Source organism: Sorangium sp. So ce1014 (genome assembly GCF_051521505.1).
GTDB lineage: Bacteria > Myxococcota_A > Polyangia > Polyangiales > Polyangiaceae > Sorangium.
In genome coordinates this window covers 2,591,953-2,649,623 of the sequence record NZ_CP150356.1, presented here as the reverse complement: position 1 = coordinate 2,649,623, position 57,671 = coordinate 2,591,953, and the positions used below count along the sequence as shown (strand labels likewise).

The 57,671-nt window shown below is 69.8% G+C and carries 43 protein-coding genes (2 of these 43 only partly in view); 22 read left to right on the top strand and 21 right to left on the bottom strand.

Translation table 11 applies throughout. From position 1 onward, the window contains the following. From WME75_RS10165 to WME75_RS10135, 7 genes are all read left to right on the top strand, one after another. Positions 1 to 2,265, top strand: the 3' portion of a protein-coding gene (locus tag WME75_RS10165) for a DUF2169 domain-containing protein (protein WP_437489139.1). The gene continues 165 nt to the left of window position 1, outside the view; the window shows 2,265 of its 2,430 coding nt (coding positions 166-2,430); its start codon lies beyond the left edge, outside the window; its stop codon occupies positions 2,263 to 2,265. Next, positions 2,262 to 3,998 carry a pentapeptide repeat-containing protein gene (locus WME75_RS10160; protein ID WP_437489136.1) on the top strand — a complete coding sequence of 579 codons (1,737 nt, stop codon included), beginning with the start codon at positions 2,262 to 2,264 and terminating at the stop codon, positions 3,996 to 3,998. Before WME75_RS10165 ends, WME75_RS10160 begins: the two co-directional genes overlap by 4 nt. Before the next feature lie 10 nt (positions 3,999 to 4,008). Beyond that, the gene (locus tag WME75_RS10155; protein ID WP_437489133.1) at positions 4,009 to 4,680 is read left to right on the top strand and encodes a DUF3540 domain-containing protein; all 672 of its coding nucleotides are present in this window, start codon (positions 4,009 to 4,011) and stop codon (positions 4,678 to 4,680) included. A gap of 11 nt (positions 4,681 to 4,691) precedes the next feature. Next, entirely contained in the window at positions 4,692 to 5,810 is a 1,119-nt protein-coding gene (locus WME75_RS10150) for a S41 family peptidase (protein WP_437489130.1), read from the top strand. 796 nt (positions 5,811 to 6,606) lie between these two features. After that, a complete protein-coding gene (locus tag WME75_RS10145; RefSeq protein WP_437489127.1) occupies positions 6,607 to 8,061 on the top strand; it encodes a glycoside hydrolase family 43 protein in 1,455 nt (484 codons plus the stop codon). 233 nt (positions 8,062 to 8,294) lie between these two features. Further along, positions 8,295 to 8,459 (top strand): hypothetical protein, encoded by a 165-nt coding sequence (locus tag WME75_RS10140; RefSeq protein WP_437489124.1) that lies wholly within the window; start codon positions 8,295 to 8,297, stop codon positions 8,457 to 8,459. A 51-nt stretch (positions 8,460 to 8,510) separates the two neighbouring features. Beyond that, positions 8,511 to 8,747 carry a hypothetical protein gene (locus WME75_RS10135; protein WP_437489121.1) on the top strand — a complete coding sequence of 79 codons (237 nt, stop codon included), beginning with the start codon at positions 8,511 to 8,513 and terminating at the stop codon, positions 8,745 to 8,747. 73 nt (positions 8,748 to 8,820) lie between these two features. Here the strand turns inward: WME75_RS10135 and WME75_RS10130 are convergent, their stop codons facing one another. Further along, positions 8,821 to 10,833, bottom strand: a complete 2,013-nt coding sequence (locus WME75_RS10130) for a hypothetical protein (protein WP_437489119.1) — start codon at positions 10,831 to 10,833, stop codon at positions 8,821 to 8,823. 362 nt (positions 10,834 to 11,195) lie between these two features. Here WME75_RS10130 and WME75_RS10125 point away from each other — a divergent pair, with 362 nt between their 5' ends. Then, on the top strand, positions 11,196 to 11,624 hold the full coding sequence (locus WME75_RS10125; protein WP_437489116.1) for a hypothetical protein: 429 nt from the start codon (positions 11,196 to 11,198) through the stop codon (positions 11,622 to 11,624). Here WME75_RS10125 and WME75_RS10120 read toward each other — a convergent pair. Together WME75_RS10120 and WME75_RS10115 are read right to left on the bottom strand one after the other, a co-directional pair. Then, the gene (locus tag WME75_RS10120) at positions 11,608 to 13,389 is read right to left on the bottom strand and encodes an ABC transporter ATP-binding protein (RefSeq protein ID WP_437489113.1); all 1,782 of its coding nucleotides are present in this window, start codon (positions 13,387 to 13,389) and stop codon (positions 11,608 to 11,610) included. The two genes, WME75_RS10125 and WME75_RS10120, sit on opposite strands and share 17 nt — an antisense overlap. Positions 13,390 to 13,436: 47 nt before the next feature. After that, entirely contained in the window at positions 13,437 to 15,488 is a 2,052-nt protein-coding gene (locus WME75_RS10115) for a hypothetical protein (RefSeq protein WP_437489110.1), read from the bottom strand. A gap of 118 nt (positions 15,489 to 15,606) precedes the next feature. On the opposite strand from WME75_RS10115, the gene WME75_RS10110 reads away from it, so the two are divergent. Then, positions 15,607 to 16,500 carry a sulfite exporter TauE/SafE family protein gene (locus tag WME75_RS10110; RefSeq protein WP_437489107.1) on the top strand — a complete coding sequence of 298 codons (894 nt, stop codon included), beginning with the start codon at positions 15,607 to 15,609 and terminating at the stop codon, positions 16,498 to 16,500. On the opposite strand, the gene aqpZ is transcribed toward WME75_RS10110, so the two are convergent. The 3 genes from aqpZ to WME75_RS10095 all read right to left on the bottom strand — a co-directional run bounded on the left by aqpZ (position 16,437) and on the right by WME75_RS10095 (position 20,360). After that, the gene (aqpZ, locus tag WME75_RS10105) at positions 16,437 to 17,168 is read right to left on the bottom strand and encodes an aquaporin Z (protein ID WP_437494783.1); all 732 of its coding nucleotides are present in this window, start codon (positions 17,166 to 17,168) and stop codon (positions 16,437 to 16,439) included. The two genes, WME75_RS10110 and aqpZ, sit on opposite strands and share 64 nt — an antisense overlap. Positions 17,169 to 17,429: 261 nt before the next feature. Beyond that, positions 17,430 to 19,355, bottom strand: coding sequence for a GNAT family N-acetyltransferase (locus WME75_RS10100; RefSeq protein ID WP_437489104.1), 1,926 nt, complete (start codon positions 19,353 to 19,355; stop codon positions 17,430 to 17,432). A gap of 204 nt (positions 19,356 to 19,559) precedes the next feature. Continuing rightward, a complete protein-coding gene (locus WME75_RS10095) occupies positions 19,560 to 20,360 on the bottom strand; it encodes a class I SAM-dependent methyltransferase (RefSeq protein ID WP_437489101.1) in 801 nt (266 codons plus the stop codon). Between the two features lie 194 nt (positions 20,361 to 20,554). On the opposite strand from WME75_RS10095, the gene WME75_RS10090 reads away from it, so the two are divergent. After that, entirely contained in the window at positions 20,555 to 21,097 is a 543-nt protein-coding gene (locus WME75_RS10090) for a DinB family protein (RefSeq protein WP_437489098.1), read from the top strand. Between the two features lie 39 nt (positions 21,098 to 21,136). Here the strand turns inward: WME75_RS10090 and WME75_RS10085 are convergent, their stop codons facing one another. From WME75_RS10085 to WME75_RS10045, 9 genes are all read right to left on the bottom strand, one after another. After that, positions 21,137 to 22,453 carry a hypothetical protein gene (locus WME75_RS10085; protein ID WP_437489095.1) on the bottom strand — a complete coding sequence of 439 codons (1,317 nt, stop codon included), beginning with the start codon at positions 22,451 to 22,453 and terminating at the stop codon, positions 21,137 to 21,139. A 111-nt stretch (positions 22,454 to 22,564) separates the two neighbouring features. Further along, positions 22,565 to 24,316, bottom strand: a complete 1,752-nt coding sequence (locus tag WME75_RS10080; RefSeq protein WP_437489092.1) for a complex I subunit 5 family protein — start codon at positions 24,314 to 24,316, stop codon at positions 22,565 to 22,567. After that, positions 24,313 to 25,806: a complex I subunit 5 family protein gene (locus tag WME75_RS10075; RefSeq protein ID WP_437489089.1), complete on the bottom strand. Its 1,494-nt coding sequence runs from the start codon at positions 25,804 to 25,806 to the stop codon at positions 24,313 to 24,315. Before WME75_RS10075 ends, WME75_RS10080 begins: the two co-directional genes overlap by 4 nt. Further along, a complete protein-coding gene (locus WME75_RS10070) occupies positions 25,803 to 27,227 on the bottom strand; it encodes a complex I subunit 5 family protein (protein ID WP_437489087.1) in 1,425 nt (474 codons plus the stop codon). The genes WME75_RS10075 and WME75_RS10070 overlap by 4 nt, the downstream gene beginning before the upstream one ends. After that, positions 27,224 to 27,547, bottom strand: coding sequence for a cation:proton antiporter subunit C (locus WME75_RS10065; protein ID WP_437489086.1), 324 nt, complete (start codon positions 27,545 to 27,547; stop codon positions 27,224 to 27,226). Before WME75_RS10065 ends, WME75_RS10070 begins: the two co-directional genes overlap by 4 nt. Further along, the gene (locus tag WME75_RS10060) at positions 27,544 to 28,500 is read right to left on the bottom strand and encodes a hydrogenase subunit MbhD domain-containing protein (RefSeq protein WP_437489083.1); all 957 of its coding nucleotides are present in this window, start codon (positions 28,498 to 28,500) and stop codon (positions 27,544 to 27,546) included. Before WME75_RS10060 ends, WME75_RS10065 begins: the two co-directional genes overlap by 4 nt. Continuing rightward, entirely contained in the window at positions 28,497 to 28,799 is a 303-nt protein-coding gene (mnhG, locus tag WME75_RS10055) for a monovalent cation/H(+) antiporter subunit G (RefSeq protein ID WP_437489080.1), read from the bottom strand. The genes WME75_RS10060 and mnhG overlap by 4 nt, the downstream gene beginning before the upstream one ends. Then, positions 28,796 to 29,068, bottom strand: a complete 273-nt coding sequence (locus WME75_RS10050; protein WP_437489077.1) for a monovalent cation/H+ antiporter complex subunit F — start codon at positions 29,066 to 29,068, stop codon at positions 28,796 to 28,798. Before WME75_RS10050 ends, mnhG begins: the two co-directional genes overlap by 4 nt. Then, positions 29,061 to 29,837 carry a Na+/H+ antiporter subunit E gene (locus WME75_RS10045; protein WP_437489074.1) on the bottom strand — a complete coding sequence of 259 codons (777 nt, stop codon included), beginning with the start codon at positions 29,835 to 29,837 and terminating at the stop codon, positions 29,061 to 29,063. Before WME75_RS10045 ends, WME75_RS10050 begins: the two co-directional genes overlap by 8 nt. A 137-nt stretch (positions 29,838 to 29,974) precedes the next feature. On the opposite strand from WME75_RS10045, the gene WME75_RS10040 reads away from it, so the two are divergent. Further along, on the top strand, positions 29,975 to 30,316 hold the full coding sequence (locus tag WME75_RS10040) for a hypothetical protein (RefSeq protein WP_437489071.1): 342 nt from the start codon (positions 29,975 to 29,977) through the stop codon (positions 30,314 to 30,316). Between the two features lie 25 nt (positions 30,317 to 30,341). Here the strand turns inward: WME75_RS10040 and WME75_RS10035 are convergent, their stop codons facing one another. Further along, on the bottom strand, positions 30,342 to 31,271 hold the full coding sequence (locus tag WME75_RS10035; protein WP_437489068.1) for a LysR family transcriptional regulator: 930 nt from the start codon (positions 31,269 to 31,271) through the stop codon (positions 30,342 to 30,344). A gap of 205 nt (positions 31,272 to 31,476) precedes the next feature. On the opposite strand from WME75_RS10035, the gene WME75_RS10030 reads away from it, so the two are divergent. Next, positions 31,477 to 32,082 (top strand): RNA 2'-phosphotransferase, encoded by a 606-nt coding sequence (locus WME75_RS10030; protein WP_437489066.1) that lies wholly within the window; start codon positions 31,477 to 31,479, stop codon positions 32,080 to 32,082. A 174-nt stretch (positions 32,083 to 32,256) separates the two neighbouring features. Here the strand turns inward: WME75_RS10030 and WME75_RS10025 are convergent, their stop codons facing one another. Beyond that, positions 32,257 to 33,033: a GNAT family N-acetyltransferase gene (locus WME75_RS10025; protein ID WP_437489063.1), complete on the bottom strand. Its 777-nt coding sequence runs from the start codon at positions 33,031 to 33,033 to the stop codon at positions 32,257 to 32,259. A 375-nt stretch (positions 33,034 to 33,408) separates the two neighbouring features. Here WME75_RS10025 and WME75_RS10020 point away from each other — a divergent pair, with 375 nt between their 5' ends. From WME75_RS10020 to WME75_RS10005, 4 genes are all read left to right on the top strand, one after another. After that, the gene (locus WME75_RS10020; protein ID WP_437489060.1) at positions 33,409 to 33,978 is read left to right on the top strand and encodes a hypothetical protein; all 570 of its coding nucleotides are present in this window, start codon (positions 33,409 to 33,411) and stop codon (positions 33,976 to 33,978) included. A 215-nt stretch (positions 33,979 to 34,193) separates the two neighbouring features. Next, entirely contained in the window at positions 34,194 to 35,369 is a 1,176-nt protein-coding gene (locus tag WME75_RS10015) for a 7-cyano-7-deazaguanine synthase (protein ID WP_437489057.1), read from the top strand. Continuing rightward, positions 35,344 to 36,546 carry a helix-turn-helix domain-containing protein gene (locus tag WME75_RS10010; RefSeq protein WP_437489055.1) on the top strand — a complete coding sequence of 401 codons (1,203 nt, stop codon included), beginning with the start codon at positions 35,344 to 35,346 and terminating at the stop codon, positions 36,544 to 36,546. Before WME75_RS10015 ends, WME75_RS10010 begins: the two co-directional genes overlap by 26 nt. 8 nt (positions 36,547 to 36,554) lie before the next feature. Further along, entirely contained in the window at positions 36,555 to 37,124 is a 570-nt protein-coding gene (locus WME75_RS10005) for a hypothetical protein (RefSeq protein ID WP_437489052.1), read from the top strand. A 111-nt stretch (positions 37,125 to 37,235) separates the two neighbouring features. On the opposite strand, the gene WME75_RS10000 is transcribed toward WME75_RS10005, so the two are convergent. Beyond that, positions 37,236 to 37,424, bottom strand: coding sequence for a hypothetical protein (locus WME75_RS10000; protein ID WP_437489050.1), 189 nt, complete (start codon positions 37,422 to 37,424; stop codon positions 37,236 to 37,238). 788 nt (positions 37,425 to 38,212) lie between these two features. Continuing rightward, on the bottom strand, positions 38,213 to 39,880 hold the full coding sequence (locus tag WME75_RS09995) for an HsdM family class I SAM-dependent methyltransferase (protein ID WP_437489047.1): 1,668 nt from the start codon (positions 39,878 to 39,880) through the stop codon (positions 38,213 to 38,215). Between the two features lie 170 nt (positions 39,881 to 40,050). Between WME75_RS09995 and WME75_RS09990 the strand changes: the two genes are divergently transcribed. Next, positions 40,051 to 40,614, top strand: coding sequence for a hypothetical protein (locus tag WME75_RS09990; protein WP_437489045.1), 564 nt, complete (start codon positions 40,051 to 40,053; stop codon positions 40,612 to 40,614). A 41-nt stretch (positions 40,615 to 40,655) separates the two neighbouring features. Here WME75_RS09990 and WME75_RS09985 read toward each other — a convergent pair whose 3' ends face one another. Continuing rightward, positions 40,656 to 43,460: a hypothetical protein gene (locus tag WME75_RS09985; RefSeq protein ID WP_437489043.1), complete on the bottom strand. Its 2,805-nt coding sequence runs from the start codon at positions 43,458 to 43,460 to the stop codon at positions 40,656 to 40,658. Between the two features lie 505 nt (positions 43,461 to 43,965). Here WME75_RS09985 and WME75_RS09980 point away from each other — a divergent pair. The 3 genes from WME75_RS09980 (at position 43,966) to WME75_RS09970 (ending at position 49,632) form a co-directional block, all read left to right on the top strand. Beyond that, positions 43,966 to 44,982 (top strand): ABC transporter substrate-binding protein, encoded by a 1,017-nt coding sequence (locus WME75_RS09980; RefSeq protein WP_437489040.1) that lies wholly within the window; start codon positions 43,966 to 43,968, stop codon positions 44,980 to 44,982. A 118-nt stretch (positions 44,983 to 45,100) separates the two neighbouring features. Next, on the top strand, positions 45,101 to 47,905 hold the full coding sequence (locus tag WME75_RS09975; protein ID WP_437489038.1) for an ATP-binding protein: 2,805 nt from the start codon (positions 45,101 to 45,103) through the stop codon (positions 47,903 to 47,905). Between the two features lie 62 nt (positions 47,906 to 47,967). Continuing rightward, complete coding sequence (locus WME75_RS09970) at positions 47,968 to 49,632, top strand: response regulator (RefSeq protein WP_437489035.1); 1,665 nt, start codon at positions 47,968 to 47,970, stop codon at positions 49,630 to 49,632. A 52-nt stretch (positions 49,633 to 49,684) separates the two neighbouring features. Here WME75_RS09970 and WME75_RS09965 read toward each other — a convergent pair whose 3' ends face one another. Then, positions 49,685 to 51,451 carry a hypothetical protein gene (locus WME75_RS09965; RefSeq protein WP_437489032.1) on the bottom strand — a complete coding sequence of 589 codons (1,767 nt, stop codon included), beginning with the start codon at positions 51,449 to 51,451 and terminating at the stop codon, positions 49,685 to 49,687. Positions 51,452 to 51,916: 465 nt separating this feature from the next. On the opposite strand from WME75_RS09965, the gene WME75_RS09960 reads away from it, so the two are divergent. Next, complete coding sequence (locus WME75_RS09960; protein WP_437489029.1) at positions 51,917 to 54,397, top strand: PAS domain-containing protein; 2,481 nt, start codon at positions 51,917 to 51,919, stop codon at positions 54,395 to 54,397. A gap of 114 nt (positions 54,398 to 54,511) precedes the next feature. Continuing rightward, positions 54,512 to 57,671: the 5' portion of an nSTAND1 domain-containing NTPase gene (locus WME75_RS09955; protein WP_437489026.1), read on the top strand. 1,373 nt of this gene lie beyond the right edge of the window; the window shows 3,160 of its 4,533 coding nt (coding positions 1-3,160); it begins with the start codon at positions 54,512 to 54,514; its stop codon lies beyond the right edge, outside the window.

Sequence of the window (57,671 nt, the reverse complement as noted above, 5' to 3'; positions counted from 1 at the left end):
CGGGGCAACGTGTTCGACGACGACGATCACGACCAGACCGGCGAGTGCCTCTATCCGAGCGATCTCGCGGACTACAAGCCTCACGCCGACGTGCTCTTGCTCGGCACGTGCCACACGCCGGGCAAGGCGCGCGTGACCGAGTGTCCCGTGCGGTTCGGCGTCGGGTCCTGGTCGAAGATCCTGCGCGTGGTCGGCGAGCGCGTGTGGATGGATGGCCTGCTCGGGCCGGCCATGAGCGATCCGGTGCCGTTCGACCGGATGCCGCTCGGCGATCGGCACAGCTTCGGGGGGCCCGAACACCCGCTGAACCCGGTGGGCAAGGGCCACGGGACGCGCGAGCTCCCCAACGTCGAGGGCGCGGACGACCTCCTGCTGTCGCGCTCGGATCGGCCGGCGCCCGCTGGCTTCGGGCCCCTGTCCCCGAACCGCCCCGACCGGCGCGCGAAGGTCGGGAAGAACTACGGCAAGGCGTACCGCGAGAAGCGCGCGCCGTACTACGCCGACGACCTCGACTGGACCTACTTCAACGCAGCCCGGCCAGACCAGCAGCTCCCCTACCTGCGCGGCGACGAGGAGCTCCTGTTCCAGAACCTCCACCCGGACGCGGAGGTGTTCCGGTCGCGCCTGCCGGGGCTCCGGATCCGCGCCTTCGCGAACGACGCGGAGCGCGGGTTCCGCGAGGTGCCGATGCACCTCGACACGCTCCTCGCCGACCTGGACAAAGAGGCCCTGTTCCTCACCTGGCGAGGCCTCACCGAGGTGGCCGACGACGACCTGTCGCCCGTGACGACGCTCGTCGCCTCCGAGCCGCTCGACGCGCCGCCGCTGCCCGAGGCGCACTACCGGGAGATCCTCGCGCGGTTCGAGGCCGATCCGCTCGAGATCGAGGCGCAGATCTCGCCGGAGCTCAAGGAGGAGTGGAAGGCGCTGCAAGCGCTGCAACGGAAGGGCGACGAGGCGGCGCCGCCGCCGGACGCGTCGGGGCTCGACCCGCTGTCGGCGATGCTCAAGGCGCGGCTCGGCGACGTGGCCAAGCCGCAGCAGGACAAGATTCGCCGGGCGATGGCCGCGCTCGCGGGCGTCGCGGTGCCGGGGGGGAAGGTCCTCGGCGGCGTCATCGCGGAGGCGCTGCGCCACCTGCCGAAGGCTTCCCAGGCGCTCCCGCCGCCGCTCGCCGACGCGGCGCCCATGGTGACGGACGCGGCGCTCCGGACGGCCTTCCGGAGGGTCGCGCGGGCCGTGGAAGAGGCGAAGTCGCTGGCGGCCGCGCGCGGAGCGCCGGTCCCGGCGCTCGCGGCGTGGGACAAGCTCGTCGGCGACCCGAAGCTCGCGTCGATGGGCCTCTCGACGGCCCCGCCGCGCGCGCCGGGGGAGATCGGGCCGGGGAGCGACCTCTCGGACCAGGACCTGAGCGACAAGGACCTGAGCGGCCACGACCTGACCGGCGCGAACCTCTCCGGCGCCATCCTCACGGGGGCCAACCTCCGGGGCGCCAGGCTCGTGCGCGCGACGCTGAAGCACGCCGTGCTGTTCGAAGCCGACGTGAGGGAGGCGGACTTCACCGAGGCGGACCTGAGCGGCGCGACCCTGCAGAGCGCCTGGGCCGAGCGCGCCGTCTTCCGCGGCGCCACGCTGGAGGGCACCTCGTTCGACAGCGCGCGGCTCATGGAGGCCGATCTGTCGGGCACGCGGGGGACGCAGCTCATCCTCTCGCGGGCGGACATGACCGGGGCCACCGCGAGAGGGGCGACGTGGGCCGTGGCGTTCCTGGAGGGCACCGTGCTCGAGCGCGCGGACCTGTCCCAGGCCTCGCTCACGCGATCGTTCGTGTCGAAGGTCAAGGCGGCCTCCGCCACGTTCGCGGGCGCCACCCTCACCGGCACGAGCTTCTCCGGCTCGGACCTGACCCGGGCGGTCTTCACGGGCGCGCGGGGCGAAGGGAGCGTGTGGTTGGGTGCGAACCTCACCGGCGCGGATCTCAGCCTCGCCGTGCTGACGAGCGCCCACTTCTCGGAGGCCACCGCCGAAGGGGCGAACTTCTTCGGCGCCAACGTGCGAGGCTCCCGGTTCGACCGGGCCAACCTCACGCGCGCCGACTTCACACGAGCAAACCTCTTCGATGCCGACCTGCTCAAGGCGAGGGTCCCGGAGGCGAAGTTCGTCGATGCGAACCTCTACGATGCAAAATTCTACCGGACCGCGGGCTCCGGCTGCGATTTCAGGGGGGCGAACCTGAAGAAGTCGACCCTGGAGCGGGATCGATGACGCCGGACGAGCTGAAGGCGCTGGTCCAGGCGGGCGAGCCGCTCGACGGCAGGACGCTCGGCCAGATGGATCTGCGGGGCGCCGACCTCCGCAAGGCCCGGCTGCGCGGCGCGAAGCTCGGCTGGCTGCAGCTCGGGGGCGCGGACCTCTCGGGCGCCGACCTCCGCGGCGCCAGGATCGCCTGGTGCGCGCTCGGCGGCGCGGACCTGTCGGGCGCCGATCTGGAGGGGGCGGCCATCGCCCAGAGCGATCTCTCGGGCGCGAACCTGTCCGGCGCGAACCTCACGGGGGTCAGCCTGGTGCGGGGCCAGCTCGGCGGGGCGAACCTGAGCGGCGCGCGGCTCCAGGGGGCGAACCTGGCCGAGTCGAGGCTCGCGGGGGCGGAGCTATCGAGGGCGACCCTGTCGAACGCGCGGCTCGACCTCGCCGACCTGTCGGGCGCGGCGCTCGACGGCGCGACCGTCTCGCACAGCTCGTTCACGAGGGCGGACCTCTCGGGCGCCTCGCTGTCGCAGGCGCGCATCGAGGGCTCGTCGTTCGCCGAGGCCAACCTGGCGCGGGCCGATTTCTCGGGCGCCGAGCTCGACACGGTGGTGTTCCTGAAGGCCGATCTCCGCGAGGCCGTGCTCCCGAAGAAGCTCACGAAGACGGTGTTCGACGGCGCGCGCCTCGGCCAGCTGGACCTCTCCGGGACGGACCTCGCGGGCGCGGCGCTGGAGGAGATGGACTTCGCCGGGGTGAGCTTCGAGAACGCGAACCTCACGCTGTCGTCGCTCCAGGGCACGAACCTCCGGGGCGCGAGCTTCCGGGGCGCGACGCTCGACCAGACGACGCTCGCGAACTGCGACCTCACCGGCGCGGACTTCCGGGGCGCGACGCTGAGGTCGTGCATGCTGTACAGGGCGCAGCTGCCGGGCGCGGACCTGTCGGGCAAGGACCTCGAGATGGTCGTCTTCACCGAGGCCGACCTCTCCGGCGCGAACCTGTCCGGGTCGCGGCTCGTGCGCTGCGTCCTGGAGGGGGCGAACCTCACGGGCGCGGACCTGACCCGCGCGCTCGTCTCGCAGACGTCGCTGCGGTCCGCGCGCGTGGAGGGCATCGTCTTCGAGAAGGCGATCTTCGATTGCGTGGACTTCTCGGGGGTGGACCTGACCCGCACGTCGCTCTCGGGACTGACCATCTCGCGGTGCTTCTTCGCGCTCGGCAACCTCTCGGGGATGGACCTCTCGGGGTGCAACCTGTCGAACTGCGATTTCACGCAGTGCAACCTGGAGCGCACCCGCCTCGAGGGCGCCATCCTGGCCAACGCGAACTTCAAGGAGGCGAACCTGCGGCACGCCACCCTGTCGGGCGCGATGGCCAAGGCCGCCTTCTTCGGCGAGAGCGTCCTCGCCGGCGCCGTGATGACGCAGGCGATGCTGCGCAACGCGATCTTCGTGAAGGCCGATCTCACGGGGGCGAACCTCGCGGGGTCCGATGTCCGCGAGACGGTGTTCACCGAGGCCCGCGCGGCCGGGGCGCTGTTCGTGGGGGTCAAGGCGCATTACGCCGACCTCTCGCACGCGGACATCTCCGGCGCCGACTTCACCGGCGCGGACCTGACCTGGGCGAACCTGCACCATGTCCGCGACGAGAAGACACGCTATCTCGACGCGAACCTCGCCACGGCGAGGCGCACGGACGTGGACCGGCTTGAGGCCGAGGCCTGGATGCCGCCCGAGCGGCGCTCGTAGAGGAGGAGCCATGTCGATGGGAGCCATGAAGGAGAGCGATCGCGCGGCGGCCGTGCGGGTGGATGGGCCGAGGGGCGAGGAGCACGCGCGCGGCGCGGAGGTGCCCAGGATCGGCCTGGCGAGGGCCGGCGTTCCGGCTGCGGACGAGGCGGGCCCGGGCAGGGCCGCGGCGCTGCCGCGGGAGTACCTGGGGCCGGCGCGGGTCACCTCGGCGGAGGCGGGCGCGATCGCGGTGGAACTGCCGGGCGGCCAGCCGGTCGCGGTCCAGATGGCGCTCGCGCTGCCGTACGAGCCTGCCCTGGACGACACGCTGCTCGTCATCGGCAGGGACGAGGGCTACTACGCCATCGGCGTGCTCCACGGGCGGGGGCGGTCGGTCCTGTCGCTCCAGGGCGACGTGGCGGTGCACGCGCGGGAGGGCGCGCTCTCGCTGTGCGGCGACAAGGGCGTCGAGATCCGGGGGCCGGAGCTCGATGTGCAGGCCGGCAAGATCCGGATGGTGGCCGACGCCATGGTCCAGAAGTTCACGTCGGTCTACCAGCGGGTGAGCGCGCTCCTGAGCGTCCAGGCCAGCGAGTCGCACACGGTGGTGGAGAAGACCTCGTTCACGAAGGCGAAGAACGCCACGATCCTGACCGAGGAGACGGTCACGGTGAACGGCAAGCAGATCCTGCTGGGTTAGGAGGCCGCGCGATGCTCACTGCGAACAACAAGGCCGTCGGCCTGAGCGCCGGTTTTCCGGACGTGTGCCTGTCGCCGGTGCTCGGCCCGTTCCCCTTCCCCAACATCAACCCGAACGGGATGTTGTTCCCGTTCTCGTTCAACGTGTGGTTATCGATGGCGCCCGCCGTGAACCAGGCGTCGACAAGCCCTCTCACGACGGGCGATCAGGCGGGCACGCTGCACCCGACGTTCATGGGGCCAGCGCGACACATACTCGGTTATTTCGGGATCCTCATCAACTTCCTTCCGGGGACGATGCTCCTGTCCGTGAGGATCGGTAACAACTTCAACTGCTTCCTCGGCCTGCAGGTGTTGCCGAGCCGGACCAACGTGTTCTACGCCTACAACGCGGAGAGCGCGGGCGGCGCCCGTCCCGCCGGCGCCCCGGTGCTGGCGGAGCTCGATGCGCTTGATGCGCTTGTCGCTTCGATCCATCCCTGCGGGAGCGCGTCGCCCGTCGAGAGCGCCTGGATCGGGCCGGGGCTCGGCTATCTGCGGATTCGCCGCTTCTCGCTGGACGTGCCCGCCCGGGTCCACACGGCGGTGAGCGCGCTCGAGGCGGAAGGTCTGGAGACGCTCGTGCTCGATCTGCGCGACAACCCCGGAGGGGAGCTCACGGCGTTCCTCGAGCTCGCAGGCGACTTCCTGGAACCGGGGAGCGTCCTCGCGCGGGCGATCGACGCGGACGGCGACGAGATCGTGTACCGGTCGAGCCACCGGAACCCGTGCCGCGCGCCGCTGTGGATCCTTGTGGACCGCGGGACGGCGTCGGCGGCGGAGCTCTTCGCCGGCTGCCTGCAGTGGCACGGGCGGGCGGTCATCGCGGGGGAGCGGACGTACGGCAAGGGGACGGCGCTGAAGGTGGTGGAGGATCAGGAGAGGCGCGCGCCGGTGTTCGCGCCGGCGGCGATGATGGTCCTGCCGGGCGGAGAGGCGATCCACGGGACGGGCGTGCGGCCGGACGTCGACCTCGGGGAGGACGAGGCGGTTGCGCCCGAGGGGGCGCAGCCGTCGCTTGTGCAGTTCTTCACCAGGGATGGCGCGGAGCTGCGGCGCGCCTCGGCAGAGCGATCTCGCGCGCGAGGCTGAGGGGAGTCGTCGCCGGAGCTCCGTGCCTGGTGGCGTGATGGGGCGGAGAGAGGATCCATGAGCGCAGAGGGCGCGGAACCTCTCTTGTTCTTTCCGCTGTACCCCGTCCGGCCCCGGACACGAGGGCGAACAGGCCGACGGTGACGGCGAGCGGCAGGTGCCCCGGTGGCCGCGAGCTCGCGGCCGGTCCATTTTGGTTGACGCAGCTCATGTGAACGTTCACAATCGCCTCTCCGGGGTTTCTTTCGCTTTGCCCGGGATAGGCCGTCGTGTGCGCCGGGCCCTTCGTCCTCGGGATCGGGACCGATCCCACCTCCGTTCGCTCGCTCGTTGAAGATGCGAGCAGCGGCGAGGTCGCTGGGGCCGCGCTCGCGCCGTACCGCGCCGGGCGCGAGGTTCTCACCTGGGACCCGCACGCGTATCGGGGTCACTCTCACCTCGCCCGACCACAACCAACCTCGCGGAGGCTGCCGTGCGTTCATATGCAGCACAGATCGTCGTTCTCACTGGATTGAGCCTGATCGGGTGCGGCTCGTCGGAGACAGAGCCCTCCCCTGGAACGGGGAGCACCTCTTCCGGGGCAGGAGCGGGGAGCACTGGCAGCAACGGAACGACCAGCGGTGGGGCGACCAGCGGTGGGGCGACCAGCGGCGGCACGACCGGCAGCGGCGGCGGCGCGGGCAGCGGCGGCGCGGGCGACGGCGGTGACGGTGGCTCGGGGGGTAGCGCCCCTGCCGTCTGCCCCGAGACCTACTCCAATCCTCTCATCTGGGAAGACCTCCCCGATGTAGAGGTCATGCGCGTCGACGACACCTACTACTATACGGCGTCCACGTTCCACCATTCGCCTGGAGCGCCCCTGCTCCGCTCCTACGATCTTGTCCACTGGGAGTACCTCTCGCACTCCGTTCCCCGGCTGGACTTCGACGCGTCGTACGACCTGAGCCGGGGCAGATCCTATGTCAACGGCATCTGGGCGTCCACGCTCCAGTATCGGAAGAGCAACGAGACCTTCTACTGGATGGGCTGCATGCACAACGTGGGCGGCGGCTGGGTCTTCACCGCCAAGTCCCCCGAAGGTCCGTGGGAAAAACACAAAGGTGGCTGCTATTACGACATGGGGCTGTTGGTCGACGACGACGACACCATGTACGTAGCTTACGGAAACGGCACGATCAGCGTGGCCCAGCTGAGCGCAGATGGCTTCAGCCAGGTCAATAATCAGGCCGTATTCAAGACACCGGATAACATCTCCGGACCGCTGGAGGGCTCTCGCTTCTACAAGATCGATGGGGACTACTACATCTTCGTCACGCAATACGCGAATGGTGAGTATGTGCTGCGATCGACGAACGGCCCCTTTGGTCCCTACGAGCTGCGGCCCTTCGCGGTCAAGCTGCCCTACGCCGGCGCTGCGGGCTCCGGCGGGAGCCCGCATCAAGGCGGCATCGTCCAGACGCAAAACGGGGACTGGTACTACATGGCATTCAATGACTCGTTCCCGGGGGGACGCCTGCCGGTCATGGCCCCGATGACCTGGGCCGACGGCTGGCCCTCGGTCACCCTGGTGGACGGCAAATGGGGCGGTACGTACCCCTTCCCGGATCTGCCTTGCGGATCGAATCGAGTGAAGCCACCTGCAAAGAAGGAGGCCTTCGCCGAGGAGACCCTGGGCCACGAGTGGGAGTGGAACCACAACCCCGACAACACGAAGTGGTCGTCCGGGGCCGGGCTGACCCTGCAAACAGCGACGGTGACCGACGATCTCTATGCCGCTCGAAACACGCTGACGCGCCGTATCGAGGGACCGGTCTCGATCGCGACGATCGAGCTCGACCATGGCAAGATGCAAAACGGCGATGTCGCCGGCCTCGCTGCCCTGCGTGACGCGTCGGCGTGGATCGGGGTCAAGAAAGCCAACGGGGCAACGCGCGTCGTGATGACCAATGGTGTCAACATGAACACCTCCTGGACCACGACGAGCACGGGCACCGAGGTGGCGGGCGCCGACGTGTCCGGCGACAAGATCTGGCTGCGCGTGGAGGCCAACGTCCGCACGGATGCCGGCGGCGCGCAAGCGCGCTTCTCCTACAGCACGGACGGCAACCGATTCACCAGCCTGGGCAACACGCTCAACATGAACAAGGACTGGCAGTATTTCCTCGGGTACCGTTTCGGCATCTTCAACTACGCCACGCAGTCTCTAGGCGGCTCGGTGAACGTCGCCTCCTTCGAGGTAACCAGGCCGTAACAGGCGAGCCAGGCGACTTCGCCCTGACCAGGACACGGCGAGACGAAGCAGGGCTGTGTCCATCGAGCGGAGCACGCTCGTCCGGCATGGCATCTCGTGGACATCGGCGTTCTCCCGGATACGGAGGATCGAAAAGATGTCCGCTTCATCGCGTCACGGCGCTGCGCGCCTTCTCGGAGACTCCAGATGACCCTCTCGATCGCGATGAACTTGGCTCAAACACATCGTTCTCGGTGTGGCTCGCACGAACGGAGCGATGCGGAGCGCCGCAGGTCGCGCCGTTCGACGTGGGCCGCGCCGTGCCGACGCCCGCGCTCGCGGATAGCCCGCACATCGTGCTGCTCATGGCAGGGACCAACGATGTGAGCCAGAACGATAACCTTTCCTCGGCGCCGTAGCGCCTGGGAGCGCTCCTGGACAAGATCTTCGCCGCGGCGCCCAACGCGCTCGTGGTCGCGGCGCAGCTCATTCCGGTCACCTTCGCCGATCCCGCGGTGGTCACCTACAATCAGGCGCTGGTGGGGATCGTGGAAGCCAGGGCGTCCGCAGGGCAGCACGTGGTGCTTGTGGATATGCACACCGGGTTTCCGACGTCGGATCTCCCGGACAGGATCCACCCGAACGAGCCCGGCTACGCGCGCATGGCGGACGTGTGGTACGCGGCGATCGCCGACCTGCTGCCGTGAGGCGACGTCGTGGGCTCGCTTTCCGTTGGAAGGCCTGCCCGAGCGGACGGAACGCCATCCCGCCGTGCGCCGCTCACGGGCGCACGGCGAGGTACACCGTGCTCCAGAGCTGCACCGCGTTCGACTCGTCCTGGTGCGTCCTCTCGGCGCCGAACGGCACAAGCCGGTAACGCCCTCCCTCGACTGCCCAGCTCCAGAGCTCCCGCGTCCTCGCCTCGCTCGAGGCCTGGATCACCTCCCAGAGCGCACGTCGCGCGCGCCCCAGCGCGTCGCGCGCGCGGGGCGGCAGGTCGCCGCGACCGAGCTGCCGATCGAGGCCCGCGGCGAGCATCGCCTGCTGCCACGACCACGTGACCGTGCCGTGGTAGTGGCTGGACGTGAACAGCCCCCAGAGCGCCGGATCCGGCGCGAACGCGGGGTTCGCGACGAGGATGCCCACCGGCGTGCGCAGGCCGGCCGGGAAAGGGCGGAGCAGGCGGCCCGCGATCTCCTCGAGGGCGACGGGCGGCGGCTCCGTGAACAGGAGGACGAAGCTGTCGTCGGAGTGCATGATGGGAAGGGGCCGGCCCTCCCCGTCCAGCGCGACGGCCGGAAACGAGAGCGTCCCCGAGAGCGACGCGAGCGCCGGCGCGGCGTCCAGGCCCAGCGACGCCGCATAGGCCGAGACGCGCCGCCTCGCCTCGCGCTCCGGCAGCTCCACCCGGAAGAACACGCCCGCGTCCTTCCACGCGCGCGCGAGCCGCTCCGCCCGGCCGGCGCCCTCCCCGTCCGCGCCGAGCAGCGGGCTCGCGAGGAGCCGCGCCGAGGCGCGGAGCGCGGCCGGCACGAGCGCGGCGTTCACGTTGTACGGGATGCGGCCGAACGCGAGGCCCTCCGCGCTGTCGCGCCACTCGCCGACCGGCGCTCCCTGCTTGAGCGCGATCAACGCCCTCGGATCCCCCGTCTCGGCGAACGGGGCGGCGAGGCGGAGCACGAGCGACACGTTCCGCGCGAGCGCCTGCGCATACGTGTCGCCGCCCGGCGTCCGGCGCGACAGGAACGCCGCCGCGCGCTCCCGGCCCGGCGCGCTGCCGAGGAGATACTCGGCGGCCAGCGGCGCGAGGAGGAAGTCGTCGTCGATCATCTTGTAGTCGTAGACGGGCTCGCGCAGCGACCCGGCGCGGCCCGCCGCGAGGTGCAGGAGCGCCGCGTACTCGCCGATCGCCTCCTCGTGCGCGACCTCCCCGGCCGCGCTCAGCCGATCCAGGACCGAGCCGATGCCCGCCTCGACCACGGCCGGCTCGAGGACCGGCAGGAGCATCCGCACCGCGAGCAAGGTGTCGCGGCCAAAGTACGTGAGGAAGCGCCAGGACCCGGCCAGCAGCTTCTCCCGGTACGCAAGGAAGGCGAGCGCCTGCCGCTGGCGCGGGTCGTCGGCGGCGCGCTCCGTGACGAGCTCGTCGAGGGGCACCGGCGTGAGCGGCGGCTCGTCCGAGAGCGCCGTCACCCGGACCCGGACGCCACCCGGCCCCGCCGCGAGGGCGATCCGCCCGTCCGGCTCCAGCGTGGCCGTCGTGCCGCCCTCCGGCTCGAGGAGGAGCTCGAGGTGGTGCTCGCCGTCCCGCGTGGTGCGCCGCACGGCGATCGACCCGCCGCCCGCCGAGGCGCCGGCCTGGACGTCGCTGCGCAGCCAGGCCGGAAGCTCGGCGTCACGGCCCACCTCGCGCACGGTGCGGACGCTCCCGAGGACCAGCCGATGGACGCGAAGCGCCGGGGCCGCGCTCGCGAGGAGCGCCGAGACGCCGCGCATCCCGCCGGGCCGCTCCACGCCCGAGAGCGCCCCCTCCACCGAGAGCTCGACAGGCGCCGGCAGCGCGTCGAACCACACAGCGATTCCCATGTTCCCCGCCGGAAAGGCGACGATGAGCCGGGGCGACACGCCCGAGGTCGCCAGGACATGAGCGGCGATATGGCCACGACGGAAGAAGTGGTTGCGAATCCGGTCCTCGTGCAGCTCGAAGGCCAGGAGCTCAGGAGCCGGCGGCGCCGAGGGCGCCTCGCCGTGCGGCGCGCCGGAGACGCAGGAGGCGGCAAGAAGCGTTGACAAGGTGGTTCCCCTCATGAATCGCCCGGTATTCGTGGGCCTCGTGGGCACCGCGAGACCCTAGCTAGCCGGGACGCGCCTGCCAAGGACTAAGGATCTTCCCGTGGCCGCTAGCTTACGCCACCGACGCGATGGCCGCTTATCGCACGTTTTCATTGAAGTATCGCGGGACTCATCAGGACGTCTGGGAGGGCCCGCCCAGGGCTCATCTCCGCGCGGCGCCGTCGAAAGGGAGGCGATGACAAAAGAAAGAGTTCACACCTTTGTTGCCCTGTGATAACCCATCCGAGACATCGGTTGTTGATAGTGAGTTCGCACGCAGGCGAGCAGCCTGCCAACTACCGTTTTAAGGAAGGGGGCTCGATATGGACGAGAGCATCTCCGGCAAGATCGCCGCCGGCAGCCACGGTTCTGATCGCGCGCAGCTCAGCAACCCGCGAGAGGGCCTGATCTACACGTGGGTTGACGGCAGCCTCGGCGTCGCCGAAGAGGTCGTGCGCGCGGGGTTCGGCCTCCTCGATGACGTGCGCGTCGAGACCCAGGAGCGGCTCGGCGCCACGCTCGACCTGATGGAGGGCATCCACAGCGGCATGTTCCGGATCGCGCGCAAGACGCTCGTCCGCATGGACGGCATCAGCGCGCGCGCCCTCACGAACAGCCAGCATGGCTGGCACGCGCTGCTCGGCACGCTCCGCCGCACGTCGCAGAGCGCGGCGGGGCTCGCCTCGGAGACGGCCGTCTCCATCGTGGGCGAGCGCCGGGCGACGCAGCAGCTCATCATGCAGTCGTCGTGAGCTGAGCGCTCACGAACTGCCGCTCGACAAGCCGGCGATAGAGACCGTCCTGGGCGATGAGCGCCGCGTGCGCCCCGCTCTGCACGATCGTACCCCCATCCATCACGAGCACGCGGTCGGCGCCCATCACCGTCGAGAGCCGGTGAGCGATGATCAACGTCGTTCGCCCCTTCATCAGCGCGTCGAGCGCCCCCTTCACGAGGTGCTCGCTCTCGGCGTCGAGCGCGCTCGTCGCCTCGTCGAGCACGAGCAGCCGAGGGTCCTTGAGCATCGCGCGGGCGATCGCCACGCGCTGCTTCTGCCCGCCGGACAGCTGCACCCCGCGCTCGCCGACGAGCGTGCGATACCCCGCCGGGAACCGCAGGATGAAATCGTGCGCGTTCGCCGCGCGCGCCGCCGCCTCGACCTCCGCGTCCGAGGCGCCCTCCCGTCCATAACGGATGTTGTCGGCCACGCTCGCTGCGAAGAGCAGAGGCTCCTGCGCGACAATGCCAATCTGCCGGCGGAGCCAGGTCGGCGAGAGCTCGCGGAGGTCGCGCCCGTCGAGGAGAATACGGCCCTCGTCAGGGTCGTAGAGCCGCAGGAGCAGCGAGGCGATCGTGGATTTGCCCGCCCCGGACGGCCCGACCAGGGCAATGGCCTCTCCGGGACGAACGGAGATGTCGATGCCCTTGAGCACCGGGACATCCTTCCGCGTCGGGTAGCTGAACCGCACGCGCTGGAGCTCGAGGCGCCCCTCCACGGCGCCGGGCTGGGCGCCGCCGGCGTCCGCCATCGCCGGCTCGCGGTCGAGGAGGTCGAAGATGCGCTCGGCGGCGCCGGTGGCCTTCATGAAGTCGGCCCAGAGCTCGCTGAGGCCGCCGAGCGCGAAGGCGACGACGATCGTGTAGACGAGGAACGAGGTGAGCCCGCCGAGCGTCATGCGCCCGGCGACGACGAGGTGGCCGCCGTACCAGAGCACGAGGGCGATGGCGCTGTAGCCGGCGAACGTGACCACGCCCATGAAGCTCCCCGAAGCGCGGATGCGCCGCCGGGCGAGGTCGAACGACTCGGCGACCCGGCCGGAGTAGCGCTCCGCCTCGTGCTTCTCGGCGGCGAAGGCCCGGACGGTGCGGATGCCCGAGAGCGCCTCCTCGGCGACCTCGCTGGCGCGGGCGAGCGCGTCCTGGACGCTGCGGGAGAGCCGGCGGACGCGGCGGCCGTAGGCCACCGAGCCCAGCGCCACGAGGGGCACCACGGCGAGCATCAGGAGGGTGAGCCGGGGGGATGTGTAGAAGAGGAACCCGACGCCGCCGATCACGGAGGCGGCGAAGCGCAGGGCCATCGACACGTTCACGCTGACGGCGCTCTGGAGGACCGTGGTGTCCGACGCGAGGCGGTTCGTCAGCTCGCCTGTCCTGTGGTCGTCGAAGAACGCCACCTCCTGCCGGAGGAGGTGCTCGAAGAGCTGCGCGCGCAGCCGGGCCACGACGCGCTCGCCGGCGGTCGAGAAGAGGACGTACCGCAGCGCGACGGCGGCGGCCTGGACGACGATGAGGAGCGCGAGCCAGAGCGCCGCGTCGTCGATCACCTCGACGCCGGAGCCGGGGCCGAGCGCGTCGTCGATGATCTTCCGGATCGCCTGGGGGAGCAGGAGGCTGATGCCGCTGCCGACGCCAAGGAACAGGGTGCCGAGCGCGAGCCTGCCGAGCTCGGGGCGGGCAAGGCGGAGGAGACGTCGGAGGTGCGCTCGGCCGGGGCGGGCGCCGCTGCGTGGGATCTGCATGGGGGGCGCGAGCGTAGCAGGCGGCGCGGAGGCGGCCGTCCCGCGGGTCAACGCCGCCCGGCCCCGCGCCCCGGCCTCCCCCGGCGGTAGAGCGCGATGGCCAGCGCGAGCGCCGCGGCGCCGAGGGCGAGGGCGGCGAGGAGCAGGCCCGTCGCGCGAAAGCGGCGCAGCGGCCCCGGGGCGGTCTGCCCCGGGCCCCCCGCCGGCGGCTCGTCGCCCGCGCCCTGTGACCCCGCGCGCGGGACGAGCGCGCGCCGCGCCGCGGCCGCATCGGCGAGCGCGCGGCGGACGCCGGCGGCGTCGAGCGAGGCGTCCGCCGGGATCAGGGCGCGCAGCGCGGCGCGGGCCTCGAAGAACGGGGCGCCCTCGCTGCTCCACGCGGTGGGCGAGGTGTCGAGCGTCTCGTCGAGCGCGGCCGGGATCACCTCCTTCACGATCGCGTCCGCCGCGCCGGGCGACGCCGACCTGGCCAGCGCGATGTAGCCGGCGTCCTGGATCCCGCGGCGAAGGGTCTTCAGGCGCATCGAGGGGAATACGCCGGCGAAGCCGGCGGAGCGGGAGGCGAACCTCCCCCGCTGCGTGCCGGGATAGAGCAGCATGCCGTCGCCGAGGCAGGCGTCGCCGTCCCGGTTGTGGAAGTTCTCGGCGACCGTGAACGGGTCGACAGGGCCCTTCCCGCCGCGGTTGCCGTCGTGCCAGAACGCCGTCTCCCACAGGAACCAGCGGCCGACCTCGTGCGTCGCCGCGATCCAGCCGTCGGCCATGAGCCCGGTGAGCGGCGCGTCGATCATGAAGGAGCCGGCCCGCGGCAGCGCGCCGTTGTAGACCCAGAGCCGCTTGCCGGTCTCGTGCGCGGCCCGCGCCCACGCGGAGTCGAAGCGGTTGGCTGGCGTGAGCACGAGGTCGACGTCCTGCTCCACCGGGTGAACGTTGCCGCACGAGTGCCCCACGAGGATGCGCGACGACAGGCGCGAGCCGCGGACGAGCCGGCGCCACCCGGGCCCGCGGGGGCTCTCGCACTGCTCGTCGACCGCGTACAGCATCACGTCGTCGACCGCCGGCGGGAGGAGCTCCGCGACGGCCTCGACGCGGCGGAGCGCCTCTTCGGTCGGGTCACCGAAGCCGCCGTAGGCGCCGAGCGCCACCGCGGCGGGCGGGACGCCCTGGCCCGGCCCCCGGTAGCCGCGCTCCCTGGTGTAGAGCGAGCCGTCGATGGCCGCGCGCAGGCGCTCCACCTCGGCGGGGCTCCGGACCGACGCGAAGCCGTCGACGTGGTGCTCGTGGAGCAGCTGCCAGAGCTGCTGCTCGACGGCAGGCCCGTCGCCGACCCGCTCGGCGACGCGGCCGGGCTCGTAGAACGCGATGAAGTCGACCGGGCCGTACGGCAGCGTCGCCGACGCGACATCGAGCCTCAGATCGAGCGACGCGAGCTCGCCGTGCGAGGCCGAGCTCACCACCACCTTGCCGTCGTGAAGGCCGGGGACGGCGCCCTCGGGGACGTGGAGGTCGATCCAGACGGCCCGGGTCTCGCGAGCGGCCACCTCGAGCGGGTACGGCGCCCAGGGCGGCGCGAGCTCGATGGGGATGAGGGCGTCGGGGAGGAACCCGAGGTGCCTGTCGTCCGGCGGCCGCGCCGCCGGGCTCCACCCGAGCGACTCCATGGGTCTCTGGTCGTTGCGCGAGCGGTGCTTGATCTCGACGTAGTGCTCGACGAAGCGATCGATCGAGATCGCCTGCGCAGGCGCCGCCGGCGCCTTGGAGGGCGCGCCCGCGCCGGCCGCGGGGGCGAGCCCGGAGAGCTCGACCGTGACGCCGCGCACGGGCTCGGCGCCCGCCTCGACGATCACCTGGAAGGCGACGACCTCGGCGCGGAGCGCGCCGAGCCGGACCGGCTCGCCGGGCCGGAAGAGCGCGTTTCCTTCGCCGCGCGAGAGCGGCAGACCGACGTCCTCGCGACGGACGCGCGTGCCGTCATCGGCCACCCAGACGAGCGCGCGCTCCGGCGGCCCCTCGCCGGCGGCGGCGGCGCCCGGAGGCAGGGCGACATGCGACAGCGCGGAGAGCAAAGCAACGTGGAGGAACGAAAGGGATCGCGTCATGGCGCTCGGATTTCCTCGGATTTCCAAGGACAAACGACCGCCGTGATCGGCGGCAGCGCCATCCTAGGAGCTCGGGGCCGAGGTTGACAGCGCGGCCGGGCTCGAGCCATGTCGCGACGTGGATCTGACGAGAGCCGCGCTCCTCGCCGGCGGCGCCGCCGTGGCCGGCGTCATCAACGCGGTGGCCGGGGGCGGCACGCTCGTGTCGTTCCCCGCGGCGATCGCGGCGGGGCTCTCGCCGCTCTCCGCGAACGCGACGAACGCCGTGGCGCTCACGCCCGCGTCGCTCGCGTCGGCGTGGGCGTACCGCCGCGAGCTCACCCGGGATTACCGGGTCCTCGGCGTCCTCTTCCTGCCGTCGCTGCTCGGCGGCATCGTGGGCTCGGCGCTCCTGCTCGTGACGCCGCAGCGCGTGTTCGACGCCGCGGTGCCCGGGCTCGTGCTCGTCGCGACGCTGCTCCTGCTCTGGCAGAACCTGCGCCCGGCGAGGCCCTCGGCGAAGGACGGCGGCGCGGGCGCGGGGGAAGACTTCGCCCTGCCCTCGCGGCCGTGGCTCGTGTTCCTGCTCCAGTTCCTCGTGAGCGTCTACGGCGGCTACTTCGGCGCGGGCATCGGCATCATGATGCTGGCGCTGCTCTCGTCGTTCGCGGGCAACGTGGACATCCACCGGATGAACGCGATCAAGACCGTGCTCGCGACCCTGATCAACGGGGTGGCCGCGATCGCGTTCCTGTTCGCGGGCGCGGTCGACCGGGTCGCCACGCCGATCATGATGGCGGCGGCGGTGGTCGGCTCGCTGGCCGGCGCCTCGGTCGCGCGGCGCATCGAGCCGAGGAAGGTGCGGTGGTTCGTTGTCGTGCTCGGGCTCGTGCTCACGGCCAAGCTCGGCTGGGACCGGTTCGGCCCGCCGACCGAGCTCTCCCGCCCGGCCTCCCCGACATCCCCTGCTCAGATCGTCGGGCGCGGCGCGACGGCGGCGCGGGCCGGCCTCGCGCCCACGAGCAACGGATAGAGCGCCCCCGCGAGCGCGCCGCCGGCGAGCGGGGCCAGCCAGAACAGCCAGAGCTGCGCCAGCGCCCACCCGCCGACGAACAGGGCAGGACCGGTCGAGCGCGCCGGGTTCACCGAGACGTTCGTGACCGGGATCCCGATCAGGTGAACGAGCGTGAGCGCGAGGCCGATGGCGATCGGCCAGAACCCGATCGGGGCGCGGAGATCGGTCGCGCCGAGGACCACCATCACGAAGCCGAAGGTGAGCACGATCTCGGCCACGAGGCTCGCCATGAGCGAGTATCCGCCGGGCGAGTGCGCGCCGTAGCCGTTCGCGGCGAAGCCGGCGCTCACGGAGAACCCGGCGGCGCCGCTGGCGATGGCGTAGAGGGTCCCGGCGGCGACGATGGCGCCGGCGACCTGGGCGAGGATGTACGGCAGGAGATCCCTCGCGGGGAAGCGTCCGCCGACCATCAGACCGAGGGTGACGGCGGGGTTGAAGTGAGCGCCCGAGATGTGACCCACCGCGTACCCCATCGTCAACATGGCGAGCCCGAACGCGAGCGCCACGCCCAGGAAGCCGATCCCCAGCCCGGGAACCGCGGCCGACAGCACGGCGCTGCCGCAACCGCCGAGCACGAGCCAGAACGTCCCGAGGAATTCCGCGGTCGTACGCTTGGACAACGACACCTCCATCTTCATCTCTCCTGTGGCCGGCTGCCTCCGCGCGGATCGAAGCGCGGCAGCGGCCGCGCCCGGCCGACGAGCCACCTCGACGGTTCAGGCGGACCGCGCGTCGACCGGCGTTGCCGCCGAGACGACGCTCCACCTGCGCTTCGTCGACGTTGGATGAGGCCCGGCGCGCCGCGTTGCTGTCGGATCAGGCGGTACCAGGCCTGCCGATCGAGCGCGCCCTTCCAGAGAAAGCATGGCGTCGGCGTCGAGAGGTCGTCAGCGGTGCTCGAGCCTCCGCAGCCGGTAGGCCCGCCCGTCCCACAGCGAGAACGCGCGCTCGCCGCTCACCAGGACGTCGAACCCGTGGCGGGCCGCGAGCCGCGCGACGTCGGCCGCGTCGCGGGCGGGGTCGCCCCGGTACGAGTAGCTCAGGACGACGAGCTCCCCGCCCGGCAGCAGCACCCGACGCGCCTCCGCGACGTGCCGATCCACGACCGCCGCGCCCGCCGCCACGAGGTACGGGAACGAGTCGACCGCGTACACGAGATCGAAGCGGGCAGACGGCACGTCGCCGAGGTCGACGCCCGACGAGACCGCCAGCACGACGTTCGGCAGCCCCGCGCAGCGCCGCCGCGCGGCCTCGATCATCCGCGGTGCGACGTCGAGCCCCCACGCCTCGCGCACCCGCGGCGCGAGCGCCGCCTCGAAGCGGCCGATCCCGCAGCCGATCTGGAGGATCGCGCGGCCCTCCCCGATCGCGCCCCACCGCTCGAGGAGCTCGACCACCTCCCGCGTCGCCCGCTCGAGGATCTCCGGATCGCCGAGCGAGTACGCCGCGACGCTCGCCTCCTCCGAGCGGGCGCAGAGCTCGTCGAACAGCCGCGCGGCGCGCGCCGGCGCGTCCGCCCCGGCGACGCCCGCGTCCCGGTGCGCGCCCAGCATCTCCGCCACGGTCGCGCACGCGGCGCGCCGCTCGTCCAGGCAGCGGCGCAGCGCCTCGAGGCGCGCCGCGGGCTCCCCCTCCCCCGCCGCCGGCCGCGCGGCCTCGATCGCCCGCGCCACGGCCGCGAGGTCCCCGGCGACGCCGAGCAGCCGCACCAGGCCGACCTCCGAAGACACCTCGCCGGACATCACGGCCCTCACCGCGCCCTCGAGCTCGCCCTGCCCGGCCTCCGGGCCGCCCGGCCGCCCGGCCTCGCGCGCGCCCCGGTGCCGCAGCCGCCGGCGGTACGTCCAGCGATCGACGGCGCCCCACTCGTACTTGTACGGCTCGCGCCCGCGGAGGAAGTCCACGGTCCGCGCGCCCTCGCGCGCCGCGTGCTCGATCGCGCTGGCGAGCATCACGAGCCCCGGGCTGTACCACGCGAGCTCCGGATCGAAGCCGGTGATGTAGGACGCGAGCCCGCCCCGCTCGGACAGCCCGTAAAGCGACGCGATGATCCGCCCGTCGAGCCGCAGGCCGAACAGCCGCAGCGCGCCCCGCGCGCACAGCCCCCGCGCGACGGCGCGGTGGAACGGCCGGAGCGCCTCGTCCAGCACGCCGCCCTCGCCGCGCGAGATCCAGCGCGCCCGGTGGTTCGCGAACAGCGCGTCGAGCAGCTCGTCCACGCTCGCCGCGTCGGCCACGTCGACGCGCAAGGCCCCGGCCCGCGCGAGCCGCTTCCGAGCGCGGCTGACGCGCGCGCGCATCCCCGGCGAGAACAGGTCGTCCGGCCCGGCGCCCTCCGGGATCGTCACCCTCGGACACGCCTCGAGCTTCTCGACCTCGTCCGACCAGCCGGAGGGCGCCTCGGCCGCGAACAGGGGCGACGATCCGCGCAGGTCGTGGAGATCCGCGACGTCCCAGGCGTCCGCGCGCTCGTCGAGGCAGGCGAACACCGCCTCCGCGACGGCGCGCTCGTACCCGGGCGCGGCCAGGACGTCGTTGTAGTCGGTGATCCCGGCGCCGAGCAGCGCGACGACCCGCTCCTCGCCGGTGCGGTGGATCGCGAGGGGCGCCATGCCGACGAGCCCCTGCTCCGACCGGAAGACAAGGGCCAGCACCTCTTCGGGCCCGAGCTCGCGACACCACGGGATCAGCCACTCCGGCCGCTGGAATGCCGTCGCCGCCGGACAGCGCTCCCACAGCGCGCTCCACGGCTCCCGCAGCGCCTCGAGCGCCTCGCGGCGGTCCAGCACCTCAACGTCGAGTCGTTCGCTCACCTGCCCTCCGGGAGGCCGGCTCTCCTCGACCAGCGCCGCCCGACGGCGCTCCGCCGAGCTCCCGGCCCCTCTCGGGGCCGTATCCTCGCAGAGGCGAGCGGCCACGCAACCGGCGCGCGCGACCTCGGGGACGGCTCGCCGATCGCGCGATAGAGCACCGGGGACGGCCGGTGCGGATCGGTGAGCGCGCGCTGCTCCTCGGCCTCAGCCGCCCGCGCGCGCGACGGTGAAGATCAGGTGACGTTGCAGCCGGATCCCCTCCGGCGCGCGACGGCGCTCGAGCTCGGCCGCGAGCGCCGGCTTCACCCGCGCGGCGTCCGCCGGAGCAAGGTTGGACAGGAAGTTGCCAAACGAGCTGGCGAGGTAGAACGCGATCACGTCGTCCGTGTCCGTGAAGTGGTCGGTGAAGGAGCGGATCTGGAGCTCCGGGTCCTCGAAGCCGGCAAGCAGCAAGGTGCTCCTCAGATCGTCGGAGGTCACCTTGTGGGGCGTGCTGCCGAGCGCCTCCGCGGTGCCGGTCACGCCGAGAGAGGACAGCACGTCCGCGAGCACCCGTTCGAAGTCGTGCGGGCGCTCCCTGGCGGCCGAGCTGATGCCGAGGCGCCCTCCCCGCTTGAGCACGCGGCGCGCCTCGCGCAGCGGGCCGAGCTTCTCGGGCAGCCAGTGGAGCACGCTGTTCAGGAAGACGACATCGAAGCTCCCGGCGGCAAACTGCGAGAGATCCTCGGCCTGGCCGACGCTGGCGCTGAAGTTCGGCCTGCGCTTCCCGTTCGCCAGCGCGACGCGGAGCGGCAGCGGATCGACCCCGGACACCTCACCGGAGGGGCCGACAAGCTCGGCGACATGTGCCCCGAGCCGACCCGTCCCGCACCCGACGTCAAGGACGCTCTCGCCCGTGGATATCTGGAGATCTTCGATGAGCAGCTTCCCGTGGTTGAACTGCCGATCGCTGACGCGATCGTACGTCTCGGCCAGGACAGCTGAATCGAGCGCAAGGCTGACCATCGTGGCTCCTTGTGAAGAGGTGGAGATCGGGAAATGCGGCTCCGAGAAGGAGATCTCCCCCGAGCGCCACGTGTCTGTTATCGAGGACAATAGTCCGCCATAGCGGACCGAGCAAGCGCTATCTTGATCTTTTCTTCCCGCCTTCCCGCCTTCATGTTCAAATCCGGCCACCCCCCTCGAACAAGGATTCGCTCATGACCTGGATCGACCAGTACCGCGCGTTGGCCCGCTACAACCTGTGGATGAACGACAGGCTCTTTGCGCTGGTCGGCAAGCTCGATGACGTCGAGCGCAAGCGCGATCGCGGGGCGTTCTTCAGGTCGATCCACGGCACGTTGAACCATCTCCTGCTCGCCGACCGCAGGTGGATGGCGCGCTTCACCGGCGACGTCGAGCGGTTCACCTCGCGCGATGCGAGCGGCAAGGCCATCGAGATCACCGCGATGTCGCAGGAGCTCTATGCGGACTTCGACGCTCTCTCCCGCGAGCGCGCCAGGACGGACGCAGACATCCTCGCCTGGGTGCGCCAGATCGACGAGCGCGCCCTCTCGGGCGACCTGACCTACACGCGGGGCGAGGCGGTCCACGCCCATCCGCTCTGGTGGGCCGTGGGCCATTTCTTCAATCATCAGACCCATCACCGCGGCCAGGTGACCACCCTGCTCACGCAGATGGGAATCGACCCCGGTGTGACCGATCTGATCGTGATGCTGTGGGACGAGCCCTTCGCGCCCTGACAGGAGCCCCCGTGGCAGGCGGGCGAGGCCGCCCCCGGGTCACCGCGCGGCGCGCCGCCTCGTGCCCTGTCGCACCTGACCCGCCGCCTTCGCCTCGGCGAGCGGGTTGCGCGCCTCGGCGGCGCGCAGCCGCTCGAAGCGCGCGATCAGGGCGCGGTCGGCGCTCTGCCGCAGCGTCCTCGCCAGCACCACGCTCTTGGCGAGCCGGATGAACCGCAGCCGGTGCGCCGACGTCACGTCCTCCACGTCCCTCCTGCCCGCGCCGGGCCCGAACTCGCGGTCGTACGCCGCCCGCAGCCGGTGCTCGCCGCGGAGGCCGAGCGCGTCCGAGAGGCCCTCGAGGGCGGCCCGCTCCGCCGGGCTCGACCACGAGAGGACCCGGGAATAGGGCGTCGCCATGGTCTCGTGATCGGGCTTGTTCACGAAGCGACGCAGGAACACATCGGACGTCGCGACCGGCACATCGCCCGTCGCCTGGTGGAGGAGGGCGTACGCGAACGCCTCGTTCATCCCCACGAACCGGTTCTGGTCGAAATCGGCGCCGCGGACGCGCTTCCCGAGGCGATCGACGCCCGAGAGGGCGGCGAAGAAGTAGCTGCTGAAGTCGGTGTAATCCGCCTCGTTGATCTCGGGCGTGCAGCCCGACGCAGGGCGGTCCCGGGTCGCCGCGAAGAACCCCACGACGTCGCGCTCGACGAGCTCGCCGTCGGGCCTGCCGCCCTCGAAGAGGAGGTTCGCGAAGGCGCCGGAGAAGCACTGGGCCATCACGAGGACGACGGGCGTGCCGCCGGGCAGCTCCGCCATGCGGGCGGCGAGGTCGCGCACCGACAGCGCCCCGCCGCCCCAGAGGTCGAACACGTTGTTGTCGAGATCGCGCCGCGGATCCGGGCTCCCGTGGCCGGCGAAGTACAGGAGCAGCGGGTCGGCCGGGCGCGCTCGGGCGAACCGGCGCCAGATCGCGTCGAACCCGGGGCGGGTCGTCGCCCCGTCGATGCGCGGCAGCCTGGGCGCGCGGTAGCGCATGCGGTGGCCGTCGAGGAACTGCACGCTCCGCGTGCCCCGGCGCCCGTCGGCGAAGAGGACGCGCCGCTCCACCGTGGCCGGGAGCAGCGACTGGAAGTAGCGGATGTGGCCCTCGATGGCCACCTGGTTCATCGGGGGCCGCGGGCCGCCGCCCACGACGAGGGCGCGCCAGGCCGCGGGCTCGGGCGCGGGCGCCGCCGGCAGGACGTGCTCCTGCACGGGCGCCGCCGGCAGGACGTGCTCCTGCACGGGCGGGCGCGCGACCGCGCCCGAGGCGGTGGTCGTGGCCGCGACGAGCGCGGCGACCCGGAGGAGCAGGTGGTAAGCGGTCACTTCCTCGGCCCTCGACGGCGCGCGATGCGCCGCTCGACTCTAGGTAGCAGAGGAGGAGCCGCTTGGCCTCCTGATGCGGGTCGCCGTACCCGACGCGACCGAGCCCCCGCTCTAGAAAAGCTGCGCGGCGATGACGAGGAGCATGAGGAAGAGGAACAACAAACCGATCGCCCCGAACGCCGAGAGGGCCACTTCGGCCCTCTCCGCTCCCAGCAGGAGGCGCTCCGAGGACCGCTCGATGAGAACGACCCGCGCGCGCCATGGCCGGAGCGCCAGGCTGGCCCACGCGTCCCGGGCCGCAAGAAGGACCCGCTGAAGCTTCATCAGGACGGCATCGACAAAGTAGAGCAGATCTCCAGAGGGGAGCTCCGCGCAGACGTGTGGGACTCGGCCTTGCAGCCGCCCGGCAACAGCGGCGATCACGACCCCCACGAGCACCGGCCAGGCCGCCGACCAGAGCTCGGCCGGGGCAACGAAGACCCCGAGATCCGCCGGCGCAACGGGTGGCCTCACGAGCAGGACGAGGTCGAGCAGGATCAGCGACGCCCAGGGGACCCACAGCCCCGCCCCGGGAACGAGGCGCTCCGCCGAGCGAGGGATCGTGCGACGCAGGAAGTGAACCATCAGAAGCGTGCTGGCGACGGCCGCGAAGGAGAGGAACCAGGGCAGTGACGTGGCTCCCCAGGGTGCCTGTGCCACAACATTCTTGAGCGAGATCTTCGCGAGGGCCCCGCTGGAGAGCGGCGCCCCCGCGAGGTCGAGGGCCGGCCACAACAGGCCCAGGGCCACGAGGCGCCCCGGCCAGCCGGAGCCCGTCGCCCTGGCGACGCCGGTGCCGAGGAAGAGCGCTCCCTTCGCCAGCGCGTGGTGCATCGCGTAGAAGACGATCGCCGCGCCCACCGCGGCAGCGGCGCCTGGATTCGAGAGGCCGATGCCGAGCGTGGCCGTCACGAAGCCCATCTGGCTCACGCTGGAGTAGGCCAAGATCGTCTTCGATTCCCGCTGTGTCAGCCCGACCGCGACCCCGAAGAAAGCCGCCGCGACCCCGGCGACAAGGCACACGGATCCGTGGACGGGCAGCGCCACGACGCCGAGGGGCAGGAACCGCAGCCAGCCGAGGACGCCGGCCTTGATCATCGCCCCGCTCAGGACCGCGCTCGCCGGGACCGGCGCCGCCGGATGCGCGAGCGGCAGCCACATGTGCAGGAGAAGCGCTCCAGCCTTGACCCCGAACCCGACGAGGAGCAGGGCGGCCACGAGCTCCCGGCGCGCCGAGGCGGCGACCACGCGAGGGACGTCCTGCAGGCCAACGTTGATGTCGGCGCCGACGATGAGGAGAAACGCCGTCAGGAGCGACATCTCGCCGATGAGGGCCATCACGACGTAGACCCGGCCGGCGCGGCGCGCCGCGTCGGTTCCATCGTGCACGATGAGCCCGTACGCGGCGAAGGTCATGAGCGCGTAGAAGAGATAGAAGCTCGCCACGTCCTGGGCGAGCACGAGCCCGAGGTTCCCGCTCAACGTCGCGAGGAAGAAGACCCAGAAACGAGCGCGACGCGGATCGTCCGCCAGGGAGGCGCGCGCAAAGAGGCTGGACACGAGCCACAGGCACGCCGTGAAGAGCAGAAAGCCCCGCGTCACCGTGCCTTGAGACCCGAAGCGCATCCCGAGGACCGCAGCGCTCCAGTCGAGGGTCGCGCGACCGTGCAGGCCCACGGCGAGGATCAGCGCCGGCAAGGCGGCCCAGGGGGCGAGCGCCACCACGAGGGGCCGCACGGGGCGTATCGGCATCCCCGCCGCGAGGAGCAGGGGGAACGCGAACGCCGCGATCGTCGCCCAGGCAGCGAGGTCGACGAGGGTCACGGCAGGAATTCCCGGGCGGCGATCAACTTCGCCCATGCCAGGGGGCTCAGCGGCGTGGCGGCGAAGACCCCGACCGCGAGGCAGAGCGCCGCCGTGACCAGCGGGGGCAACAGCAGGAACAGCCCCGTCTCCGCGCGGCCCGAGGCCGCCGGCCAGGTCGCCGTCGGCTCCCCGAACCATGCATCGTAGAGGATCGGCAAGAAGTAGGCGGCGTTCAGCAGGCTGCTGACGATCAGGACGCCGAGGACCCACGGCTGGTTCGCCTCGATCGCGCCCACCCCGAGATACCACTTCGTCACGAACCCGGCGAGCGGCGGCACGCCGATCATCCCCAGCGCCGCCAGGGTGAACGCGCCCATCGTCAAGGGCATTCGTCGGCCCACGCCGCGCAGCTCGCTCACCCTGTGGAGCCCGAGCTCCTCGGCCAGGTTCCCGGCGCAGAAGAACAGCGTGATCTTCATCAGCCCCTGATGGACGAGATGAACGATACCCCCGATGGTGGACAGCGTGCCGACCGCCGCCACGCCGAGCGTGATGTAGGAGACCTGACTGACGGTCGAATAGGCCAGCCGCGACTTGAGGTCATCCTGCGCGAGGGCCTTGAGAGAGCCGTAGAGGATCGTCGTCGCGGCGAGGACCGCGAGAGGTCCGGTGACGCCGAGCTCATGAGCGAGGCGGACCCCGTACACGTCGTACACGACGCGCGTGATCCCGAACGCTCCGGCCTTGACGACGGCGACCGCGTGGAGAAGGGCGCTCACCGGGGCAGGAGCGACCATGGCCACGGGCAGCCAGGCATGCAGCGGGAAGAGGGCGGCCTTCACGCCCAGGCCTCCTATCAGGAGCACGAACACGACGATGAGCGTGGACCTGTGTTGCTCCGCGACGAGCTGCGGGAGCGCTCCCCCCTCGGTGAACTCCAGGGATCCCACGAGCGCGTACAGGGACGCCACGCCCGCGAGGAGCAACGCCCCGCCGAAGAACGTGTAGCGAAGGTAGAGATCGCCTGCGCGGAGCGCCTCCCGGGTCCCGCGGTGAACGACGAGCGGGTACGTGGAGAGGGTGAGCATCTCGTAGAAGACGAGGAACGTCAGGAGGTTCCCGGCGAGCGCGACGCCCATCGTCGAGGCGACGCTCAGCGAAAAGAAACCGAAGAAGCGGCTACGGTTCGGCGACCCCTCGAGGTAGCCCACCGCGTACACGGTCGTGACGAGCCACAGGACCGCCGAGAGCGTGACGAAGAGCATGCTGAAAGGGCTGGCGCGAAGGAGCAGGTCCGCGCCGGGGAGGAACGGCAGGCGCGTCTCGTAGCGTTGGCCCTGCCCGACACCCCAGACCAGGATGCCCGTGAGCGCGAGCTTCACGAACGCCGAGGCCAGGTTCAGGGTCGTCCGGGTGGTACGCTGCTCCTCGGCCAGCAGGAAGATGACGATCCCGGGCACGAGAGAGCTCAGGACGACCAGGAGGGGAATGGAGTCGTGAAGGCTCATGACGGCAGGCCCACGCCCAGGAGCTCGAGCGGGCCCCTCGGCGCGACGCCGAGCAGGAGCGCCAGCAGGGCGAGCGCGAGGGCCGCGAGCTCGGCCCCGCGCGGCAGCGGGCGGAGGCGCGCCTCGCGCGGCAGCGGCAGGAACGCGCTGCGCAGGACCCGGAACACGTAGCCGGCGGCGAGCAGCCCGCCTGCCAGGATCACGACGGCCAACCCCCACTGGCCGCGATCGATGGCCGCACGAAGGAGCAGCCACTTCCCGACGAACCCCCCGCTGGGCGGCATACCCATCAGGCTGATGCCCGCGAGCGCCAGGGAGACGAAGGTGACCGGGAGGCGGTGGGCCAGGCCTCGCAGTCCATCGAGCTCGTCGTGGCCGAGCGTGCGATGGATCGCGCCGGCTGCCAGGAACATGGATGCCTTGGCGGCGGCGTGCGAGATCGCGAGGTACACGGCGCCCGCCCAGGCGCTCGGGACGCCGAGCGGAAAGACCATGAAGAGATAGCCGATCTGCGCCACGCTCGAATAGGCGGTGAGCGCCTTCAGTCGTCGCTGCCTCAACGAGAGGAGCGAACCCCAGAGGACGCCCGCGGCGCCGAGCATCCCGAGGACCTGTCCGGCCCGGGGCGCAGCCTCCGCTGGAACGACCTCAAGCCAGATCCTCAAGAGGACGTAGAACGAGCCCTTTCCGACGAGCCCGGCGAGGAACGCGCTGACGGTCGACCCCGCGCTCACGTAGGCCGGTGGGAGCCACGCGTGAAGCGGGAAGAGCGCGGTCTTGAGGCATAGCCCGACCATCATCAGCGCGAGCGCGGTCCACGTCGTCCGGTCCGGGGCGAGTCGCGCGCCGAGGGCGGTCAGGTCGAGCGTGCCGTACATCCCGTAAAGGATCGCGACGCCGAGCAGGTAAACGAGCGAGCCCGGGAGCGCGAACAGGAGGTAACGTAACCCCGCCTGGAGGGCCTCGCGGTCGCCGCGGATGGTGATGAGCCCGACCGCCGCCAGCGTCGTCAGCTCGAGCGTGACATACAGGTTGAAGAGGTCGGCCGACACAACGAGGGCGTTGAGGGCCGCCCACGCGGAGAGCCAGAGTGAAAAGAACCCACCTCCCGGGCGAGGGCTGGCCCGCGGATCCCGGATGGCCTGCGCGCAGGTCAGAGCGCCGACGACGCCGACGGCGAGCAGCATCACCGCCGCCAGGCCGTCGGCACGCAGGTCGATGCCGAGCGACGCGCCCCAGCCGCCTGCAGCGTGGCGAAGCGTCCCGCTCGTGCTGACGGCCCCTGCGACCGCGCAGACGGGGCCCAGGGTTCCCAGGATCGCAGCGCCGGCTATCCATCGCTCGCCGCGCGGACCCGAGAGCAAGCACAGCACAGCGCCGATCAGGGGGACGAGGATCGCCCAGGGGAGCGCGGCGCTCATGGCGCATCCGTTTCTCTCTCGATGGAGCCGGAGGGCCGTGTGTCGTCCGCCGCGCCGCCGAGGCGCCTCGCCAGGGCCAGCGCCAGGGCCGTCGCGCTCACGGACACAACGATCCCGGTCAGGACGAGCGCGTGGGGCACGGGATCGGGGATGCCGCCGGAGGCCCGCCGCGCCAGCGCCACGAGGAACAGGAACACGCCGCTCCCGACGAGGTTGGCGGCGATGACCTTCCTGACGAGGTCTTCGGAGGAGAAGAGCCCGTACAGCGCCACGGCCAGCACGACGACGCCCGAGAGGGCATAGAGGGTCCACTGGCTCACGCCCTGTCCTCCTCGTGGGCCCGCACCCCCGCTCGATCCGGGCGCCTCGTCGGCGGGAAGAACATCGCGAGGACCATGGCGATCGAGATCGTCAGGGCCGATTCGATGCAAAGAATCAGCGCCCCGGCCCATTCGGGCGGGTACTCCAGCACATGCCGACCGGCGAAGAGCGGCGCCCCGGCGGCCGCGAGGAAGACGGCCGGGCCGACGAGCAAGGCGGCGCGCACGACGGTCGAGGACATGCGGAGTGGTGGACCGGTCCCCGCGAGCAGCAGGAGGATCGCCCCCCCGCCGAGGATCGCCCCCGCCTGAAACGCCCCGCCAGGCGCGCGCGCACCGCTCCAGAGCAGGTAGCCGGCGACAAGGACGATGCCCGGGATGAGCATGCGGAGCAGCACGGGGAGCAAGGGCCCTGCCCGGGTCACGTCGCCGAGCGCGTCCTCCGGCCGAAGCTGCGACTGCACCCCGATCGCCGCCGTGAGCAGGACGATGATCTCCAGGAGCGTGTCATAACCACGGAAGCTGAGGAGGACCGCGGTGACGGGATAGGACACCCCGGTCGGCGCGAGGTGGGCGAGCACTTCGTCGCTCAGGCCGCGGCTCGGGTCTGGCAAGGAGAACACGACCGCACCGAGGAGGAGGGCGAGCCCGGCGAGCAGCAGCGAGAGCGAGGCGCGCTGGTACCGGGGAGGCGGCGGTGGAGCCCGCCGCGCCGGGTCGAGCCACCCGAGCGCGCTCATGAGCAGGGCGCCTGTGAGGCCCGTGCCGACCGCCGCTTCGACGAGGGCGACGTCCGGGGCGCCGAGGCGAGCCCAGCCCACCGCGGAGAGGAGGCCGAAGGCGATGAAGAGCACCACGGCCTCCGGCGGGTCATCGGTCACAAGGACGCGCCACGCAAGGACGGGGAGGGCGCACGCGAGGACTCCGTCCATCGCCCAGTCGACCCCGCTCATGGTCTCCTCCAGGGTCGGAGTCCGCCACGCAACGCGGCCCGCGCGATCATTGGACAGGAGATGCCGCTGGAGAGCAGCACGAGCGCCCAGATGATCCCGAGCTTGAGCGCCACCGAGAGCTCGCCGGCCTCCAGCGCGAGGCCCGCCGCGATGAAGCCCAGGCCGAGGTTGTCCGCTTTCGTCAGCGCGTGCAGCCTCGTGTAGACATCCGGAAACCGCAGGAGCCCCACGGTCCCCGCGAAGAAGAAGAACGCGCCCACCACGAAGAGCGCACCGGAAGCGACCTCCACGCTCCTCACGAGTCGCCCCCTGTCCACCGCCCGAAGGCGTGATTGACGAACGCCACGACCGTGATCGGCGCGAGGAGGGCGAAGATCAGGGCCACGTTTCGCAGCGCCGACATCCCCTGATCCGCGGCGCCGAGCAGGAGCACGGTCACGCCGGTCGTGCCGAAGAGCTGCGCGACAAGGATGCGATCGGCGAGCGTGGGGCCCCGTGCGATCCTCACGAGGCCAGCGAGGACGTTCAGCAAGAGAAAGACGGCGACGCCGGTCCTCACGTCATGCACTGGGACACTCCAGGCGCTCGCCCAGCGCGCGGGCGATGTGCTCTTCCAGCGCTCGCAGCTGCCGGACAAGCTCATCGCCGCTGTCGACAAGGACATGAATATCGAGATGATCGCCCGCGATATCCACGCTCAACGTCCCGGGCATCACGTTCATCGCTCCGATGAAGAGGTGCCGGGCCGGACCCGCGGGCAGGCGAGGCACAACCCGGATGATCACCGGCGAGATGGGGAGCCGCGGCGCGAGCGCGCGGTGGGCGACATCGAGGCCGCCACGAAGCGAGCCGGTGAGGAAGAACCCCATGAACCGCAGCAGGCCGAGCGGGCTCCACCGAGGCCCGCGGGGCGACGGCAAACACACGCTCGTGAAGAGGGCGAGAAGAACCACTGGCACGCCAAAGGCAAGCCCGGCTCGATCCCCCTCGGTCAGCGCCCACCATCCACCGATGAGAACCAACGTTCGGACGGAGACGGATCGCCAGCCCCCTTGTGCGAGCCGCTCCCGGACTTCATGAATGATTCTGGTCTTCGTGGGCCCCTCCTCCTCCACGCTGTCGTCGCCGAGCGGTACGTCTTCGCGGAAGCTAGGGGTGGAGCCCGTGACGTCAACGGGTTTGGCGGTTCCACGGCAGGTTTGACGGAAGAGGAGGAGGTTGGACGGCGGACACGGGACGACGCCCGCCTCCAGAGAGAGCGACGCGCCATCCAGAGAGCGTGACGCGGTATCTCCAGGCGGCGCGGCGCGGCGCCGCCCTCCGGCCGGTCGAGCCATCGCCCTGCCCGCTCGTCCGCCGTCAGACGCGCTCACGGCCGAGCTCATCATCGCCTGTCCGGATCCTCGCTTGACCCTCTGGCACGTAGATTGCGATTCCTCGCGAGAATCAACGTACGAGCACGGGAGGGACGATCATGTCGGCCAGTTCATCGAAGATGACCATCGATCACGACGAGATCCGCCAGTGGGCCGAATCGCGCGGAGGCCGCCCGGCGACGGTGAAGAGCACCGAGAAGGACGGGGAGCCTGGCATCCTCCGTATCGATTTCCCCGGCTACAGCGGGGAGGGCTCCCTCGAGGAGATCTCGTGGGAGGACTTCTTCGCCAAGTTCGAGGAGTCGAACCTCGCCTTCGTGTACCAGGAGGAGACGGCGGACGGGGAGCCGAGCAACTTCTCCAAGCTGGTGAGGCGCCCGGACGAGATGGGCGGCAAGAAGGCGAAGCAGGGCAAGTCGAAGTCCAGGAAGGCGGCCTGAGCCCCGGAGGTCGGGTACAGAACGCTCAGCGCCGGCGCGCCGGCGTGCTCGACGTCCTGCCGAGCGCGCCGAGCGCGTGTTTGCGCTGCCACGCCGACCCGTGCGCGAGCAGCGCATCACGGAGCTCCGCCGGCGCGCCCTGGAGCTCGACCCCGCGCCGGCGGACGACATAGAAGACCTTGCGCGGCAGCTCGGGCAACGGGCGCGCGACGAGGCCGCGCGGGAGGCGGCAGCAGGCATTGACCACGGCGATGCCGACGCCGAGCCGGACGAAGTGGAGCATCAGCTCCCAGCCGTTCGCCTCGACCGCCGGCTCCCAGCGGACGCCCGCCGAGAGCAGCGCCTGCGCGAGCAATGCCCGGTGAGGCCGCGAGGGCCCGGGGACGACGAGCCGCGCCCCCTCGAGATCGCGCAGCAGGACGCGGCGCTTCCGGGCGAGCGGGTGCGCCCCTGGGACGACAAGGACCAGCTCGACCTCGGTGAGGCGGTCGGCGGCGAGCCCGTCCGGCGCGCCCTCGAGCGGCGCGACGCCGAGGTGCGCCTCGCCCGTCACGACGGCGTCGAGCGTGGCCTCGCGGTCGCGCGTGAGCAGGCGGAGCGGGGCGACGGCGCGCCCGGTGAAGGCGCGGATCCCCTCGCCGAGCAGGTACAGATACGAGCCCTCGCCGGCGCAGAGCACCACCGGCTCCCGGCTCTCGCCGTCGCGAAGGACGCCGAGGAACGAGCGCGTCCGCTCGCCCACCTCGCGCCCGAAGGCGGCGACGCGCTTGCCGTCGGCCGTGAGCTCCAGCCGCTGCCCGCGCCGCTGGTAGAGCGTGACGCCGAGCGCCTCGCCGAGCTTGCCGATCTGGGCGTGGAGCGCCGGCTGCGAGAGGTGGAGCGCCCGCGCCGCGCGGGTGAAGTTGAGGTGCTCGGTGAAGACCACGAAGGCGCCGAGCCAGTCGAGGTTGAGCATGCCGGGACGCTATCGCGAAACGCGATAGCGCATCCAGAAATACTGCTTCCGGAGGATAGCGGGGAGTCTATTCTTCCTTCCGTCCGATGTTCCGATTCCTGGACCGATCAGGATCTCTCCCGGAGCCCGCCCGCGCGGGTCGAGCGGCTCGCGCGCAGTGCGCGGGTCGCGGCTCCGGCCGCACTGCAAAGGATGGAGCTTGACGATGGGCCGCGATCGATTGACCGACACGAGCAAGAAGCTCTCCTGGCTGCTCCGCCACGGGGCGCCCTCGCTGGGCGTCGCCATGGACGAGGCGGGCTGGGTGGCCGTGGACGACGCGCTGAGGGCGCTCGGGATAGGGCGCTCGCAGCTCGACGAGGCGGTGGAGAACAACACGAAGAACCGCCTGGAGATCCGGGGCGACCGGGTGCGCGCCTCGCAAGGGCACTCGCGCGAGGGGATGCCGGTGACGCTCGCCGGCCTGGAGGCGTCATGGGAGGAGGTCCACGGCGACGCGTCGATCTGGCACGGCACAAGCGTGGACGCGGTCCGGAGCATCGCGCGCGAGGGGATCCGACCGGCGGCGCGCACGCACGTCCACTGCACTGACGCGCCGGAAAGCACGGTGGGCAAGCGCGCGAACGTCGCCGTGATGCTCGAGATCAGCCCCGCGCGGCTGAGGGCGCGCGGGGTGCGCGTGTTCCGGAGCCAGAATGGGGTGATCCTGGCGAGGGAGGTGCCGGTGGGGTGCCTCGTGGGGCTGATGCCGATCGTGGCGCGGGCGAAGCGGGAAGCGGAGGCGCTGCGGGCGCTGATCTCCGGGGGGTGAGGGCGGCGCTGGGCGGAGAGGGGGAGAGTGCGAAGCGCTCTGCGAGCCTGTGCTTGTGTACTGATGGCTCATGCGAGGTCAGCCCTGGGCCGATCCTCCGACATGGCTCGGCGCTCCGCACATCCCGCAGCGCTCCGCCGATGCTTCGAACAGCCATGCCTCGCTGCCCGCCGCCTACCGCTCGTAAATGTACGGGACGGTCGTGCCGAGTCGGACAAACCCGAGCCGCGACAGGATCGGCTGACTGTCGGGCCGAGCATCGACCTGGAGGTAACGATAACCGCGCTCGGCCGCGAGACGGGTCCTGTACGCGACAAGCGCCCTGTAAACGCCGCGGCCACGCCACGCAGGCGCGGTCCCGCCGCCCCAGAGGCTGGCGAATTGCGTCCCTCGGTGGAATTCGACCCTGCCAGCGCAGATGGGGACGTCGCCGGCCATCGCGACGACGGCGGCCATCGCCTCGGGCTCCTCTGCCAGCTGGGTCACAAGCCTGCGCTCCAGCGAAGAGTGATCCGTACCGAAGGCGGCCTCGTGCGCCCGGACGACCAGGCGCACGCCCTCGGCATCGGTCACGGGGAGCAGCCGCACGCCTTCGGGCAACACGACCTCGGTGGGGAGCTCGGCGGTATCGGCGACGAGCAGCGCCTCCTCCGGCTCCGGATGGAAACCGGCAGCGGCCAGCCGCTGCCCCAGGTCTGCCGGCCGATCGTGGGTGTAAAGCTTCCACTCGAAGGCACGCCCGAGCGGTGCGAAGCGTGCGAGCTGCTCGGCGATCGCGAGGTCCACGGTCGACTCGTCGAGGTCGGACCAGACGATGGTCGCCCAGCTCCCGTCCGAGCCATCCGCCCGTACGGCGTGGCGGGCGAAGCCGGATCGTCCAGTCGCCAGCTCACCCGAGCACCCCTGTCTGATCTGCTGATCAAACAGCGCAAGTACGGAGTCGTGGTCCATGGGGGCACTCCATCACCGAACCCTCTCCTTCGCAACAGATCGCGGCCTCCTCCAGGAAACGATGGCAGTCGAGGCCTCGAGCCACCCACCTACGACCCCGCGGCGAGCTCGGCGCCCGTGGGGGGCGGCGGCGCGCTGGGAACGGGTGCGGGTTCGCGGCGGCGCGCTCGCCGGGGTCGAGGAGCGCGGCACGGGGTGCGGGGTCGAGGGCGGCGGCGGGCGAGGCGTCGAGCCAGAGCGGGGTGGCGCGGTGCGGACTCTTCATGGCGCGGCGGATGCGGAGCGCGCTCGGGGGGGGCGGCGACAATGTCAAACCGAGAGCGTCTCCACGAAAATCAGACTTGACTTTGTCAACGCCAGACGTATGCTCAGTGTGTGGACGGCGATGTCTTCGGCCGGGTGAGTAAAATTGGTCGCGACGCGGGTGAAGCGGCGTTGCGTGCGCTCGACGGCTGCGGGTGGGACCCGTATCCGGCTGAACGCTGCCTCGATATCTTAGTCGCCGCTGCGGACGGTGTGCCCTCCCTACCGCTCGTACTCCGCGAGGTTCGGAACATCAGCGCCTCTCCTCTGTTCGCCCGGATGCTCGGTGAGCATTCCAGCCAACGCATCGTAGCGGCTGTCGCCGACGTCAAGGGCGGAGTTCTTGACCTGATTCTAAAGAACGAGATCCAGAAATGTGTACTTCGCGGCGTGTTTGACGAACGGGTCATACTAACCCGTTTTTGCGAGCAACTACTCGACCGAGCCATCATCAGCGGCCGAGATGGCTTTCGCGAGCAGCACGGCAGCGAGCGCGTGCGTGAGGTTCAGAAGCTGCTCCGGCCAATCGCTGCCTCCGCAGCGGAAGTCATGCAGAGCAGGCCTGACGCGAAGCGCCTCGGACTCGCTCGTCGACACCCTCGAATCACGCCTGAAACCGATCTCTTGGGAGGCTTCCAATGAGGAACCCAGAGTACAGCTACCATGTTGACGCTGCCGGCCGTATCCGCACTCTCGCCGGGGATGGCTCTTGGCGATCGGCCGGCGCCGTTATGCTGGACGGTGTTCAGAGAACCGCGACATGGTTCGGTCCCTTCGGAGGCCGGGAACGGGATCTGCTCCGCGTCGCCGCTGCACTGCTAGACGCGGATCGACTATCACCTCGCCGACCGCCGGAAATGCGCGGTATCGCACGCGATCTCGCCTGGCAACGTGAGATCCGCGTCCAGATCGCCGTGGAGGATCCGGCACGATGGTGTTTGGCGGTTGAGACATTGCAAAGACTGCTGTCGTTTATGACCGATGATACTTGGGAGCTCTCTTTCGAAGGAGCGCTGCCGGCGGCAAAGCAGCAGGTGCTCTTTCCAGCTGACGGAGAACCTCCGACGGAAGTGGCGCTCTTCAGTGGCGGCCTCGACTCCGTGGCGGGGTTGTATGCGCGAAGCATCGCGAACAACGGAACCTATGTCGCAGTATCTGCGTGCGGAAACGAAGTGCGCGGCAAAGCGCAGGCCGATGGGCTCGCATGTCTTCGCGAACTTGGAGTAAAATTAAGATGGGTTAAACTCGTCCACCAACTTCGCGGAACTCATCGAACCCGGAGAGAAATGGAGGTATCACAACGGAGCCGCGGCTTGCTTTTCCTTGCGATGGGTGCCGCCTGTGCGTCGAGCCTCGGACTAGGGACGGTCAATGTCTACGAGACGGGAGTCGGATGCATCAACCTGCCGACCTCATCGGCTCAAGTCGCGAGCCAAGGGACGCGTGCTATGCATCCATTCACGCTTGCATCGGCAAGCAAGCTCTTCTCCCTCGTGCTCGACCGTAGCGTGCGGGTCGTTGCGCCGTTCTTCTTTCATACGAAGGGTACACTCTGTCGCGAAACCGGTGCAGCCTTGCCTCAGCTGGCGAGAGTAGCGATGTCCTGCGATGAGGGCGAAGGTCACAAGCCTGACGCGATGGCTCACTGCGGACTATGTACGTCCTGCATCTTCCGTCGTGTCGCACTGTTCGCGGCGGGTTTAGCCAACGACCCAACGTCCTATCGTGATATTCCAACTCGTCGCCATGGGCTCTACGAGATCCGTGCATTTCAGTATCATGCTGATCAGCTTGCGAAATGTCTGATCTTCGGCGACCTCGTCGAACTAGACCCCGATGCCAGATTCGCTGCGTGTCCACCGACGGAAGACAGTTTGACAACCAACGAGGCACAGTGCAGAGTTCTCGCCATGTACGCAACGTACCATCAAGAGCTATCCGAGTTCTTGGCCCGCGCGTGCCCCGTAATTCAACCGCGACTGAAGCGCCCTCGAAAGGAGAAAGAAAGTGATCTCTTCGCAGCAACTGGGTGAGCGGCTTACCGATGCCCGGAAGCGGGCGAAGTTGACGCAGGCGCAGGTCGCAGAGCGCCTCGGCTTAGCGCGCACTACGCTGGTGGCTATCGAGAAAGGTGAGCGGCGCCCTTCGAATACCGAGCTCATGAGGCTGAGCGAGATGCTCGCGGTTTCCGTCCACGACCTGCTGCGCGAGGGGTATGTTCGGACCGAGCTATCGCCGCGTTTCCGAGTAAGCTCAGTTGATCGGAATGCGGCCATGATAGTCGAATCCGTCGAGCGGCTTAGATTCTTCGGGTCTCGTTATGTCGAGCTCGAACGGCTGCATGAACTGCGTCGTACTCGAGCTCCGCTCGAAACGCTTCAGACGTACCGTGTTGACGCTGCCGGAGGGTTCGGGCTCGACCCTCGACTTGAGGGAGAAGACGCTGCGCGGGCCGTGCGGGGGATGCTGGGATTAGGGGATGATGCAGCGATGGCGCTCGACGACCGCTTCGAGGTCGAGGCAGGACTTCGTATCTTCTATCTCGATCGTCTTCCTCCCAAGCTCTCCGCATTTCTCATCTGGAGCGACGACATCGGCGCATGCGTTGCAATCAATCGTGCGCATCCCATCGAGCGCCAGCGATGGTCGCTCGTGCATGAAGTTGGTCACTTCCTGCGGGACCGTGAAGCGGGAGATGTGTTAGAAGAGGACGATCCGCTCAAGCAGCCTGACGAGATCTTCCCGGAGGCCTTCGCTAGGGAATTCCTGCTGCCCGCGACTGGCGTTCAAAAACGCTTTGCGGAACGCTGCCGTGCAGGTAAGTTTACGCCGGTCGACTTAAGCGACATGGCGCAGGCATTCGGCGTCTCCTTCCAGGCCATGGCGTTGAGGCTCGAAGAGTTGCGTCTCCTGCCGCGAGGAAGCTACGAGAGGATTCTACAGAGCCGGCTGCGCCCCCGAGAACTGCGAGATCGTTCCGGAGCGGTCAAAGTTCAGGCTTCGAGAGAGCTGGGCTTGCCAAAACGCTATGTCGATCTCGCGGTGGCCGCTTACGACCAGGAGCTTCTCAGCGAGAGCGAGTTTGCCGAGTTCCTCGCCACGGACCTGGTCACAGCGCGTGCGATTTACCAGGACAGGGGGCGTATTCGGCTTGAGGACGGTACGCAGCTGCCGGTGGACTTTTCTGGCGCCGATCTTCGTACGGCTTGAGGACGGCGATGGACAAGAAGCGGGTCGTCATCGATGCATGCTGCACGCTTAACCTGCTCGCCACCGCGCGGGAGCTAGAGATCGTTGAGTCACTTGGATTGCTCTTACTCGAGACGCCTCAGGTCAGCCGCGAGCCGCTGTTCCTCACGACGGCGCCCGACGAGGACGGCGTGCGGCGTAAGGAGCCAGCGTCCACCGGTGCCCTCCGCTCAGCGGGTTGCCTGGAAACTCATGCGCTGGACACGGAAGCGCTCGTCGATGCTTTCGTGACCTGCGCCCTTCGCATCAAGGATACGGACGCCTCATGCATCGCGCTCGCGGGCGTCATGAAGGTCCCGCTTGTCACGGACGATCGCAAAGAGCGAAACGTCGCGGCCGACATTTTCCCGGGTATCGAGCTCATATCAACGCTCGATCTCGTACACGATGCGGCGTCTTCGTTACAGTGGAGCGCGGGCGAGTTGGTGGAGGTCTCCTCCAATCTTCGGTGGCGTGGGAACTTCGAGCCGCCGAAGCGAGACCCACGCCGGGATTGGTATGTGGCGCTGCTCGAACGGGCCCGTATCGCACCACCCTGAGCTGGATCATCGCCTCGCTTCGAAAACGGACCTTCTCCGAACTCGTCGAGCTTAACGTTGGAATCCCATTACTACTCAAACGGCTGTACGCGCAGCCGTCTCCTGCGATGGTCAGTCTCGCTCCACCGAGCCCGGGCGTCCATGGCGATCGATCCTGTCCCGTAGCCAAGCCCGGAGCGCCGCCGCCTCCTCCTCGATCTCCCACCCGTCCGCCTTGATCGCGTCGAGGCGCGCCGCCGGCTGGACGTAGACCGCTAGGTCGGTCGCGTCCTCGGCCAGGTAGACCGCGTGCTTGAGCATAACCGCGAGAATTGAGGGACCTCCGCGCACGGAGATGGAGGGACGCGCAGCGTCCAGCGGGTAGCTCGTGCGTCAGAAGGGGATGCCGGCGTCATCGGGCTCTGCGAGCGCGCGGTGGCGGCTCGACGGGCTCGCCACCCACCGACGACCCCGCGGCGAGCTCGGCGCCCGTGGTGGCGGCGGCGCGCTGGGAACGGGTGCGGGTTCGCGGCGGCGCGCTCGCCGGGGTCGAGGAGCGCGGCACGGGGCACGGGGTCGAGGGCGGCGGCGGGCGAGGCGTCGAGCCGGAGCGGGGTGGCGCGGTGCGTGTTGGCGCTCGCTGCAAACCGCGGAATTCCGGACAGCCCGAGCGCTGGGTGAGTCGTTCGTCACCCCCAGGGTTACCAAGATCGTTTCGGGCGTGGTGGTGGCGACGAGCTGATCGGCTGAGGAGACGGGAAGGTCACCGGCTGCGAAGGACTGGACCGCTGGCTCTTCGGCTCCCGGGCCATGCCGCACGATGTAGAAGCGCTCGAACTGCTCGTCGCGACCGGCCGGATCGTTGCGGTTGGTGAACAGCCGAAAGGACTCGTGCGCGTTCAGAAACGTAGATTTTCTGGTGCTAGCTCCTCCGGGGAGATCCGGCTTCGTACCTCGGAGGCCCCGATACCGTAGCTCCGTCGCAAGCGCCTGAGCTACGTACTCCGAGAGCTGCTCCGAGAATCGCTTTTTGGCTGCTTGAGAAGCGGACGCTCCGGGCTTCGATCCAAGTTTACGGAGAGCTGTCACAAGGAGATTGTTGGCGCGGCTCATCGCGGCGTCTTCCCCGCGCGGGACGACCGCCTGGCCGCCATCATGTTGCGCGCCTCGGACAGCGCCATGACGTCTTCACGACTCTGCTTCAGGCCACCAACGAGGAGCGCCTCGTCGACAGACCGAACCACCTCCGCGAGCTGGCTGTTCCGGAGCAGTTTGGAGAGCTGTGGGCGCAGGCTGCGCAGAGCAGGTCCGACAATCTCGAGTATCTCCGGCGAGGGCATCGGGAGTACGTCGGCCTCCTTCGGTTCGATCTTCAGGATCCCGCCGCCGTAGGAGCGCCCGACCAACTCGGCTCCAAGCATGGTCAGACTGTTCAGCATGGCGATCGGAAGGAGATCCGCTCCCAATCCGCGGTCGCCGCGACTCAGCGTGACACCGTGAATCGAGTTCAGGTGCGCGACCTTGGCCTTGTTGTGTACGAGCCTCGGAACATCGTGGTTCATGTAGGTGAGGAACAAGTCCGCTACCCGCACCGTCGGCACGCGCCACCAGGGCGACCGCACGGCGCACTTATACGCCTTGTGGACACCTTGGCTCTCGCCGAGCTCGATGTACCGCTTCGCTGCCTTGGATGGCTTGTTCTTGTCCGGATAGAACAGGTAGACGCGGCTTCCTTCCCTGGCCATCTCGTCAAAAGTTCGATCGGAGAACGCCAGGCCGCGAAGATGACGTGATCCAGGCGGCGAGATGCGCACGGTTTCGTTCTCGCGCAGCCCGAGCTCGGCTACCTGGGTCGCCGTGAGCGCAAAAAACTGGTTGTTGCCAGTCACCATACCGAGGTCTGTATCGCCCCAATGCCTGAGTGTCTTGAAGCCAACCCCGGAGGCTAACTCTGAATAAATGCCCGCCGCGCCCGATGGAAGCAGGGCCTCTGTCCATTTGTCATCTGCGTCAATCGGTGTCCAGGGACGCGGCGAGGCGCCGGACGGTCCTTGTATGCCGTCGAGCCCTTCGAGATCGCGCACCTGGTGCAGGTCGAATCGTGATGTCGGGCCTTCGCCCTCGGCCAGCAACAGCACAACCTCTTCCAGGACGTCGGGAAACACGCGTTCTTCAAACATCACGAGCTTGACCGCCTTGAACCTGTCCAGCAGGAAGCGGCGGACCGGAGCTGCGTAGTTCACCGAAAGGAGCGATGCTGGTAGCACCAGAGCGAGTCGACCGCCTCTGCGCAGGAAGCTGGCCGCATGAACCACGAACGCGGCCCATGCGTTGGCGAGCCCGCTCAGGCGTACGCCTTGCGCCAGCGCCGCGCGCTGGGCCTTTGCTCTGTCCTTCCCCGAGAAGGACTGGTATCGGATGTAAGGTGGGTTGCCGAGGACGACATCGAACCGCCGCTCTGGCGCCTCATCAAAGAAGTCTGCGACCCGCAGGTCCGCTCTTAACTCCTCATCGCGAAGAAGCTGCTTCGCCGCTTCGATTGATGGTTCGTGAACATCGAGCCCAACGAGCGTTGTCCGTCCGCCACGTGCCACCAGCTGCCGGCCAGCAGCCAGGAGAAGCGATGCCTCCCCACACGATGGCTCCAGGATACGGTCCTTCGGCGTCCGCACTGCCCAATTCGCAAGAAAAGTGGCCAACTCAGAGGGCGTGAAGAAGGCACCTCGCGCTTTTCGCGCGTGGCCATTGTCGAAGACGAGGGAGAGCTGCGTGCCCATGTCCGCGGATCCTATCAGCATTCCCGGCGCCATGCTGTACGGAGGCAAGGTCTCGCGTGCAGGCGAGATGCATCTACAAGGCGCCGGCCCGGCCCAGAGGAGCACCGGACGCCTGCTTTTCGTCCAGTCTCCGCGCGAGCCCCGCGCGTCTCTGTGGTACCCTCCCGCCCATGGGTACCGCGAACGCCTCCGCCCCTCGACGGCGCTCTGCCCTGCGCCGCGCCCCCGGAGCTGCCCTCCTGCTCGCCGCCTGCGGCCCCGCCCCTACCCTGGGCGACCCGCGCGCGCCGGAGCCGCCGCCCCCCGCCGAGACGGTCTACATCGTCATCCACGATCCGCCCCCGGCGGCAGCCGTGGCCGTCGACGGCTGGGTGCCGGACGAGCCCCGCGGCGAGAGCCCGTTCGAGCGGACGCGCACCTGGATCGGCGATTACGACTGCCCGCAGGGCACGACCGGAATGACGTTCCGGATCCTCCAGGTCAAAGACGACCGGATCAAGGCCGTGTTCGACTTCCATCATGCCGAATCCGGCACATCGGGAAAGTACCTCATGATCGGCCGCTACGACCCCGAGACGCGGACCGCGGCGTTCTCGCCCGGCGCCTGGCTCGAGCGCCCTCCCAACTACGTCACCGTGAGCATGAAGGGCGACCTCGCGCTCGACGGCTCGCTCTTCGCCGGGCGCATCGAGCACCCGGAGTGCGGCGCCTTCCGGCTCCGGCCCGCAGGGTAGCGCAGGCGCGCCGCGCTCCGCGCGCGACGCGCCTCGGGCCGTCAGGGCGTGCTCGACGGGTCTGCCGGGTCGCTGCCCTCGTCCGCCTCGTCGCCGTCGCGGAAGCCGTCGCCGTCGCGATCGAGGCCGATGCGCTCGCCGGAGCCCGGCGGGGCGCACGTATAGGTCAGCTCGCCGCGCTTGCGCGAAGCCCGATGCCGCAGCGCGGCCCCGCCGATCGGCGGGTCGCAGAGCCGGTTGCCGACGAACAGGCCTGAGCCGACGTAGAGGAAGCCCTCCACTTCATCGCCGTGCAGACCCTTCACCACGAGATCGCACTCGCCCGCGTCGGCCCGCGCGCGCAGGAGCTCGATCCGCGGCCCCGCCACAGCTGCGTTGTGCTTTGTGAGCGTCACCTGCTGTCCCACGATCGGCGCCAGATTGCTGTCGAACGCGAGCAGGAACTGCTCCAGCTCGCGCTTCATCACGTCGCCCTCCGGCCCCGGCGGGAACCCGCCCGGCGTGAGCGGAGACTGGTTGAACCCCATGTCGGGGGTCGCCGAGCTCACGAAGCGGAAGAGCGTGGGCACGCCGCCTTCATTGTTGAAGCCGAAGCCGCGGACCTGATCGCCCATGAAATCGTCGCTGCCAGGGAAGAGCTCGTTGTCCGCCATCCCGAACATGCCGACCTTCTGGTACAGATTGCGGAAATGCGGCGACTTGAAGGCCTCCGTCTCCAGGTCGAAGGTATACCGGCCATCCCCGCCGAAGAAGCCGGGCGCAGCGACGCCGAGCTCCTCGTTCGCGTGGGGGTCGAGCACGTGGCAGGAGACGCAGGTCCCCTCCTCGCTGAAGTCGGACACGTTGTTGAAGAAGAAATCGCGCCCGGCCTGCTGCACCGGGGTGAGCGAGTTCTCCAGCGCCCGGATCGGGTTGGGCGGGTAAGTGACCTGCAGGATGAAGTCGGCGAACGCCTGCATGTCGGCGTCCGGGATGAACTCGCTCCTCCCCAGGAGGTCCGGGAACGCAGCCTGGAACTTCTTGAACGCCGCCACCTCGTCGAACGTCCCGCTGTCCGGGTGCGCGCTCGGCTCCTCGGCGCCCGCGGTGCGATCGCCGCGCCAGTGCATGGGCCCGTGGTTCGCCATCCCGCGGAGGCTCTGCGTCGTCATCGGCCCTTTCATCGGGTGGTGGGTGTCGGGGATCCCGAAGTCCAGCGGGTGTGACTCGAACGGCCCGGGGATGTCGACGACCACCTCGTCCGGGTTCCCGAGATCCCAGGCCAGGCTGTCGAAATCGCCGTAGACGTGGCAGCTCGCGCACGACGAGTCCCCGTGGCTGGACGAGGACGACGCGTCGTAAAGGAACCGGCGACCGGCGACCACGCTCGGCGGCTCGGGGTGATGCATGGGCACGTGCGCGACCTCGGACCTCGTCACCGTGCTGATGACCGAGATCGCGTTATCGAAGCGCGTGATCGTATAAAGACGCCGCTTGGCCTCGTCGAGCAGGAGCCCGGTCGGGCCGCCGCCGGGCACCTGGATCTGGCTGGCGGTGCTCGGCGTGAAGGTGTTGCTCTCGAGGGCGGCGGTGCTGAAGACCCCGATCTTGGACGATCCGATCGTCGCCACGTACAGCGTGCTGCCGTCGCTCGTCACGGCCATCTGCTGCGGCAGGGCGAGGCTCTTCTGGTTCTCGGCGTTCGGGATCGGCGCGCAGCACGCCTCGTAGTCGATGTGCTTGTTGAGGTGCCTCGGCGTGACGCTGCCGGCCGGGCCGAGGACGGTGATCCGGCTCTCGTGCAGGTGACCTCGGACGGTCTGGCCGGCGAAGATCCCCGGCCCCTCGAAGCGCTTCTCGTTCCCCGCCTCGGTGTTCGATACGTACACCTTCCCGCTCACCGGGTTGACCGCCATGTTGTAGAGGATGGTGCCGACGCCGGTGTAGACCCCCGCGGCGCCGGGCAGCTGCGCGGGTGGGTTCGCGTTCGCGTTGATCACGAACACGTCCTTGTCGGGCAGCGAGAGCCGGACCAGGTCGTCGAAGGGCCGGTTCAGCTCGTCGACCCAGTGGGCGCCGTTCCACTTGACGATGAGCCCTGTCTCCGGGTGCGGAATGCCCTCGACGTTGGTCGCCGGCCCGGGCACGCCCCCCGCCGCCTCCCCGCCGTTCGGGATCAGGCCCTCGTGGATCGCGGTTGTGCGGTTCCCCGAGTGGAAGGCCGCCGCGTAGACCTTGCTGCCGTCCGGGGTCACCGCCAGCGCCCGCGGGGTGTCGCTGAACAGCGTGATGATCGTGAGCGGCGTGCCCGTGAGCGTCGCGCCGAGGTTGCCGGCGTTGAAGACCCAGACGTCCGCCCGGCCCACGCCTGGGGTGGTGAGCTGGGGGTCGAACGGCACGTTCTGGCCCCGGTGGGCCGCCGTGATGAAGGCGCGGTCCTTCCCGGGACCGGCGAAGACGATGTCGCGCGGCTCGTCGCCCACGAGCAGCGTCCGCACGACCCGGCCGGCATGCGCGCCCTGCGTGAGCTCCACGACGCTCACGCTGTCGGACAGATGGTTGACGACCCAGACCTCGGTATCGCTGCGCGCCGCCACGGCCACCGGCTCGAGGCCGACGGGGATGGAGGCGCGATGCTCGATACCATGGTTCTTGACGCGATACACTTCGAGATGATTGTCAGGGGTGTTGACGGCGAAGAGCAGCTTTCCGTCAGGCGAGAGCGCGAGCGGGCGCACGTGGCCGCTCTCGAACAGCGTATAAGGCGACGCCGCCTGGGCCGATCTGCCGGCAGCGAGGCACGCGAGCAGGGTGGAAGCCGTTGCGAGACGGGAGAGGAGTTTGCGTAGAACGGATGGCGAGGCCATGAGCCACCTCCGGGAATGAGGGTTTCCTCGGGATGATTAAGATAAAAATAAAATGAAAGGTGGGAAGGATCGAGGCTATTCACGGTCCACACGAATTGCAATATCGCGCCGCGGCCGCGCCAACAATCGCCAGGTTCAGCACACCTGCGCCGACATACCTACCGTAGCGTCGCCGCGGGCGCCCCGGCAGGGGTCACACTGGCCCAGAAAGAATTCACATGATGGCGGGAAGACGGGAAGATCATTGATCATTCCTCCCCGCCTCCCCGCCTTCATGTTCAATTTCGACCACTCCCCGAACGTCTGTACGTCCGAGGCGCGCGGTGTTCGGTCGTACAGCAGCGTCGCGGCGCCGACGAGGTTCATGGTACGGTCTGCCGCATGGAGGGTGGGCGCGCAGGAAGCGCAGCCGTGCGCATGCTGCTGCCGACGCCTCACGGGCCGGCCGAGCGCCGCCCGTCCGGCAGGCTCTCCTCACGGCCGCCACAAGGATCCCTGAGAGACCATGAAGACATCGGCTATGCGACGCGCCATCGGCTGGCTCACCTTCGCGGCGTCATTTGTCCTGGTCTCGGCGTGCCAGCCCGAGCCGTCGCGCAGCGACCGCGGCGAGGAGACGCGCACGCCGCTCCGCTTCAGCCACGGCTACTGGCTCGGGTTCTTCCCGCTGTCGATCGCCGAGGAGAAGGGCTTCTTCGACCAGCAGGGCGTCGACGTCGAGCTCCTGTTCAACCCGGATCTCTACGGCATGATCTCCGATTTCACCGCGGGAAAGGTCGACGGCCTGCCGTGGACCATGGAGGTCGTCGTGCGCGTCCTCGCGAAGGAGCCGGACGCGCGGGTCGTCCTCTACCTCGGCCAGACGGCGGGCGCCGACGTCATCATGGCGCGGCCCGAGATCGAGAAGATCTCCGACCTGAAGGGGAAGAAGGTCGCGGCCAAGACCGGCGCTCTGGGCGAGATGCTTGTCGGCGAGATGCTCGAGAGAAATGGCCTCGCCATCGACGACGTGACGCTGGTCAACGCGAGCGAGACCGACGTCATCCCGTTCCTGCAGAACGGCACGATCCAGGCCGCGCACACCTGGGAGCCCTACGCGACGCAGGCGGCGAAAGCCGGCGCCAGGGCGATCTTCTCGAGCAAGGAGACGCCCGGGCTGTTCGCCGACTTCACGATTTTTCGCGGCGCGGTGCTGCGCGATCGGCCGGACGACGTCCGCGCGTTCATCCGGGCCTGGTTCCAGGCCGTGGAGTACTGGCAGGCCCACCCGCAGGAGGGCAACGAGATCATCGCGAGAGCCCTGAAGATCCCCGCCGGCGACATCAGCACGGACGGATACGAATTCTTCTCGCTGGAAGAGGTCCGGCGCAAGTTCGCTCCGGGCAACGATCCCACGTCGCTGGCGCCGCTCGTCAACAAGCACGTCGAGTTTCTCGTGCAAGACGGGCAGCTGGGACGCCGCCCGGACATCCACCAGATCTTCGACTCGTCCTTCCTGCCTCCTGCCACGACGCGCGAGTGAGCGCTGCGACACGCCTTCGGGCGCGTGCGCGACGCGGAAAGCGCGCACGCGCCCGAGAGCGCGCCGAGCCCCCGGAGCGCAGACCCATGGAGATTCGACGACCGCAATGAGCCGCGAAATGCAGCAGAAAACCCCTCTGATCACCCTTCGCATGAAGCTGATCGTGGCGCTCTTGACGGTCGCGCTCACGCCGCTCTCGATCCTCACGCTCCTGAACAAGCAGACCAACGAGACGATCCTGACCGAGAACGCCAACCAGGCGCTCGCCGCCGCCGCGTCGCAGGCCGCGACGAGCGTCGACGACTTCATCGAGAGCAACCTGGACGCGGTCCGGGTCGAGGCGCGCCTGCCCGGCCTGACCAGCTACTTGATCCTGGGCGACGCGGCCCGGGGGAGCGGGACCGAGGAGCACGCGCTCGCGTCGAGGACGCTGCAAGGGCTCATCCGGAAGGACACGATCAACATTCTCTCCTATGCGCTGCTCGACCACCGCGGGCAGAACGTCCTCGACACGGTACAGACGCCCATCGACAAGGACGAGTCCAGGCGGGATTACTTCGTCCGCGCGATGGATACGGGCCTGCCGTACGCCTCGTCGATCGTGTTCGCCGGCGAGGTGCCCCAGCTCGTCTTCAGCAGCGTCGTGCGCGACGCGGCGAACAAGAAGAAGATCATCGGCGTGCTCCGGTGCGTCTACAATCTGTCCGCCGTCCAGCGGATCATCCTGAGCCAGACGCGCCTCCTGGAGGCGTCGGACGCGTTCGCGATCCTCCTCGACGAGCACCACATCCGCCTGGCGCACGGCCGCTCTCCGGAGCGGGTGTTCAAGTCGCTTGTGCCCCTCCCGCCGGACCTCGTCGATCGGCTCAAGGCGGAGCGGCGGCTGCCGGACAGGCCCATCGCGGAGCTGTCGACGAACGTGCAGACTTTCGACGAGGGCCTGCGCCGCTTCGAGCTCGAGAAGGACCCGACGTCGACGGCGCATCGCTTCCTGCGGGCCCGCGTGGCCGAGACGGACGACGACATGAGCGCGGTGGCCCTCGCGCGCGTGAGCGCCTTCGAGGGCATGAAGAGGCCGCCCTGGACCGTGGCGTTCGCGCGGCCCGAGAGGTCGTTCCTCGAGCCGATCGAGGCCAGGACGACGCGCGACGCGCTGCTCCTCGGCTCGCTGATCGCCGGGATCGTGACGGCGGTCGCCATCGTGATGGCGCAGCTCTTGACGAGCCCCATCACCCGCCTCGCGCAGGCGGCGTCCCAGCTGGCCAGCGGCAAGCTGGACACCGTGGTCGAGGTGCGATCGCACGACGAGATGGGCACGCTGGCGGAGTCCTTCAACCAGATGGCGCGCCAGATCCGGGGGTCGTTCGAGGCGCTCGAGGAGCGGGTCGAGCAGCGCACGGCCGAGCTCAAGGAGGCGAAGGTCGCCGCGGACGCCGCCAACAAGGCGAAGAGCGAGTTCCTGGCCAACATGAGCCACGAGCTCAGGACGCCGCTCAACGGGATCCTGGGCTACGCGCAGATCCTCCGGCGCTCGCAGGGGATGCGCGAGCAGGAGCTGCGCGGGCTCAACATCATCTATCAATCCGGCTCTCACCTGCTCACGTTGATCAACGACGTCCTCGATCTGGCGAAGATCGAGGCGCAGACGATGGAGGTCCATTCGAACGATTTCCATCTCCCCTCGCTCCTGCGATCGACGGCCGAGATCTGCCGCGTACGCGCCGAGCAGAGGGGCATCGCGTTCGTCTACAGGCCCGATCCGGAGCTGCCCGCCGACGTGCACGCCGACGAGCGGCGGCTGCGGCAGGTGCTGATCAACCTGCTCGGCAACGCCGTGAAGTTCACCGAGAAGGGCAGCGTCACGTTCACGATCAAGTGGCTGGGCGAGGGACAGCGTCCGTCGCAAGGCGCCTCGCCGGACGCCGGCGCGGGCCGCGACGCGCCGCGCAGGGCTCACACGGTGCGCTTCGAGATCGAGGACACCGGGACCGGTATCAGCCCGGAGCAGCTCGACCAGATCTTCCTGCCGTTCAAGCAGGCGAGCGACGGCAAGCGCCGCGTCGAGGGGACGGGGCTCGGGCTCGCGATCAGCCAGCGGATTGTGAAGCTGCTCGGCAGCTCCATCGAGGTGAAGAGCGAGCCCGGCAAGGGCAGCGTCTTCTGGATGGACGTGACGCTCACCGAGTCGCCCCGGCGACCGCAGGCCTCGGCGTCCGGGTCGAAGGCGACGATCGTCAACTACGAGGGCAGGCGGCGGAAGGTCCTCGTGGTCGACGACAAGCCGGAGAACCGCGCGGTGCTCGTGGAGATGCTGGAGTCCGTCGGGTTCGAGACGTCGGAGGCCACGGACGGCAAGGAGGGCCTCGCGGCGGCGTCGGAGCGCGAGCTCGACCTGGTCATCACGGATCTGGCGATGCCGGAGCTCGACGGCTGGGAAATGATGCGCCTCCTCCGGCAGGTGCCGGATCGGGCAGGCCTCAAGATCTTCGCGTCGTCCGCGAGCGTCTACCTGTCCGATCAGCACAAGAGCCTTGCGGCCGGCGCGGATGATTTCCTGCCGAAGCCGCTGCAGCTGGAGGAGCTCCTCGAAAAGATCCGGCAGCACCTCGCGCTGGAGTGGGTCTACGAGCAGCAGGGCGACCCGGGCGCGACGGGCGAGGGTGCCTTCGGCGCGCCGCCGGGATCGAGCTCACCTGAAGCCGCCGGCGAGGGAGCGCCTCAGGTCCTCCCCTCCGCCGAGGATCTTCGGCTCCTGCTCGAGCTCGCGCACAAAGGGCTCTTCAATCAGGTCCAGAAGCACCTCGACAAGCTCGAACGGACCGATCCGAAGCTCGCGCCGTTTTCCAGCCACCTGCGCCACCTGATGAGGGACTTCAGGATGGACGCGGTGGAAGAGTTCATCAAGGAGCACGTACGCAATTGACGACGCTGGAAGGCTCGCGCTCTGGCCGTGGAGATGGGAGCGAGGGCGTCCTGGAGGAGAGGATGATGGATGCGAGTGAAGCCGGGACGATACTCATCGTTGACGACAATCCGAGGAACCTGGGCCTCTTGTCCGATACCCTGACGGACTCAGGCTTCGAGGTCGCGGTGGCGGTGGACGGCGTGCGTGCACTCCGGCTCGCGAAGGAAGGGCTCCCGGATCTCATCCTGCTCGACGTGAAGATGGAAGGGATCGATGGATTCGAGACCTGCCGCCGGCTGAAGAGCGACCCGGCCACGAGCGCGATCCCTGTCATCTTCATGACGGCGAGCACGGACCTGTCCGCCGACAGGTTGAAGGGCCTGAACCTCGGGGCCGTCGACTACCTCGCCAAGCCGTTTCTGGACGAGGAGCTGCTCGCGCGCGTCCGGGTGCACACGAAGCTCAGGAAGCTGACGAAGAGCCTCGCGGCGCAGGTGGACGAGCGCCTCGCGGCGGAGTCGGCGTTGCAGCGGCTCACGCAGGAGCTGGAGAGGCGCGTCGGCGAGCGCACCGTCGAGCTGGAGCGGGCGCTCGCGGGGCTCACGCAGGCGCAGGCCCAGATGGCGACGGTCATCCGCGCGGCTCAGGCGGTCTCGGGCGAGATCGTCCTCGATGACCTGCTCGACCAGCTGATGCGCCTCACCCTGGAGCACGCCGACGCGCGGAAGTGCGTCCTCGTCCTCTCGCGCGAGCCCGGGCTGGTCATCGAGGCGCTGATCACGAGGGATCCGGACACGGTCCGGCTCGGGCTCTCGACGCCGCTCCAGGCGGACGCCGATCTCGCCGTGTCGCTCGTGGAAGAGGTCGCGAGGACCCGGGAGTCCGTCTTCCTCTGGGACACGCGCCGCGAGGCTCGCCTCGCCGACGCGCGGTACCTCGAGGGGAAAGAGCCGAGGTCGGTCCTCTGCCTGGCCATGATGTACCAGGGCGAGCTGATCGGCGTCCTCTACATCGAGGGCGATGCGAGCCGAGAGCCGCTGTTCGCGGCGCAGCTGGAGACGCTCGGGCTCCTGGCCTCGCAGGCGGCGGTGGCCGTGAAGAACGCCCTGCTCTACGCGAACCTGGCGGAGATGGCGTCCGCGCTCCGCGAGTCGAACGAGGGCCTGGAGACCGAGGTCGCGCACCAGACGGAGGAGCTCCGCCGGACGAACGAGCGCCTGCAGCTGGAGCTCACCGAGCGCGCGCGGGCCGAGGGGGCGCGCGCCGCGCTCCAGGAGGAGGTCATCCAGGCGCAGCACGCCCGGCTCGCGGAGCTCTCCACGCCGCTCATCCCGATCACCGATCACATCATGGTGATGCCGCTCATCGGGACGATCGACGCCGCGCGGGCGCAGCAGGCGCTCGAGGCGGCGCTGAACGGGGTCCAGGCGAACCGGGCGCAGGTCGTCATCCTCGATGTCACCGGGGTGACGGTGCTCGACTCGGCGGTCGCGTGCACGCTCATGAGCACGGCGGCGGCGCTGCGGCTGCTCGGGGCAAAGACGGTGATCACCGGCATCCGCGCCGAGCTGGCGCAAACGCTCATCGACCTGGGCGTCGATCTGAGCGCTGTCGTGACCAAGGGGACGCTCAAGAGCGGCATCGGCTACGCGTTGAAGCAGGCCGGCGGCGGCGCGGCGGGCCTGCGAGCCGACGGCGAGGGCGCCCGCAACGGCGTCGCTGCCCTGCGCAAGAACGGGCATTGAGCGCCCCGCGGTCGGGCGCAGGCGGGGCTGCGCGCCGGGGCGCAGCCCTCGCTCAGCGGCCGGCGGACAGCGGCCCTGCCATCGCCGGGCCGGCGAGCGCCGCGCGGTACCCGAGGTAGCGCCCGAACGCGCGCATCGCCTGGTTCCAGTGCTTGGGCTGCTTCGCCCGCATCTCCTTCACGCCGACGTCGGCCAGCGCGTCCCCCACGTCGATCCACCGCGGATCGCCCGTCAGCGCGTAGGCGGCGCCGAACGCGGGCACGATCAGCAGGTTGAGGTCGGCGGTCCCGCTGTCGTCGTACGCGTCGGTCTCGCAGCCCCACAGGTACCGGAACGCGCGCCGGTCCGACGTGATCGCGCGCTCGGCGAGCCAGCGCGCCGCGCGCGCCACGACGTCGCGGATCCGCGGGTCGCCGGTGAGCGCGTGGTAGTCCATGAGCGCGTCGACGAGGAGCGCGGTCATGAACGGCGAAGCGCCGCGCGGGCCGCGCTCGCACTCCGACGGGTCGGCGCGATGGAGGTCGTGCTCGAACGCGCCCGACGCGCCCTGCTGCTGCCACGCCACGGTGCCATCGGCGAGCCCGCGCAGCGCCGAGAGGAGCTCCGGCCGCGGGTCGATGGCGTAATAGCTCGACAGCGTCATCATCGCCCAGGCCATGTTGCGCTCGGTCGTGCGCAGCACGTCCTCCTTCTTTCCGCCGGTGAGCGCGGCCAGGTTCAGCCGGAGCGCCTCGCCCATCGCGAGGACCGCCTCCTTGGCCGCCGGGTCGCCGGTGAGCAGGTAATCGTCGAGCATCCCCTGGCCGAGCATGCGCCGGAGGACCTGCCAGGAGAGGGGCGCGGCCGGGGTCCAGTCCGCTTTCTCGCACACGTGGACCGCGAGCCGGCGGTCGGGCGAGAACCGGAGCTCGTGCTGCCGGTACCAGACGGCCTCGGCGCGCGCGCGCCGGTACCGGGCGGCGTCGCCGTGCCGGAGGAAGCGCTGATAGAGCGCGTGCGGGCCGTCGTAGTACGTGCGGTGCGCGCCCGAGCAGCTGACGCCGTACGTGTCGTAGGCGGGCGTCATGCGGGCGAGCGCGCGCTCGATGCCGCTCTCGAACCCGGGGAAGCGGCGATCGTCGATGGCGGGGAGCTGCGGCCCGCACACCCGGCTCGCCGCGTACCACGAGGGCGGCAGCACCGCGGCGATCGGGCCGTCCGGGTTCGGCAGGAGCGCCTCGTCGAGCGCGGTCGGCCGAGGGGCCTGGGAGGGTTGCGAGGGCCGGGCGGCCTGGGGGGTCTGCGCGGCCTGGGGGGCCGGCGGGTCGGCGCGCTGAGAGGGTGAGCCGGGCTGAGGAGCGCCGAAGTCCAGCGTGTAGATCGCGCGCTCTCCGGGCGCGAGCGCGGCGCGGAAGACGAGGAGCGCGCTGCGAATCGAGCGGCCCCGGGGCCAGACCGCGAGCGGCCTCGCGCGGAGCGGGACCGCCGCGCCGCGCCCATCGCGCAGGCGGACGAGCCGCACGTCGCGCAGCGCGCCCGGCGCGAACGGCACGGCCACCGACACGACGACCTCCGGCAGCGGCGGCGCCTCCGGCGGGCGCTTCGCGGGCGCCGGCGCGCTTGAGGTGGCGTCGGCGACGAGCAGCAGCGGGACCGATCCCTCGGCCGGCGGCGCCGGGCGCCCAGCGGCGACGTGCGCCTCCAGGACGGCCCGCACGCGCGGCTCCACCCGGCGCGCGGCGGGCACCCGAGCGGGCGGCCGGCCGCAGCTCATCCAGAGGAGCGGCGCCGCGAGGAGCAGCGCCGCGATCGAGCGGCGGGCGCCGGGCCTCGTCTTCATGGGCCGCAACTCCATGCAGCGTATGATGCCCGGCGCCCCCACGCGTCGCGGCAGCGGCAATGCATCAAGGCTCTTGAGCCATGTAGATCCGGACACCTCGGCCGGCTTCAGCCGGGACCGCGACTTTCAGTCGCAAACCGAAGCGACCGGCTTGAGCCGGCGGAGAGCGGAGCTATCTCGCTCCTCTCGGACCAGCTTTGCCTGAACGCACGGTTCTCCTTTTACCGAATTCGCTATTTCCTCGGCGCCCGGCGCTGGGCTGGTTCGCCCCAACAGGTCACGGGAAGACGGGAAGACAAGAAGATCATCGGCATCTTCTTCCCACCTTCGCGCCTTTCCAAATTCCTGTTCAGACTGGCCATCTGCCGGCGCCCGGACAGCATTTGCGTTCTCGACAAACGCCCACGCGCGATGCTATCAGCATTGTCGAGCCAGTGCGACTCGGCAAACAGAGCAGCCATGGTCATGAACAAGGCAAGCGGGCAGGACCATCATCTCCTGTTCAACCTGATACCGCACTTGGTGTGGATCGGGCGGCCGGATGGCTCCATAGAGCACTGTAATGACAACTGGGTGGAGTACACCGGCGTGGATCCGGCCAAGGGCCCAGGCCGCGGGTGGTGCGAGGCGATTTCGCCGCGCGATGCGCACCGCACGCGCGCCGCGTGGCACCACGCTCTGACCACCGGCGATCTCTTCGAAGCGGTCTGCCGCCTGCGCCGCGGCTGCGACAGCTCGAACCGCTGGTTCCTCACCCGCGCCCGGGCGCTTCGCGACGCCGAAGGCCGGGTGGTCCGCTGGATCGGGACATGCACCGATATCCATGACCAGAAGCTCATCGAGAAGGCCCTTCGCGCGAGCGAGGAGCATCTTACCGTGGCTCTGACGGCCGCGGACATGGGCACCTGGCGCGTGGAGGTCGCCACCGACATCGAGCACCGAGGCGCCAACCTGAACCGCATCCTCGGCCTTCGTGCGGTACCGTCCACCCAGGCTCGGCACGATTTCCTGGCCCGGGTACACCCCGATGACCGCGAGCGCCTGGTCCGAGCCGTGGGGCAGACGCTGGTCGGGGCCGTGTTCGACATGGAGCTCCGCTTCGTCCGGGCCGATGGCGCGAGCCGCTGGGGGCGCTACCGCGGCAAGGTGCTCGCCGACGAGACCAGCAAAGGCCCGCTCATGACCGGCGTCTTGGTCGATATCACCGACCTCAAGCTCGCCGAGGAGCGGGCGCACGACGAGAGCCGTATCAACGAGACTCTCTACCGGCTGGGTGCCTCGTTCGCCCGGGAGCTCGACGAACCCAAGCTGGCCCAGCTCATCGTCGATGAGGCCACGGCCGTCGTCGATGCCACGTGTGGCGCCTTCTTCGTCGTGGACGATGAAGCTCTCCACCGCTTCCGCTCCCATACGTTCTCGGGAGCGGAGCCGAACGCCTTGGCCAGCCTTCCCGCGCAGCAGATCACACAGCTCCTTGCCCATATGCTCCATGGCTCCGGCGTGAGCCGTTGTGACGACACGCGTGAGGATCAGCGATATGGCGCCCTGGGCCCCGAGCACGCGGGCCATCCCTCCGTGGTCAGCTTTCTGATCGTATCCATCACCAACCGTTCCGGAGATGTCATCGGCATCCTGCTGTTCGGGCATTCTGAGCCCGCGCGCTTCACAGCCCGGCATGAGCGCATCGTGAGAGGCATCGCCACGCAGTCCTCGGTCGCCCTGGAGAACGCCCGCCTCTACCGCGCGGTGGTCGCGCGCGAGACCGAGCTCGCCGCCGCCTACGCGATAGCCAAGGCCGCGGATCGCCGCAAGGACGAGTTCTTGGCCATGCTCGGCCACGAGCTGCGCAACCCGCTCGCCCCCATCGCCACCGCCGTGGAGCTCATGAGGCTCAAGGGCGTCGTCGACCTGAACAAGGAGCGGGAGGTCATCGAGCGCCAGGTCAAGCACCTCTCGCGCCTGGTCGACGATCTCCTCGACATCTCGCGTCTCGTCCGTGGCAAGATCGAGATCGCCAGTGAGCTGCTCGAGCTCGGCACGGTGGTGACCAAGGCCATCGAGATGACTAGCTCGCTATTGGAGAAGCGGGCGCAGAGGCTCGCCGTGGACGTGCCCGGGCAAGGCCTGCTCGTGCAAGGCGATCCGGTGCGCCTGGTCCAGGTGTTCCAAAACCTGCTCACCAACGCAGCCAAGTACACGCCGCCGCATGGTCAACTCACGCTGCACGGCTATCGCGAAGGCAACGAGATCGTCGTGCGTATGATCGATAACGGCATGGGCATGTCACAGGCCATACTCGGCTCGGTGTTCGAGCCCTTCGTGCAGGGCGACCGCGCTCTCGATCGCTCCGAGGGCGGGCTGGGCATCGGCCTGTCTCTGGTGCGACGCCTGGTGGGGCTTCATGGCGGTACGGTCCTCGCTTCGAGCGCGGGCCAGGGAAAGGGCAGCGAGTTCGTGGTCCGGTTACCCATGGCCGAGGCCGACAGCGCCGATGGGCAGGTCCGTCCGGCTTTCGCGACGAAGGCCGCTGCCGTGCCCGCGGCCGCGCCGCGGCGCGTGCTCATCGTGGACGATAACGCCGACGCGGCCGCGACGCTGGGTGGTCTCCTGCGACACCTCGGCCACCACGTCGTTGTTGCACACAATGGCCCCGATGCGCTCGCGCTGCTGAACAGCGCTCAGCCCGATACGGCGCTCCTCGATATAGGATTGCCGGTCATGAACGGCTACGATCTCGCCAGGCGGATGCGCGAGCGCATCACAGCCGACGAGCTCCTGATCGTGGCCATCTCCGGCTATGGCCAGGAGCACGACCGGGAGCGCAGCCTGGCAGCGGGGTTCGATGATCATCTGGTGAAGCCCGTAGAAACGAACCGATTGCTCGCCGTCTTCGAGCTGGGGCGTGCCCGCGGACGCGACCGAGCGAGGTCGAGCGAAATAGGCTGAAGACATCCGCTGCACCCGTCTGGAGTGCGAGTCGTCCGTCCACAACCGCAAACAGCCATGCACGGACAAGCACGAGAGGCGAAATGCGCCAGCGACCCGCTAGATGAGAGCCAGATGAGCTCCGCGGTAGGGTCGGTCATCGGGTGCTACGAGATCATCCGCCCGCTGGGCCGAGGGGGGATGGGCGAGGTGCTCCTCGCCCGGGACACACGTCTCGGTCGCCTCGTGGCCATCAAACTGCTCACCTGCCCCAGCGAGCAGCGCTTCCTCTCGGAGGCGCGCGTGACGGCCCAGTTCAGCCACGAGAACATCGTCACCATCTACGAGATCGGCCAGCACAATGGCTATCCGTACATGGTGCTCGAATATCTCAAGGGCATGACGCTGCGCCAGTGGGTCGATGAACGCGCCGAGCGCTCCCGGGACGCAGGAGCCGGGCCGTCGGGCACCGACGCCCCCGGACTGCCACCAGGCCGGGCCGCCGAGCTGATGATCCCGGTGGTGCGGGCCATGGTGAGCGCGCACGCGCTGGGGATAGTCCATCGCGATCTCAAGCCCTCGAACATCATGCTGACCGACACCGGCCTCATCAAGGTGCTCGACTTCGGTATCGCCACGCTCCTGGACTTCCCCGAGGCGGGCCGTGAGCCCAGGGACACGCTCGTGGAGCTCGAAGCCTCGCAGACGCAGAGCACCTCCAACCGCCGCGTCGGCAGCATGCCCTATATGTCGCCCGAGCAGTGGAACGCGGGCAGCGTGGATCATCGCGCCGATATCTGGGCCGTGGGCCTCATCCTGGCCGAGCTGGTGCTGGGCCACCATCTGCTGGCGCCGCTGTTCGTGGATAGCCTGCGCGCGGTCGGTGACCTGGATATCGCGATGCCCAGCATGCTCGAGATGCGCCCGGAGCTCGGCAAGCTGAGCTCGATCATCGATCGATGCCTGCTCAAGTGTAAAGAAGACCGGATCGGCACGGCCCGCGAGCTCCTCGAGGAGCTGGAATCGCTCGCCATCGGCCGTCGCCGCGCCCCCGTGCAGGCCGAGGAGCAAGCTCCCCCCTACCTGGGGCTTTCGGCGTTTCAAGAGAGCGACGCGACGCGCTTCTTCGGCCGCGCCCGGGTGCTCGGCCAGGCGGTGACGCGCCTTCGCGAGCAGCCGCTGCTGGTCGTCGTGGGGCCCTCGGGCGCGGGCAAATCCTCGTTCGTGCGCGCCGGGCTCATCCCCGCGCTCAAGCAGACCGGGGATGCCTGGATGGCGTTGATTCTCCGGCCCGGGACCCACCCGCTGACCACGGTGGCCGAGCTCTTGCTGGCCCATGGGTGGCAGACCTCGACGGAGAGCGCCGACCCTCGGCTCGCGCAGAGAGCGGAGAGCAGCGACCGCGCCGAGCTTCTGGCGCGTCTGCGCGCCGCGCCCGGGCTCCTTGGCGCGCAGCTCCGCGCGCGCGCCCGCCGCAAGCGCGCGCGCATCCTGCTCTTCATCGACCAGGGCGAGGAGCTCTACACCCTGGCTGCGGCCGACGAGCGCGGGGCGTTCCTCGCCAGCCTGGCCGGTGTGGCCGACGACATGGCCTCGCCCCTTCGGGTGGTGATCGCGCTCCGCTCGGACTTCCTGGACCGGATGACCGAGGCCCACGCGGCCATGGCCGAGTTTGGCCGCGGGCTCATGCTGCTGCCGCCCATGGACCGCGAGGGCCTGCGTGAGGCGCTGATGCGGCCGCTGGGCGCCTTGGAGTATCGCTTCGAGTCTCCCGGTCTGGTCGAGGACATGCTCGATACGCTGGAGCACACCGCGGGTGCGCTGCCGCTCTTGCAGTTCACGTCGGCCCGGCTCTGGGAGCGCCGGGATCGCGCGCGGCACCTGCTCACCGACGTGAGCTATCGGCAGATGGGCGGCGTGGCGGGCGCCCTGGCCAGTCATGCCGATACGGTGCTGGGCGCGATGTCACCGAGTGAGCGCAAGCTGGTGCGGACGGTGCTGCTGCGCCTGGTGACCCCGGAGCGCACCCGCGCGCTGGCCAGCGTCGGCGAGCTGCGCGAGCTCGGCGCGGGCCCGGCAGACACGAGCGCGGACATCGATCGCGTGCTGGGGCGCCTCATCGAGGCGCGGCTGCTCACGGCCGAGTCGAGCGGCGAGATCGATGCGACGGTGGAGCTGGTGCACGAGTCGCTCATCACCAGCTGGCCCACGCTGGCGCAGTGGCTGACGGACCACCAGGACGATGCGGCGTTCCTCGCGCGGCTGCGCCACGCAGCCAAGGAGTGGGAGGCCAACGGCCGCGCGGAGGGGCTGCTCTGGCGCGGGCAGACGGCCGACGAGGCCAGGCGGTGGCAGGCGAGGTACAGCGGTGGGTTTTCGCCGGCCGAGCAACGCTATCTCCAGGCCGTGCTCGGCCTGGCCGAGCGCTCGCGGCAGCAGCGGCGCCGGATCGTGGCCGGCAGTATGGGGCTCCTCGTGCTTGTCGCCGCGAGCATGTCGTATCTGGCATGGCAGATGCGAGTCGAGGCCACCCGGGCGCAGATGGAGGCCGTCCTGGCGCGCGACATGACCCGGCTGGCCGCGGCGCGCGCGAATCAGGACGACCCGACCACCGCGGTGGCCTTGTTGCGCGAGATCGAGAGCCCTGACCCGCCGCGAGGGTGGTCCGAGCTGGCCAAGCATGTCCTCGATGCCGGAGTCGCCCCCACCGTGCTGCTCGGCCACTCCGATGCCGTATTGCAAGTGGCGTGGAGCCCGGAGGGCACGCGCATCGCCTCGGCCTCATGGGACAACACCGTGCGGGTGTGGAACGCCGATGGCTCGGGTGAGCCCCTCGTCCTCCGGGGCCACACCGACGGGGTCGATTCGGTGGCGTGGAGCCCGGACGGCACCCGCATCGTCTCGAGCTCCCACGACAAGACCGTGCGGGTGTGGAACGCTGACGGATCCGGTGCTCCGCGCGTCCTCCGAGGCCACACCGACCAGGTCTGGGCGGTGGCGTGCAGCCCCGATGGCACGCGTATCGTCTCGGGGTCCACGGATGGGACCGTGCGGGTGTGGAACGCGGATGGCTCCGGCGTACCTCTCGTCTTGCCGGGCCATTCCGCCTTGGTCGCTTCCGTGGCGTGGAGCCCGGACGGCACGCGCATCGTCTCGGGCTCGTGGGACAAGATCGTGCGGGTGTGGAACGCCGATGGCTCCGGTCCTCCGCTCCTCCTCCAGGGCCATACCGCCAACGTCTACTCGGTGGCGTGGAGCCCGGACAGCACCCGCATCGTCTCGGGCTCGTACGACA

Coding starts and splice junctions, on each gene's coding strand:
- WME75_RS10160 (WP_437489136.1), top strand. CDS start 2,262: ATGACGCCGGACGAGCTGAAGGCGCTGGTCCAGGCGGGCGAGCCGCTC.
- WME75_RS10155 (WP_437489133.1), top strand. CDS start 4,009: ATGTCGATGGGAGCCATGAAGGAGAGCGATCGCGCGGCGGCCGTGCGG.
- WME75_RS10150 (WP_437489130.1), top strand. CDS start 4,692: ATGCTCACTGCGAACAACAAGGCCGTCGGCCTGAGCGCCGGTTTTCCG.
- WME75_RS10145 (WP_437489127.1), top strand. CDS start 6,607: ATGCGCGTCGACGACACCTACTACTATACGGCGTCCACGTTCCACCAT.
- WME75_RS10125 (WP_437489116.1), top strand. CDS start 11,196: ATGGACGAGAGCATCTCCGGCAAGATCGCCGCCGGCAGCCACGGTTCT.
- WME75_RS10120 (WP_437489113.1), bottom strand. CDS start 13,389: ATGCAGATCCCACGCAGCGGCGCCCGCCCCGGCCGAGCGCACCTCCGA.
- WME75_RS10115 (WP_437489110.1), bottom strand. CDS start 15,488: ATGACGCGATCCCTTTCGTTCCTCCACGTTGCTTTGCTCTCCGCGCTG.
- WME75_RS10095 (WP_437489101.1), bottom strand. CDS start 20,360: ATGGTCAGCCTTGCGCTCGATTCAGCTGTCCTGGCCGAGACGTACGAT.
- WME75_RS10090 (WP_437489098.1), top strand. CDS start 20,555: ATGACCTGGATCGACCAGTACCGCGCGTTGGCCCGCTACAACCTGTGG.
- WME75_RS10075 (WP_437489089.1), bottom strand. CDS start 25,806: ATGAGCCTTCACGACTCCATTCCCCTCCTGGTCGTCCTGAGCTCTCTC.
- WME75_RS10070 (WP_437489087.1), bottom strand. CDS start 27,227: ATGAGCGCCGCGCTCCCCTGGGCGATCCTCGTCCCCCTGATCGGCGCT.
- WME75_RS10060 (WP_437489083.1), bottom strand. CDS start 28,500: ATGAGCGGGGTCGACTGGGCGATGGACGGAGTCCTCGCGTGCGCCCTC.
- WME75_RS10045 (WP_437489074.1), bottom strand. CDS start 29,837: ATGGCTCGACCGGCCGGAGGGCGGCGCCGCGCCGCGCCGCCTGGAGAT.
- WME75_RS10040 (WP_437489071.1), top strand. CDS start 29,975: ATGTCGGCCAGTTCATCGAAGATGACCATCGATCACGACGAGATCCGC.
- WME75_RS10035 (WP_437489068.1), bottom strand. CDS start 31,271: ATGCTCAACCTCGACTGGCTCGGCGCCTTCGTGGTCTTCACCGAGCAC.
- WME75_RS10030 (WP_437489066.1), top strand. CDS start 31,477: ATGGGCCGCGATCGATTGACCGACACGAGCAAGAAGCTCTCCTGGCTG.
- WME75_RS10025 (WP_437489063.1), bottom strand. CDS start 33,033: ATGGACCACGACTCCGTACTTGCGCTGTTTGATCAGCAGATCAGACAG.
- WME75_RS10015 (WP_437489057.1), top strand. CDS start 34,194: ATGCGCGGTATCGCACGCGATCTCGCCTGGCAACGTGAGATCCGCGTC.
- WME75_RS10005 (WP_437489052.1), top strand. CDS start 36,555: ATGGACAAGAAGCGGGTCGTCATCGATGCATGCTGCACGCTTAACCTG.
- WME75_RS10000 (WP_437489050.1), bottom strand. CDS start 37,424: ATGCTCAAGCACGCGGTCTACCTGGCCGAGGACGCGACCGACCTAGCG.
- WME75_RS09995 (WP_437489047.1), bottom strand. CDS start 39,880: ATGGGCACGCAGCTCTCCCTCGTCTTCGACAATGGCCACGCGCGAAAA.
- WME75_RS09990 (WP_437489045.1), top strand. CDS start 40,051: ATGGGTACCGCGAACGCCTCCGCCCCTCGACGGCGCTCTGCCCTGCGC.
- WME75_RS09985 (WP_437489043.1), bottom strand. CDS start 43,460: ATGGCCTCGCCATCCGTTCTACGCAAACTCCTCTCCCGTCTCGCAACG.
- WME75_RS09980 (WP_437489040.1), top strand. CDS start 43,966: ATGAAGACATCGGCTATGCGACGCGCCATCGGCTGGCTCACCTTCGCG.
- WME75_RS09975 (WP_437489038.1), top strand. CDS start 45,101: ATGCAGCAGAAAACCCCTCTGATCACCCTTCGCATGAAGCTGATCGTG.
- WME75_RS09970 (WP_437489035.1), top strand. CDS start 47,968: ATGATGGATGCGAGTGAAGCCGGGACGATACTCATCGTTGACGACAAT.
- WME75_RS09965 (WP_437489032.1), bottom strand. CDS start 51,451: ATGAAGACGAGGCCCGGCGCCCGCCGCTCGATCGCGGCGCTGCTCCTC.
- WME75_RS09960 (WP_437489029.1), top strand. CDS start 51,917: ATGAACAAGGCAAGCGGGCAGGACCATCATCTCCTGTTCAACCTGATA.